The 56284-nt window shown below is 67.0% G+C and carries 54 protein-coding genes and 1 pseudogene (2 of these 55 only partly in view); 30 read left to right on the plus strand and 25 right to left on the minus strand.

Annotation, left to right across the window (positions count from 1 at the left end; all coding sequences use genetic code 11):
• The 3 genes in view from ceoB to KPB06_RS00265 are tightly spaced (at most 45 nt apart) and all read right to left on the minus strand, a layout consistent with a single transcriptional unit that may run on beyond the window.
• Positions 1–438, minus strand: the 5' portion of a protein-coding gene (gene ceoB / locus KPB06_RS00255; RefSeq protein ID WP_059582054.1) for a multidrug efflux RND transporter permease subunit CeoB. The gene continues 2748 nt to the left of window position 1, outside the view; 438 of the gene's 3186 nt are visible here — the first part of the coding sequence; the start codon lies at positions 436–438; the stop codon falls past the left edge of the window.
• Between the two features lie 45 nt (positions 439–483).
• Positions 484–1701 carry a multidrug efflux RND transporter periplasmic adaptor subunit CeoA gene (gene ceoA, locus KPB06_RS00260; RefSeq protein WP_059582051.1) on the minus strand — a complete coding sequence of 406 codons (1218 nt, stop codon included), beginning with the start codon at positions 1699–1701 and terminating at the stop codon, positions 484–486.
• A gap of 31 nt (positions 1702–1732) precedes the next feature.
• Entirely contained in the window at positions 1733–2593 is an 861-nt protein-coding gene (locus KPB06_RS00265; protein WP_059582049.1) for an alpha/beta hydrolase, read from the minus strand.
• Between the two features lie 173 nt (positions 2594–2766).
• Between KPB06_RS00265 and ceoR the strand changes: the two genes are divergently transcribed.
• Positions 2767–3771 (plus strand): putative multidrug efflux transcriptional regulator CeoR, encoded by a 1005-nt coding sequence (gene ceoR, locus KPB06_RS00270; RefSeq protein WP_059582046.1) that lies wholly within the window; start codon positions 2767–2769, stop codon positions 3769–3771.
• Positions 3772–4176: 405 nt separating this feature from the next.
• A complete protein-coding gene (locus tag KPB06_RS00275; RefSeq protein WP_059582042.1) occupies positions 4177–4470 on the plus strand; it encodes a DUF4148 domain-containing protein in 294 nt (97 codons plus the stop codon).
• A gap of 222 nt (positions 4471–4692) precedes the next feature.
• Here the strand turns inward: KPB06_RS00275 and KPB06_RS00280 are convergent, their stop codons facing one another.
• From KPB06_RS00280 to pdxR, 4 genes are all read right to left on the minus strand, one after another.
• Positions 4693–5772 (minus strand): purine-nucleoside phosphorylase, encoded by a 1080-nt coding sequence (locus KPB06_RS00280; protein ID WP_059582041.1) that lies wholly within the window; start codon positions 5770–5772, stop codon positions 4693–4695.
• Positions 5773–6003: 231 nt separating this feature from the next.
• Positions 6004–6597: a LysE family translocator gene (locus KPB06_RS00285; RefSeq protein ID WP_059582036.1), complete on the minus strand. Its 594-nt coding sequence runs from the start codon at positions 6595–6597 to the stop codon at positions 6004–6006.
• 63 nt (positions 6598–6660) lie between these two features.
• Positions 6661–7725, minus strand: coding sequence for a selenide, water dikinase SelD (gene selD, locus KPB06_RS00290; RefSeq protein ID WP_081066414.1), 1065 nt, complete (start codon positions 7723–7725; stop codon positions 6661–6663).
• Positions 7726–7869: 144 nt separating this feature from the next.
• The gene (pdxR, locus tag KPB06_RS00295; RefSeq protein WP_059582032.1) at positions 7870–9378 is read right to left on the minus strand and encodes a MocR-like pyridoxine biosynthesis transcription factor PdxR; all 1509 of its coding nucleotides are present in this window, start codon (positions 9376–9378) and stop codon (positions 7870–7872) included.
• A gap of 126 nt (positions 9379–9504) precedes the next feature.
• Between pdxR and KPB06_RS00300 the strand changes: the two genes are divergently transcribed.
• Both KPB06_RS00300 and gabD read left to right on the plus strand, forming a co-directional pair.
• Entirely contained in the window at positions 9505–10788 is a 1284-nt protein-coding gene (locus KPB06_RS00300) for a 4-aminobutyrate--2-oxoglutarate transaminase (protein ID WP_059582213.1), read from the plus strand.
• Between the two features lie 101 nt (positions 10789–10889).
• The gene (gene gabD, locus KPB06_RS00305) at positions 10890–12359 is read left to right on the plus strand and encodes an NADP-dependent succinate-semialdehyde dehydrogenase (RefSeq protein WP_059582028.1); all 1470 of its coding nucleotides are present in this window, start codon (positions 10890–10892) and stop codon (positions 12357–12359) included.
• Positions 12360–12479: 120 nt separating this feature from the next.
• Here gabD and KPB06_RS00310 read toward each other — a convergent pair whose 3' ends face one another.
• A complete protein-coding gene (locus KPB06_RS00310) occupies positions 12480–14024 on the minus strand; it encodes a methyl-accepting chemotaxis protein (RefSeq protein WP_059582210.1) in 1545 nt (514 codons plus the stop codon).
• Between the two features lie 411 nt (positions 14025–14435).
• Complete coding sequence (locus KPB06_RS00315) at positions 14436–15980, minus strand: methyl-accepting chemotaxis protein (RefSeq protein ID WP_275905255.1); 1545 nt, start codon at positions 15978–15980, stop codon at positions 14436–14438.
• Positions 15981–16291: 311 nt separating this feature from the next.
• Here KPB06_RS00315 and KPB06_RS00320 point away from each other — a divergent pair, with 311 nt between their 5' ends.
• Together KPB06_RS00320 and KPB06_RS00325 are read left to right on the plus strand one after the other, a co-directional pair.
• Positions 16292–16510, plus strand: a complete 219-nt coding sequence (locus KPB06_RS00320; RefSeq protein ID WP_059582021.1) for a hypothetical protein — start codon at positions 16292–16294, stop codon at positions 16508–16510.
• Positions 16507–17067, plus strand: coding sequence for a GNAT family N-acetyltransferase (locus KPB06_RS00325; protein WP_104013321.1), 561 nt, complete (start codon positions 16507–16509; stop codon positions 17065–17067). The genes KPB06_RS00320 and KPB06_RS00325 overlap by 4 nt, the downstream gene beginning before the upstream one ends.
• Positions 17068–17230: 163 nt before the next feature.
• On the opposite strand, the gene pcaF is transcribed toward KPB06_RS00325, so the two are convergent.
• The gene (pcaF, locus tag KPB06_RS00330) at positions 17231–18433 is read right to left on the minus strand and encodes a 3-oxoadipyl-CoA thiolase (protein ID WP_099317975.1); all 1203 of its coding nucleotides are present in this window, start codon (positions 18431–18433) and stop codon (positions 17231–17233) included.
• A gap of 227 nt (positions 18434–18660) precedes the next feature.
• On the opposite strand from pcaF, the gene KPB06_RS00335 reads away from it, so the two are divergent.
• A complete protein-coding gene (locus KPB06_RS00335; protein WP_059582012.1) occupies positions 18661–19449 on the plus strand; it encodes an IclR family transcriptional regulator in 789 nt (262 codons plus the stop codon).
• 18 nt (positions 19450–19467) lie between these two features.
• On the opposite strand, the gene KPB06_RS00340 is transcribed toward KPB06_RS00335, so the two are convergent.
• The 6 genes from KPB06_RS00340 to KPB06_RS00365 all read right to left on the minus strand — a co-directional run bounded on the left by KPB06_RS00340 (position 19468) and on the right by KPB06_RS00365 (position 26703).
• Entirely contained in the window at positions 19468–20538 is a 1071-nt protein-coding gene (locus KPB06_RS00340; RefSeq protein WP_060011277.1) for a PDDEXK nuclease domain-containing protein, read from the minus strand.
• 271 nt (positions 20539–20809) lie between these two features.
• On the minus strand, positions 20810–21925 hold the full coding sequence (locus KPB06_RS00345; protein WP_099317977.1) for a succinylglutamate desuccinylase/aspartoacylase family protein: 1116 nt from the start codon (positions 21923–21925) through the stop codon (positions 20810–20812).
• Between the two features lie 151 nt (positions 21926–22076).
• Positions 22077–23408: an MFS transporter gene (locus tag KPB06_RS00350; RefSeq protein WP_060011272.1), complete on the minus strand. Its 1332-nt coding sequence runs from the start codon at positions 23406–23408 to the stop codon at positions 22077–22079.
• Positions 23409–23464: 56 nt separating this feature from the next.
• The gene (locus KPB06_RS00355; RefSeq protein ID WP_275905257.1) at positions 23465–24655 is read right to left on the minus strand and encodes a M20 aminoacylase family protein; all 1191 of its coding nucleotides are present in this window, start codon (positions 24653–24655) and stop codon (positions 23465–23467) included.
• A gap of 277 nt (positions 24656–24932) precedes the next feature.
• On the minus strand, positions 24933–25295 hold the full coding sequence (locus KPB06_RS00360) for a DUF3331 domain-containing protein (RefSeq protein ID WP_306427107.1): 363 nt from the start codon (positions 25293–25295) through the stop codon (positions 24933–24935).
• 499 nt (positions 25296–25794) lie between these two features.
• Positions 25795–26703, minus strand: coding sequence for a LysR family transcriptional regulator (locus KPB06_RS00365; RefSeq protein ID WP_059582208.1), 909 nt, complete (start codon positions 26701–26703; stop codon positions 25795–25797).
• A gap of 121 nt (positions 26704–26824) precedes the next feature.
• Between KPB06_RS00365 and KPB06_RS00370 the strand changes: the two genes are divergently transcribed.
• From KPB06_RS00370 to KPB06_RS00380, 3 genes are read left to right on the plus strand one after another with little or no spacing between them, the layout of a single operon-like run.
• Complete coding sequence (locus tag KPB06_RS00370; protein WP_275905519.1) at positions 26825–27538, plus strand: type 1 glutamine amidotransferase domain-containing protein; 714 nt, start codon at positions 26825–26827, stop codon at positions 27536–27538.
• A gap of 21 nt (positions 27539–27559) precedes the next feature.
• On the plus strand, positions 27560–28402 hold the full coding sequence (locus KPB06_RS00375; protein ID WP_059641700.1) for a type 1 glutamine amidotransferase domain-containing protein: 843 nt from the start codon (positions 27560–27562) through the stop codon (positions 28400–28402).
• A 59-nt stretch (positions 28403–28461) separates the two neighbouring features.
• Entirely contained in the window at positions 28462–29256 is a 795-nt protein-coding gene (locus KPB06_RS00380) for an SDR family NAD(P)-dependent oxidoreductase (RefSeq protein WP_124860256.1), read from the plus strand.
• 18 nt (positions 29257–29274) lie between these two features.
• On the opposite strand, the gene KPB06_RS00385 is transcribed toward KPB06_RS00380, so the two are convergent.
• From KPB06_RS00385 to KPB06_RS00400, 4 genes and pseudogenes are all read right to left on the minus strand, one after another.
• Complete coding sequence (locus KPB06_RS00385) at positions 29275–29511, minus strand: hypothetical protein (RefSeq protein WP_275905258.1); 237 nt, start codon at positions 29509–29511, stop codon at positions 29275–29277.
• Between the two features lie 22 nt (positions 29512–29533).
• Positions 29534–29709: pseudogene (locus KPB06_RS00390) on the minus strand (amidohydrolase family protein); the annotation flags it as partial.
• A gap of 24 nt (positions 29710–29733) precedes the next feature.
• Positions 29734–30609 (minus strand): SDR family NAD(P)-dependent oxidoreductase, encoded by an 876-nt coding sequence (locus KPB06_RS00395; protein ID WP_059581993.1) that lies wholly within the window; start codon positions 30607–30609, stop codon positions 29734–29736.
• A 152-nt stretch (positions 30610–30761) separates the two neighbouring features.
• A complete protein-coding gene (locus tag KPB06_RS00400) occupies positions 30762–31340 on the minus strand; it encodes a TetR/AcrR family transcriptional regulator (RefSeq protein WP_226223602.1) in 579 nt (192 codons plus the stop codon).
• A 200-nt stretch (positions 31341–31540) separates the two neighbouring features.
• Between KPB06_RS00400 and zwf the strand changes: the two genes are divergently transcribed.
• Positions 31541–33016 carry a glucose-6-phosphate dehydrogenase gene (gene zwf / locus KPB06_RS00405; protein ID WP_059581987.1) on the plus strand — a complete coding sequence of 492 codons (1476 nt, stop codon included), beginning with the start codon at positions 31541–31543 and terminating at the stop codon, positions 33014–33016.
• Between the two features lie 70 nt (positions 33017–33086).
• Here the strand turns inward: zwf and KPB06_RS00410 are convergent, their stop codons facing one another.
• A complete protein-coding gene (locus KPB06_RS00410) occupies positions 33087–34028 on the minus strand; it encodes a LysR family transcriptional regulator (RefSeq protein WP_275905259.1) in 942 nt (313 codons plus the stop codon).
• A 101-nt stretch (positions 34029–34129) separates the two neighbouring features.
• Between KPB06_RS00410 and KPB06_RS00415 the strand changes: the two genes are divergently transcribed.
• The 7 genes from KPB06_RS00415 to KPB06_RS00445 all read left to right on the plus strand — a co-directional run bounded on the left by KPB06_RS00415 (position 34130) and on the right by KPB06_RS00445 (position 40432).
• Positions 34130–35332, plus strand: a complete 1203-nt coding sequence (locus tag KPB06_RS00415) for an MFS transporter (RefSeq protein ID WP_226288803.1) — start codon at positions 34130–34132, stop codon at positions 35330–35332.
• A gap of 28 nt (positions 35333–35360) precedes the next feature.
• Positions 35361–35684, plus strand: coding sequence for a MoaF-related domain-containing protein (locus tag KPB06_RS00420; RefSeq protein ID WP_059641514.1), 324 nt, complete (start codon positions 35361–35363; stop codon positions 35682–35684).
• A 16-nt stretch (positions 35685–35700) separates the two neighbouring features.
• Complete coding sequence (locus KPB06_RS00425) at positions 35701–36651, plus strand: LLM class oxidoreductase (RefSeq protein WP_275905260.1); 951 nt, start codon at positions 35701–35703, stop codon at positions 36649–36651.
• Positions 36652–36800: 149 nt separating this feature from the next.
• A complete protein-coding gene (gene dkgB / locus KPB06_RS00430; protein ID WP_059581975.1) occupies positions 36801–37607 on the plus strand; it encodes a 2,5-didehydrogluconate reductase DkgB in 807 nt (268 codons plus the stop codon).
• A 69-nt stretch (positions 37608–37676) separates the two neighbouring features.
• On the plus strand, positions 37677–38792 hold the full coding sequence (locus KPB06_RS00435) for an alkene reductase (protein ID WP_099318018.1): 1116 nt from the start codon (positions 37677–37679) through the stop codon (positions 38790–38792).
• A gap of 19 nt (positions 38793–38811) precedes the next feature.
• Entirely contained in the window at positions 38812–39774 is a 963-nt protein-coding gene (locus KPB06_RS00440; protein WP_099318019.1) for a cyclase family protein, read from the plus strand.
• 139 nt (positions 39775–39913) lie between these two features.
• Positions 39914–40432, plus strand: a complete 519-nt coding sequence (locus tag KPB06_RS00445) for a DUF3455 domain-containing protein (RefSeq protein ID WP_099318020.1) — start codon at positions 39914–39916, stop codon at positions 40430–40432.
• 121 nt (positions 40433–40553) lie between these two features.
• On the opposite strand, the gene KPB06_RS00450 is transcribed toward KPB06_RS00445, so the two are convergent.
• Positions 40554–41219, minus strand: a complete 666-nt coding sequence (locus KPB06_RS00450) for an O-methyltransferase (protein WP_099318021.1) — start codon at positions 41217–41219, stop codon at positions 40554–40556.
• 48 nt (positions 41220–41267) lie between these two features.
• Between KPB06_RS00450 and KPB06_RS00455 the strand changes: the two genes are divergently transcribed.
• A complete protein-coding gene (locus tag KPB06_RS00455) occupies positions 41268–41945 on the plus strand; it encodes a TetR/AcrR family transcriptional regulator (protein WP_099318022.1) in 678 nt (225 codons plus the stop codon).
• Positions 41946–42395: 450 nt separating this feature from the next.
• A complete protein-coding gene (locus KPB06_RS00460; RefSeq protein WP_059641498.1) occupies positions 42396–43784 on the plus strand; it encodes an NCS2 family permease in 1389 nt (462 codons plus the stop codon).
• 175 nt (positions 43785–43959) lie between these two features.
• Here the strand turns inward: KPB06_RS00460 and KPB06_RS00465 are convergent, their stop codons facing one another.
• Together KPB06_RS00465 and KPB06_RS00470 are read right to left on the minus strand one after the other, a co-directional pair.
• Complete coding sequence (locus KPB06_RS00465; RefSeq protein WP_275905261.1) at positions 43960–44361, minus strand: CopD family protein; 402 nt, start codon at positions 44359–44361, stop codon at positions 43960–43962.
• Positions 44358–44666 carry a DUF3817 domain-containing protein gene (locus tag KPB06_RS00470; RefSeq protein ID WP_275905262.1) on the minus strand — a complete coding sequence of 103 codons (309 nt, stop codon included), beginning with the start codon at positions 44664–44666 and terminating at the stop codon, positions 44358–44360. The genes KPB06_RS00465 and KPB06_RS00470 overlap by 4 nt, the downstream gene beginning before the upstream one ends.
• A 107-nt stretch (positions 44667–44773) precedes the next feature.
• On the opposite strand from KPB06_RS00470, the gene KPB06_RS00475 reads away from it, so the two are divergent.
• From KPB06_RS00475 to KPB06_RS00490, 4 genes are all read left to right on the plus strand, one after another.
• Complete coding sequence (locus tag KPB06_RS00475; protein WP_275905263.1) at positions 44774–45721, plus strand: GlxA family transcriptional regulator; 948 nt, start codon at positions 44774–44776, stop codon at positions 45719–45721.
• A gap of 66 nt (positions 45722–45787) precedes the next feature.
• Positions 45788–46708 carry a LysR family transcriptional regulator gene (locus KPB06_RS00480; RefSeq protein WP_059581952.1) on the plus strand — a complete coding sequence of 307 codons (921 nt, stop codon included), beginning with the start codon at positions 45788–45790 and terminating at the stop codon, positions 46706–46708.
• Between the two features lie 226 nt (positions 46709–46934).
• Positions 46935–47717, plus strand: a complete 783-nt coding sequence (locus KPB06_RS00485) for an ABC transporter substrate-binding protein (RefSeq protein WP_059581949.1) — start codon at positions 46935–46937, stop codon at positions 47715–47717.
• Between the two features lie 223 nt (positions 47718–47940).
• A complete protein-coding gene (locus tag KPB06_RS00490; RefSeq protein ID WP_059581947.1) occupies positions 47941–49056 on the plus strand; it encodes a succinylglutamate desuccinylase/aspartoacylase family protein in 1116 nt (371 codons plus the stop codon).
• A gap of 161 nt (positions 49057–49217) precedes the next feature.
• Here the strand turns inward: KPB06_RS00490 and KPB06_RS00495 are convergent, their stop codons facing one another.
• Positions 49218–50024: a MetQ/NlpA family ABC transporter substrate-binding protein gene (locus KPB06_RS00495; RefSeq protein ID WP_059581944.1), complete on the minus strand. Its 807-nt coding sequence runs from the start codon at positions 50022–50024 to the stop codon at positions 49218–49220.
• Positions 50025–50333: 309 nt separating this feature from the next.
• On the opposite strand from KPB06_RS00495, the gene KPB06_RS00500 reads away from it, so the two are divergent.
• From KPB06_RS00500 to KPB06_RS00525, 6 genes are all read left to right on the plus strand, one after another.
• Complete coding sequence (locus KPB06_RS00500) at positions 50334–51491, plus strand: porin (RefSeq protein WP_060011256.1); 1158 nt, start codon at positions 50334–50336, stop codon at positions 51489–51491.
• Between the two features lie 206 nt (positions 51492–51697).
• Positions 51698–51958, plus strand: a complete 261-nt coding sequence (locus tag KPB06_RS00505) for a DUF2866 domain-containing protein (protein WP_011548992.1) — start codon at positions 51698–51700, stop codon at positions 51956–51958.
• Positions 51959–52082: 124 nt separating this feature from the next.
• Positions 52083–52466, plus strand: a complete 384-nt coding sequence (locus KPB06_RS00510; protein ID WP_059581939.1) for a DUF6232 family protein — start codon at positions 52083–52085, stop codon at positions 52464–52466.
• A gap of 187 nt (positions 52467–52653) precedes the next feature.
• A complete protein-coding gene (locus KPB06_RS00515) occupies positions 52654–52881 on the plus strand; it encodes a hypothetical protein (protein WP_059581936.1) in 228 nt (75 codons plus the stop codon).
• A 245-nt stretch (positions 52882–53126) separates the two neighbouring features.
• Positions 53127–55400: a TonB-dependent hemoglobin/transferrin/lactoferrin family receptor gene (locus KPB06_RS00520; RefSeq protein ID WP_060011254.1), complete on the plus strand. Its 2274-nt coding sequence runs from the start codon at positions 53127–53129 to the stop codon at positions 55398–55400.
• Positions 55401–55449: 49 nt separating this feature from the next.
• On the plus strand, positions 55450–56284 hold the 5' portion of the coding sequence (locus KPB06_RS00525) for a hemin-degrading factor (RefSeq protein WP_060011252.1). The gene runs 257 nt beyond the window's last position; the window shows 835 of its 1092 coding nt (coding positions 1–835); the start codon lies at positions 55450–55452; the stop codon falls past the right edge of the window.

Consider the following 56284-nt stretch of genomic DNA (forward strand, 5'->3'; position numbering starts at 1 on the left):
CGAGATCAGGTGGACCACCATCGTCAGCGTCGGCGAGCTCTTCACCGTGGTGATGCCGAGCCGCTGCACGTCTTCCGGCAAGCGCGGCAGCGCCTGGTTCACGCGGTTCTGCACGAGCTGCGTGGCCTTGTCCGGATCGGTGCCGAGCTTGAACGTGACGGTGATCGTCATGTTGCCGTCGCTGTTCGCCTGCGACTGCATGTAGAGCATGTCCTCGACGCCGTTGATCTGCTCTTCAAGCGGCGACGCGACCGTCTCGGCGATCACCTTCGGGTTCGCGCCCGGGTACTGCGCCTTCACGATCACGGAAGGCGGCACGACCTCCGGATATTCCGAAATCGGCAGCAGGAACATCGCGATCACCCCGCCGAGCAGGATGATCACCGATAGGACTCCTGCGAAGATCGGCCGGTCGATAAAGAATTTGGAAATGTTCATGGGTTGCTCTGTCTGGTTGAACGCGGATGCGAAGCGGCGTGCCGCTTACGAATCCGCCTTCGCCGGTGCGGCCGGCTTCGCGGTACCCGCGAGCGGCGCGGACGGCTCGTCGCCGCCCGTCATCGGGACCATGTGCGGCTTCACCTGCTCGCCGGGGCGCACGCGCTGCGTGCCGTTCACGATCACGCGATCGCCGGCCGCGAGCCCGCTCACGATCACGCGCCGGTTGCCGTGCTGCATTCCCGGTTGCACTTCGCGGTACGACACGCGGCCTTGCTGATCGACGACGAAGACGAACTTCTTGTCCTGATCGGTGTTGATCGCGGCATCGTCGACGAGCAGCGCCTCGTGCGGCGCGCTGCCGCCGACCTTCACGCGCGCGTAGAGGCCCGGGACGAGCGTGCCGTCCGCGTTGTCGAAGCGTGCACGCACGCGGATCGTGCCCGACGACGTGTCGAGCCGGTTGTCGACCGAGTCGATCTCGCCGCTGCGCGAGTAGCCGGTTTCGTTCGCGAGGCCGAGCTCGACCGGCACCTTGCGGCCGTTGCGCGCGCCGTTGATGTATTGCAGGTAGGTCTGCTCGTCCGCGTCGAACGACGCGTAGATCGGCGACACCGACACCAGCGTCGTCAGCGGCGCGGCCGACGCACCGGCCGACACGACGTTGCCGAGCGTGATTTCCGCACGCGACACGCGGCCCGATACCGGCGCCGTGATGCGCGTGTAGCCGAGGTTGATGCGCGCCGTTTCCAGCGCGGCTTCGGCGGCCTTCAGGTTCGCGCTCGCTTCGCGCGCCGCGTTCTGCTTCTCGTCGTAGTCGCGCTTCGCGATCGCGTTGTCGCCGATCAGCCGCTGCGCGCGCTGCCAGTCGGTCTGCGCGTAGCCGTTGCGCGCCTGCGCGGCCGCGAGCTGCGCGGCGGCGCGATCGACTTCCGCCTGGTACGGGCGCGGGTCGATCACGAACAGCACGTCGCCCTTTTTCACGAGCGCGCCGTCCTTGAAATTCACCGCGACGATCGTGCCCGACACCTGCGGGCGCACGTCGACTTTCTCGACCGCCTCGAGGCGGCCCGAATAGCTTTGCCAGTCGGTGACGGTCTGCGGCACGACGGTCGCGACGTCGACTTCGGGCAGCGGCGCCGCCGCTTTCTCGGGCGCGTTCGCGTTCACGCGCATCGCGCCGAACGTGCCGAGGCCGACGACGGCGAGCGTGACGATCGCCGCGGTCGCGATTCGGGAACGGGTGGTGCGTAGGATGGCCATGTGGATCTCCGGTAAGCGTGGATTGGTCTGGTTATTCGGAACGGTTCGGCTGGCGCGCCTGGAAACGGCACTGGAAGAAGCGCACGGCTTCCTCGAACGCGGCTTCGTGCGTGGCGAGCGCGGCGTGCGTGATGTCCGGATAGCGGATCACCTGCGTGAGCACGCCCGACGAAATCAGGCAGCCCGCATATTTCTCCGCCTCGACGTGCAGCACGTCGTTCTGCGCGGTGACGACGAGCGTCGGCGGCAGCCCCGCGAGGCGCACCGATTCGATCGGCGCCGCGTACGGGTGCATGCGCTGCGCCGCCTGCGGCAGGTATGCGCGATAGCAGGCCGCGCATTCGCGCGCGGTGATGTCGGACGCGAGGCGCTCGGCGTCGCCGATGCGCGTCATGCTCGGGTCGAGCATCGGCCCGAACAGCGCCTGCGCGGCGATCGACACCTCGCCGCGGTCGCGGGCGATGAAGGCGAGGCAGTTCGCGAGCTGGCCGCCCGCATCGTGCCCCGCGACCCCGATCTTCTTCGGGTTGCCGCCGAACGCGCGGGCGCGCGTCGCGGCCCACACGGCGGCGCGATACGCATCCTCCGGCGCGGCCGGAAAAGGAAAGGCCGGCGCGAGCGAATAGTCGACCGACACTACGAGAGCTGGTAAGCGTTCTGCTAAAAAACGCGCGGCGAAATCCGCGTCTTCGAGCGAACCGCGAACGAAGCCGCCGCCGTGGAAATAAAGCACTACTGGCAACCCGGTCTTGTCCGGACGGCGGTAGAGGCGCAGCACGATGTCCTGTGCGTAGCCGGGAATTTCGACTTCGGCAACCGTCAGCGCCCCGCCCGCTGTGGCTTGCGCGGGCAGCGCGGCTTTCAGGAATTTGCTGAATTCAGAAGCGTCCATGACGATGCGGCATCCATTTCGAGATGGAACGAATTCTGAGTCCGGCAGACATTGGGATAAATGCCTATAATCCGGCAACACAATTCAACGCCCCCGAACAATCCGAGGCTGCGTTTACCCATGAGGTAGCGCAGCCTTGTTGTTCGCGGGCTCATTAGATTGCGGAGGTTGTGATGGACCGGCTTCAGGCCATGCAGGTGTTTACTCGCGTCGTCGATACAAGCAGCTTCACCAAGGCAGCAGAAACGCTCGGCCTGCCGCGAGCGTCCGTCACGACGATCATCCAGAATCTCGAAGCCTTCCTCGGCGTGCGGCTGATGCACCGGACCACGCGCCGGCTGTCGCTCACGCCGGACGGCGCCGCGTACTACGAACGGTGCGTGCGGATCCTCGCGGACGTCGAGGAAACCGAAGCGAGCTTCCAGGCCAACAACCGGAAGCCGCACGGAAAGTTGCGTATCGACATGCCGGGCTCGATCGGTCGGCTGCTCGTGATTCCGTCGCTGTGCGAATTTCATACGCGCTATCCGGACATCGACCTGCAGCTCGGCCTGTCCGACCGGCCGGTCGACCTGCTGCAGGAAGGCGTCGACTGCGTGATCCGCGTCGGTGCGCTGCAGGATTCGTCGCTCGTCGCGCGCCGCGTCGGCCTGTTCGAATGCGTGACCGTCGCGTCGCCCGACTATCTCGAGCGCAACGGCGAGCCGCAGACGATCGACGACCTGAGCCAGCACAAGGCCGTCAACTACTTCTCGAGCCGCACCGGCCGCACGATCGACTGGACCTTCCTGATCGACGGCAAGGAAGTCGAGATGAAGATGGAGGGCATCGTGTCGGTAAACGACGCGGATGCGTACGTGACCTGCGGTATCGAAGGCTTCGGGCTGATCCAGCCGCCGCTCTTCATGGTGCTGCCGCACCTGCGCGAGGGCCGGCTCAAGGAAGTGCTGCCCGGCGTCAAGCCGCTGCCGATGCCGATCTCGGTCGTGTATCCGCACAGCCGCCATCTGTCGCCGAAGGTGCGCGTGTTCGTCGACTGGGTGGCCGAAGTGTTCGACCGCTGCCCGCTGCTCAGCGGCAAGGGCAGCCTCGACGCGACGTGCAGCAAGCGCACGTTCGAGGAAGCCGAACGCGCGCCGGCGCTCGATACGCCGGTCATCAACGAGTGGGTCGCGTAATCGTCTGAACCGCGCGTGCGGGCCGCGGCGCCCGCACGTCGTCCCGCCTGCGCGCCGCCTGGGCACCCTCTCCAAGCGCGGCGCCCCGATCCTTCCCGAATCCGCAGTAAGCCTTTGCGCAACCCGCGGCAATCGGCCGTGTGCGTCGTGGCGCCTCCTCGCCGCCGCCCCTGCGACGCCGGCGCCACGGGGCTGCGGGCCGTTTCCGCATTCCCCCACCGCACGTACGGATTCCGATTGTTCCAGTCTCGCGACAATTCAATTCGTGCGAGCCGCATTTATCGCGACGGAACGGACACCTAGAGTAAACCCTGTCGCGCACCTCGTTGCGCATCGAACAGATCCCGCCTGGCGGGACCGGAGTAAGCGCTCAAGCGCCCGCTCCGACATCTTAGGAGTGACGCCATGAACCGCCGCCATCTTCTCTCGGCCCTTGCTCTCACGCTTGCCGTGTCCGCACCGGCCTTCGCCGATTCGGGTACGCCGCACGCCGGCGACTACGGCAACACGTCGTGGTATTCGCAGCACAACGGCCCGCGCACGCGCGCCGAAGTGAGCGCCGAGGTCGTGCAGGCACGCAAGGACGGCACGCTCGCGTACCTGCGCAAGGCAACGTCGTACCCGCAAGGGCTCGAGCTCGCACAAGGCGCCTATCGCCCGATGCCGGAAAGCAACCAGCTCGCCGGCGGGGGCCGGTAACCGCGCGAGGCCGCGCAGCGGGTTGCCCCGCGCGCGGTGTCTCGAACCACCTCGTCGACGACTCGCTGAGTCAGTGAGTTGCAGGAGCACATGATGAACGATCAACTTCCTTCGCCGCTCGATCACTGGGACGACACCACGCCGGTGTGGACGCCGTTCCGCTCCGGGTCGCAATCGCATTGACGCTCGCGGCGACGTGTCGCCGATACCGTCCTGCGGCGATCAACGGCGCGGCACTCCATCACGCCATTCGCCCCAGTGCGTGACGATGTCCTGCACGAGCGGATTGCCCGCGCGGTACAGGTTTTCGGTCGCCGGCGCAAAGCCGCCCTGGTCCGCGTAGTTCAGCAGGTTGTCCGCGCTCGTCTGTCCCGCGTACGGCCGGTCGAAATCGGACCCCGTGCGCAGCACGGCGACGCGCGACAGGTCGACCCGCTTCACGCTCGCCGCGCGCTTGAGCGCTTCGTACGTTGCGTTGTCTTCCTGCGCGGTCATGCAGTACGTGCCCTTGCCGTCCGTGAGGATCTTGGTCCACTGGCGCGCGCGCTCGCCGATCAGCGTGCCCGAGAACCACGTGTTGCCCGATGACGTATCGCACTGGATCACCGTCGGCGGCCGGTTGGCCGGCGCGTACGTGAACTTCGCGCGCGCGGCCTGCGCCTGTGCGCTGTCCGCGAGCACGACGTTGCGCGACAGCGCGTATGCGGCGTCGGTCAACTGCGGGTTGAGCTGGAATACTTCGGTGCGATAGTCGAGCGGCGGCTTGTCGTTCGGGCTCTTCGTGTTGATGCCGAGAAAACCGGTGTTCCACCCGGCCGGAATCTCGCGCGCATCGAGCTCCCACTGCAGGCTGAAATCGACGAGGTATTTCGACCACGCGGCCGAGCCGACCGTGCCTTGCGCGGGGTCGACGCCCGCGATGCCCGAAACCAGGAAATACGTGCGGCGCAGGTCGAAGCGCTGCGAGAACGTGAGCGCCATGATCGTCGCCGACGCGTTCGCATAGCCCATGCCGGTCGTGACCACGCACACGTCCTGCTTGTTGCAGTGGACGGCCGGATAGTCGGGCGACAGGCCGGGCACGGTAATGTCGCGCCACGGGCCGAGCCGGTCGAGCCACGCCTGGCCTTCCGGACCGAACATCGTGATGATCATGACCTTGACCGGGCGGCCCTGTGCGCCGGTCTCGGCGAATGCGGCGTTGCCCGCGTTGTTGCCCTGGTTGTCCTGCGCGATCGACGGCGCGGTCGCGCAGGCCGCGAGCGAGAATGCAGCGGCTGAAAGGATGGAGCGAGTCAGCATCGGCGTTCCTTGTATCAGTGATGTTGGATGAGAACGGCTGTCGGAGACTGCGCGAGGGAGTATAGAACGGGCGTGCGCGATGCGGAACCCGACTACGAAACGGCGGGCCGTGTTTCGTGCGAACGGATGCGTGTTGCGCGACGGGAAATTGCCCACTCGTCGCGGCCCTGCAAACGTCAGGAATGCTATCTTGTTTGCCGCCAACCGCGACGTCGGCCGCTTCTCGGCGCGCTACACGCGCAACAGCCCCGCGACGCCATATCCGAGCACGACGAGTGCGGCGACCACATGGCTCGCGGCGAGCCATCCCGGCGACTTCACGAAGCGCCCGATCGCGCTGCCGCCGAACGCGAACACGAGCTGCCCGGCGAGACTGCCCGCGAACACGCACGCCGCGCCGAGCAGCCAGTGCCGGTGCGCACCGGCGGCAGCGGTCGCATAGCCGTAGAACAGCAGGATGGTCAGCGGATTCGCGAGCGTGACGAAGAACATCGACATGAACGGGCGATCGGCCGGCGGCGTCGGTACGCTGCCGTCGAGCGTGCGGCGCCGCTCACGCAGCGCCTGCCACAGCATCCGCGCGCCCATCGCGAGCAGCACGAACGCACCGACCCTGCGGAACACCGACAGATACGACGCCAGCGTGCCCGCGAGCAGCGCGCCGATCGTGAACGCGACGACCGCATAGCAGCCGTCGGCAGCGGCCACTCCGAGCGCCGCGCGCACGCCGGTCGCCGTACCGGCGCGCATGCCGTAGTGCGCGATCATCAGTGCGACGGGCCCGACCGACAGCGCGATCGTCAGCCCGAACAGGAAGTCGTTCATCGGTCGTCGATGGAAAGCGTCGATTCCGGCGACGTCGAAACGATGCGGCGTGTGAATCCGGCGTCAGGCGACGTCGACGCGTGCGGGCCCGTCCACCATCTCGCCGATCACCGCCGCGCGGTCGAAACCGTCGGCACGGAAGCACGCGAGCACGTCGTCGACCGCTTCCGGCGCGCATGCGACCAGCAGCCCGCCCGACGTCTGCGGATCGGTCAGTAGCGCCTGCGCGACGGGCGGCAGCGCGTCGGCGAGCCGCACATCGGTGCCGTACGCGGCCCAGTTGCGGCCCGACGCACCGGTGAACACGCCGTCGGCGACGAACGTCTCGACGCCCGCGAGCCACGGCAGCGACGCATAGTGCACGCGCGCGGTGAGCCGCGCGCCGCGCGCCAGTTCGAGCGTATGGCCGAGCAGCCCGAAGCCCGTGACGTCGGTCAGCGCATGCACGCCCGACAGCGCGGCGAGTTCGGCGCCCGGCCGGTTCAGCTTGGTGGTGGTCGCAACCATCTGCGCGTAACCCGCGGCATCGAGCTGGTTCTTCTTCAGCGCGGCCGACAGCACGCCGACGCCGAGCGGCTTGCCGAGCACGAGCACGTCGCCCGCGCGCGTGGCCGCGTTGCGCTTCACGCGCGACGGATGCACGACGCCGATCGCCGCGAGCCCGTAGATCGGCTCGACCGAATCGATCGAATGGCCGCCCGCGACCGGAATGCCGGCCTCCGCGCATACCGATTCGCCGCCGCGCAGCACGGCCGCGATCGTTTCGTGCGGCAGCACGTTGATCGGCATGCCGACCAGCGCGAGCGCGAGAATCGGCTTGCCGCCCATCGCATAAACGTCGGACAGCGCGTTGGTGGCCGCGATGCGGCCGAAGTCGAACGGATCGTCGACGATCGGCATGAAGAAATCGGTGGTCGCGACGATCGCCTGCTCGTCGTTGAGCCGGTAGACGGCCGCGTCGTCGGACGTCTCGGTGCCGACCAGCAGATCGGGGAACAGCGCGGGCGGCGTCGCGCGCTTGAGCAGTTCGGACAGCACGCCCGGCGCGATCTTGCAGCCGCAGCCGCCGCCGTGCGACAGGCTCGTGAGGCGCGGAACGGCGGGCGGGGCTTGGGTGGCTTCGGTCATCGTCGGCATCCGGTGAATAACAACGTTCTATTATCGACAATTCCGCGCGAGCGCGCCCGGTACGCTCTCCGCGTTGCGGAGCGTATTGCGCTTCGGTCGGTCTTTGACGGAATCGCAACGAGCCGATATTGCCGTGCTCACGCGTCAAGCCAGCGCCACGGCCCCGCCGAACGCCCGCTCGTCGATCGCCTCGGCCAGCGTCGCGAACGCGGTCGCGATCTCGTCTTCCGGCACGCACGCATAGCCGAGCAGCAACCCCGATGCAGCCCGCAAACGATCCGCGTAATACCCGGACAGCGGCCGCACGACGATGTTGCGTTCGAGCGCGGCCTGCGCGACCGCGCGATCGTCGACGCCCGCCGGCAATTGCGTGACGAGATGCAGCCCCGCGTCGCTGCCCAGCGCGTGCAGCGTATCGCCATAGCGGCGCGCGACCGCGTCGAGCAGCACCTCGCGGCGTTGCCCGTACAGCGTGCGCATCTTGCGGATATGCGACACGAAATGCCCTTCCGCGATGAATTCGGCGAGCACGGCCTGCTGCAGCAACTGCCCTTCGCGATACAGCTCGGCGCTCGCGGTCGCGAAACTTTCCGCGAGCGGCTCCGGCGCGACCAGATAGCCGACCCGCAGCCCCGGGAACAGCGTCTTGCCGAAACTGCCGACGTAGATCACCTGCCCGGCCGTGTCGAGCCCCTGCAGCGACGCGAGCGGCCGGCTGCCGTAGCGGAATTCGCTGTCGTAGTCGTCCTCGATGATCCAGCAGCCGTGCTGGCGCGCGTATTCGAGCAGCATCCGCCGCCGCGCGAGGCTCATCACCATCCCGAGCGGATACTGGTGCGACGGCGTGACGAGCATCAGCTTCGGCGGCTCGGCGAGATCGGCGGCCGACGGCGCGATGCCTTCGTCGTCGACCGGGATCGGCCGCGTGGTCAGCCCCGACACGTTCAGCACGCTGCGCACGCCCCAGTAGCACGGATCCTCGGTCCAGATCGCGTCGCCCGGGTCGGTCAGCAAGCGCACCGCGAGATCGATCGACTGGTGGATACCAGTCGTGATCACGATCTGCTCGGGCGTGCAGCGCACCGAGCGCGACGTGCGCAGGTAGTCGGCCAGCGCCTCGCGCAGCAGCGCGAGCCCGCCGCCGGGTGCGTAGGTCAGCAGGTCCGGGCGCAGGCGCCGCCAGTACTTGTTGTGCAGCCGCGTCCAGACACGCGCCGGAAATCGCGACACATCGGGCACGCCCGGCATGAACGCGCCGCCCTGGCGCTTCGACACGCCGGCGCCCTCGACGAGCCGCGTGCCGCGCGTAGACAGCCGCCGCGTGGACGAAGGCACGACCGCCGGCCCGCCAGCCGGATCGGCCGGCGCGCCGACGATCTCGTCGGGCGCGCTGTCGGCGACGAACGTGCCGCGGCCCGTCGCCGAGTTCACGTAGCCTTCGAGCGCAAGCTGTTCGTAAACCTGCGTGACCGTGTTGCGCGCGATCCCGAGCTCGGCGGCCAGCAGCCGCGACGACGGCACGCGCGTGCCGGCCGGCAGTTCGCGCGACAGGATCGCCTGTTGCAGCAGCCGGTGAAGCTGCCGGTAGATCGGCTGTTCGCCGCCGCGCACGAGGCGCTGCGCCAGCCAGTCCGACAACACGCTCGCGCGCATGATTGGCTCCTGAATATTTATTGAAATGGCTCTGATTGCCGGAGCCAAATGTGATTATAGTCGCCTCCATGGGCCGCCAAGGCGGCCGATTTTCTACTCACCGGGAAGAACATCAAGGAGATGACCGTGAAGAATGCCGATCTGCAGGCCCGCAAGAACGCCGCCACCCCGCGCGGCGTCGGCGTGATGTGCGATTTCTACGCAGCCCGCGCCGAGAACGCGGAGCTGTGGGATGTCGAAGGCCGCCGCTTCATCGATTTCGCCGCCGGCATCGCGGTGCTGAACACGGGCCACCGCCACCCGAAGATCGTCAAGGCGATCGCGGATCAGTTGAACAACTTCACGCACACCGCTTACCAGATCGTCCCGTACGCGTCGTACGTCGAGCTGGCGGAGAAGATCAACGCACGCGCGCCGGGCGACTTCCCGAAGAAGACCGCGTTCTTCACGACCGGCGCCGAAGCCGTCGAGAACGCGATCAAGATCGCGCGTGCGGCGACCGGCCGTCCGGGCGTGATCGCATTCTCGGGCGGCTTCCACGGCCGCACGATGATGGGCATGGCGCTGACCGGCAAGGTCGCGCCGTACAAGCTGAACTTCGGCCCGTTCCCGGGCGACGTGTTCCACGCGCCGTACCCGAACGCCGTGCACGGCGTGACGACCGCCGACTCGATCAAGGCGATCGAGATGCTGTTCAAGGCCGACATCGATCCGAAGCGTGTCGCCGCGATCATCTTCGAACCGGTCCAGGGCGAAGGCGGCTTCAACCCGGCGCCGGCCGAATTCGTGCGCGCGCTGCGCAAGATCTGTAACGAACACGGCATCCTGCTGATCGCCGATGAAGTGCAGACGGGCTTCGCACGCACCGGCAAGCTGTTTGCGATGCAGCACTACGACGTGCTGGCCGACCTGATCACGATGGCGAAGAGCCTCGCCGGCGGCATGCCGCTGTCGGGCGTCGTGGGCCGTGCGGACGTGATGGACGCAGCGGCGCCCGGCGGCCTCGGCGGCACGTACGCGGGCAACCCGCTGGCCGTCGCATCGGCGCACGCGGTGCTCGAAATCATCGACGAAGAGAAGCTGTGCGAGCGCGCGACGCAGCTCGGCGACGTGCTGAAGGCGAAGCTGAATGCGCTGCAGGCCGACGTGCCGCAGATCGCCGACGTGCGCGGCCCGGGCGCGATGATCGCGGTCGAATTCCTGAAGCCGGGTTCGGGCGAGCCGGATGCCGAATTCACGAAGCGCGTGCAGACGCGTGCGCTCGAGCGCGGCCTGCTGCTGCTCGTGTGCGGCGTGTACTCGAACGTCGTGCGCTTCCTGTTCCCGCTGACGATCCCGCAAGCCGTGTTCGACGAAGCGCTCGCGATCCTCGAGGAAGTGCTGAAGGAAACGGTCGGCGTGCCGGCCTGAGTGCCCGTCCACGTCAACTGAATGCGCCGCCGCCGTCGTGAAGACGGCGGCGGCCGTTTTCATCGGTCCTTATCCGTCCTTTTTCGAAGCAGGCGATTCACATGAGCACCGTTCAGGAAACCCTGGCACTGAAAGATCCGTCGCTGTTCCGCCAGCAGGCGTACATCAATGGCGAATGGCAACACGCGGCGACCGGCGAGTCGTTCGACGTCCGCAATCCGGCGACGGGCGGCCTGCTCGGCACCGTGCCGGCGATGGGCACGGCCGAGACGCGTCATGCGATCGAGGCCGCGAACGCCGCATGGCCGGCGTGGCGCAAGAAGACCGCGAAGGAACGCGCGACGATCCTGCGCAAGTGGCACGACCTGATGATGGAAAACGCCGACGACCTCGCGCTGATCCTGACCACCGAGCAAGGCAAGTCGCTGGCCGAAGCGAAGGGCGAGATCGCCTACGCGGCGTCGTTCCTCGAGTGGTTCGCGGAAGAAGGCAAGCGCGTGTACGGCGACACGATCCCGACGCCGGCGAGCGACAAGCGCATCGTCGTGACGAAGGAAGCGATCGGCGTATGCGCGGCGATCACGCCGTGGAACTTCCCGGCGGCGATGATCACGCGCAAGGTCGGCCCGGCGCTCGCCGCGGGCTGCCCGATCGTCGTGAAGCCGGCCGAGGCGACGCCGTTCTCCGCGCTCGCGATGGCCGTGCTGGCCGAGCGCGCGGGCGTGCCGGCCGGCGTGTTCAGCGTCGTCACGGGCGATCCGAAGGCGATCGGCGGCGAGCTGACGTCGAACCCGATCGTGCGCAAGCTGTCGTTCACCGGCTCGACGCCGGTCGGCCGCCTGCTGATGTCGCAATGCGCGGCGACGGTCAAGAAGGTGTCGCTGGAACTCGGCGGCAACGCGCCGTTCATCGTGTTCGACGACGCCGATCTCGATGCGGCCGTGCAGGGCGCGATCGCGTCGAAGTACCGCAACAGCGGCCAGACGTGCGTGTGCACGAACCGCTTCTACGTGCACGAAGCCGTGTACGACCAGTTCGCGCAGAAGCTCGCGGCGGCCGTCGGCCAGTTGAAGGTCGGCCGCGGCACGGAGCCGGGCGTCACGCAGGGCCCGCTGATCAACGAAGCCGCCGTGCTGAAGGTCGAGGCGCACATCGAGGACGCGCTCGCGAAGGGCGCGACCGTCGTGACGGGCGGCAAGCGCCACGCGCTCGGCCACGGCTTCTTCGAGCCGACCGTGCTGACGGGCGTCACGCCGGCGATGAAGGTCGCGAAGGAAGAGACGTTCGGGCCGCTCGCGCCGCTGTTCAAGTTCGGCAGCGACGACGAGGTGATCCGTCTCGCGAACGACACCGAGTTCGGCCTCGCCGCCTACTTCTACAGCCGCGACATCGGCCGCGTGTGGAAGGTGGCCGAGGCGCTCGAATACGGGATGGTCGGCGTGAACACGGGCCTGATCTCGAACGAAGTCGCGCCGTTCGGCGGCGTCAAGCAATCGGGCCTCGGCCGCGAAGGCTCGCACTACGGCATCGACGACTACGTCGTGATCAAGTACCTCTGCCTCGCCGTCTGACGGTTCGGGGCCTGCCGCTTTCGGCGACAGGCCCTGGCCGCCCGGCCGGAACCGGGCGGCCCGACGCGGGCCGGTACCCCTCTCCGTCGCGCCCGCGTCACCCTTCCTCTCGTTCCGCGATCAGCGGAATACGTTCACCGCCTCCACCAAACGCGTCGCCTGCTGCTTCAGGCTTTCCGACGCCGCCGTGCTCTGCTCGACGAGCGCCGCGTTCTGCTGCGTGATGTTGTCCAGGTGCACGACCGCCTGGTCGACCTGCGCGACGCCCGTGCTCTGCTCGGCCGTCGACGAACTGATCTCCGCGATCAGATCCGACACGCGCTTCACCTGCGTGACGATGTCCTCCATCGTCTTGCCCGCGCCGTCGACGATCCGCGCGCCCGATTCGACACGCTCGACGCTCGCACCGATCAGCGTCTTGATCTCCTTCGCCGCGTTCGCGCTGCGCTGCGCGAGCGCCCGTACTTCGCCCGCCACCACCGCGAAGCCGCGCCCCTGATCGCCCGCCCGCGCGGCCTCGACGGCTGCGTTCAGCGCGAGAATGTTGGTCTGGAACGCGATGCCGTCGATCACGCCGATGATGTCCGCGATCTTGCGCGAGCTGGCGGTGATGTCGTTCATCGTCGCGACGACTTCGCTCACCGCCTGCCCGCCGCGCCCGGCCGCCTCGCTCGCGGAAACCGACAATTGATTCGCCTGCAGCGCCGTCTCCGCATTGCTCGACACGGTGGCCGTCATCTCGGCCATCGACGCGGCCGTCTGCTGCACGCTCGTCGACGCCTGCTCGGTACGTGCGCTCAGGTCGTTGTTGCCCTGCGCGATCTCGTTGCTCGCGCGCTGCACGTTCAGCACCTGCTCGCTGACGTCGTCGACGAGCCAGCGGAACATCAGCCCGAGCTGGTTGATCGTGCGCAGCGTCATGCCGATCTCGTCGACGCGGTTCATCCGCACGCCGCTGCGGCTTTCGCCGGTCGCCACGCGCAACGCCTCGTCGCGCAGTTCCCGCAGCGGCCGCACGATCTGTGCGTCGAGCCACAGCCCGGCCGCCGCCGTCACGCCGACCGCCGCACCGGCAAATGCCGCGAGCGCCCCGCCGGTCAACCCGCCCGCCCAGCCGGCGCCGATGACGGCCGGCGCCAGCACGCACAGCGTCGATACCAGCCGGGCTCGCACCGACATCGTTTGGAACAGCGACGCCACACGCAGTGCGCCCGTGCGAACGATCAATCCCTTGTGGAACCGGCGGCTGCCGGCCTTGCCTTCGCGGAAATCGCGATACAGCGCCTCGGCGGCCGCGATCTCGTCGCGCGTCGCCTTCGTGCGCACCGACATGTAGCCTTTCGGCTGCCCGTTGCGCATCACCGGAATCGCGTTCGCACGCACCCAGTAGTGATCGCCGTTCTTGCGGCGGTTCTTCACGAGCGCGGTCCACGGCTCGCCGCCCTGGAGCGTCGCCCACATGTCGGCGAACGCCTCTTTCGGCATGTCCGGATGCCGCACCACGTTGTGCGGCTGACCTTCGATCTCCTCGGGAGAAAAGCCGCTGACCTGAATGAATGCCGCGTTCGCGTACGTGACGTAGCTGTCGGCATCGGTCGTCGACATCAGCGTCGCATCGTCGGCAAATTCGAATTCGCGTTGCGTGACGGGCTGGTTGTTGCGCATGGTGTGGAGCTCCGGGTGGCGGATCTTGCGTCCGCTCGTCGATTGATTCGAGACCCCGCGCATGACGATCGAGTCGCATGCGTGTAAGTCGACTCCTGCGCTTTCGGCAAATTCGGCGAAAACATTATGCCGAATCCGGATAAATATGCATTAAACATGCATCATCGTGTTTTTGCCGAACAATATGTTCATGGATAAACGAATTGCCTTGTCGGGCAACGGTTTGCCGGCGATTCGTCTGATCATTCGACCTCGTGCATCCGGTCTGATTCAACGTGCGCCGGTAAAATCGGAAATACGAATATTTCTCGTTTTCCGCCATTCGATTCAATCCAAAAATCCGAATGAACGCTGTGCGCGACACGCCGGATTCATCGATCGAACCCGCACGTCGCGCACGCTTTTACGCCGTCACCTGAACACGTTCACCGCATCCACGAGCCGCGTCGCCTGCTGCTTCAGGCTCTCCGACGCCGCCGTGCTCTGCTCGACCAACGCCGCGTTCTGCTGCGTGATGTTGTCCAGATGCACGACCGCCTGGTCGACCTGCGCGACGCCCGTGCTCTGCTCGGCCGTCGACGAACTGATCTCCGCGATCAGATCCGACACGCGCTTCACCTGCGTGACGATGTCCTCCATCGTCTTGCCCGCGCCGTCGACGATCCGCGCGCCCGATTCGACGCGCTCGACGCTCGCGCCGATCAGCGTCTTGATCTCCTTCGCCGCGTTCGCGCTGCGCTGCGCGAGCGCGCGCACCTCGCCCGCCACCACCGCGAAGCCGCGCCCCTGTTCGCCTGCGCGTGCGGCCTCGACGGCCGCGTTCAGCGCGAGAATGTTGGTCTGGAACGCGATGCCGTCGATCACGCCAATGATGTCCGCGATCTTGCGCGAGCTGGCGGTGATGTCGTTCATCGTCGCGACGACTTCGCTCACCGCCTGCCCGCCGCGCCCGGCCGCCTCGCTCGCGGAAACCGACAACTGATTCGCCTGCAGCGCCGTTTCCGCATTGCTCGACACGGTGGCCGTCATCTCGGCCATCGACGCGGCCGTCTGCTGCACGCTCGATGCGGCCTGCTCGGTACGCGCGCTCAGGTCGCTGTTGCCCTGCGCGATCTCGTTGCTCGCGCGCTGCACGTTCAGCACCTGCTCGCTGACGTCGTCGACGAGCCAGCGAAACATCAGCCCGAGCTGGTTGATCGTGCGCAGCGTCATGCCGATCTCGTCGACACGGTTCATTCGCAGGCCGCGCCGGCTTTCACCGGTCGCGACGTTCAGCGCCTGCTCGTGCAGCCGCTTCAGCGGTTGCACGATCTGCGCGTCGAGCCACCAGCCGGCCGCGGCCGCCACGCCGGCCGTCACGCCGGCAAACGCCGCGAGCCCGCCGCCGGTCAACCCGCCCGCCCAGCCAGCGCCGACGACCGTCGGCGCCAGCACGCACAGTGCCGAATGAACGCGCGCACGCACCGACATCGTCTGCGCGAGCGACGCGACACGCAGCAGCCCGGTGCGGATCACGAGCCCCTTGTGGAACCGGCGCCGGCCGGCCTTGCCTTCACGAAACGCGCGATACAGCGCGTCCGCGGCTTCGCGCTCGTCGTGCGGCGCCTTCGTGCGCACCGACATGTAGCCGTGCGGCGCGCCGTCGCGCATCACCGGAATCGCGTTCGCGCGCACCCAGTAGTGGTCGCCGTTCTTGCGGCGGTTCTTCACGAGCGCAGTCCACGGCTCGCCGGCCTGAAGCGTCGCCCACATGTCGGCGAACGCTTCCTTCGGCATGTCCGGGTGACGCACCACGTTGTGCGGCTGGCCGACGAGTTCCTCGTTCGAGAAACCGCTTACCTGCGCGAACGTCGTGTTCGCGTAAGTGATGATGCTGTCGGCATCGGTCGTCGACATCAGCGTGACGTCGTCGGGAAAATCGAATTCCTGTTGGGTAACGGGCTGGTTGTTGCGCATGCAAGGCTCCGAAAGGCGGATCTATCGTCCGCGCCGCGCTGAATTCGCGCTCAGTAGCCGAAAAACGGTTGATCGCTTTACGACACTCTCGTCCTTACTGTCGGCAATTCACCGGAAAACCTTAATCCCGATGCGCATAAAATAGGCAATCGGGCGATTGCCATGATTTCGATCAAATAATCCGGCGATAATCGCCACGCTCGTTTATTTGTCTGTCTCGGAGCGCCGTACGGTTTGACAATGCGTGCGGCCGTTGCAAGTGGCGAAACGATCGGCCTATCCTGCTCCATTCCACCTGAATTCGAATTCTGATGAAAAAGGCATTGCATGAAGTGAATCGGCTGTCCTCGAATACGACGACGGTCGAGCATGACAGCCATACCGGCGATCAGGCCGCGTTTCTCCGCAACGGCGACGCCGCGCGGTTTCCGCAAGAACACGAACCGGACGGCCACCGGATGCTGCCGCCCGAAGGCATGCCGCGCCTGCCGGTGATGTACGCAATCGCCGCGCACCGGGTGGCAGCATGACCCGCCGCACCGCCGCCGAGCGCGACGCGCTGTCGGCCCGCCCGCTGGCCCGCGACGACGTGCCGCTCGTGTGGACCATCGACCGGCGCGAAATCATCGAACACCTGTACGTGCTGCGCGACGGCGCGCTGCATCTCGTGCCCGAGTTCTACGACGTGGCCGGCTGGCCCGACGGCGAAGCCGATCACTACACGCCGATCCTGCTCGACTGCCACGACCGCGGCGGCTGGTTTCTCGGCAGGTTCGACGGCACGCGGCTCGTCGCGGCCGTCGTCGTCGACAGCCGGCCGCTGGGCCCGCAGCGCGACATGCTTCAGTTGAAGTTCCTGCACGTGAGCCTCGATTGGCGCGGTTGCGGACTCGGCGAACAGCTCTATCGCGCGGCGCAGATGCAGGCACGTGCAATGGGTGCCGAGCGCCTGTATGTGTCGGCCACGCCGTCGCGGCGCACGATCGACTTCTACCTGCGGCTCGGCTTCACGGTCAGCACGGCGCCCGATCCCGAGCTTTACGCGCTCGAGCCCGAGGACATTCACCTCGAAGGGCCGACGACCTGACGGCCCGGTACGCGGATAGCGGCGCGTCTGCCGCGACTGTCGCAGGCCGATTAACGACGAAAGCGACGACGGGCGGCACGAGACAACTCGTGCCGCCCGTCATGGCGGAAACAGCGCGTCGGTGGAGCGGCGCGTACGCGGCCGCTTCACCGCATCGCGCCGGTCAGACGCGTTCGATCGCGATCGCGATGCCCTGGCCGACGCCGATGCACATCGTGCACAGCGCGAAGCGGCCGTTCGTGCGATGCAGCTGGTACATCGCGGTCGTCACGAGGCGCGCGCCCGATGCGCCGAGCGGATGGCCGAGCGCGATCGCGCCGCCGTTCGGGTTCACGCGCGGATCGTCGTCGGCGACGCCGAGCATGCGCAGCACCGCGAGGCCCTGCGACGCGAACGCTTCGTTCAGTTCGATCACGTCGAACTGGTCGATCGTCATCCCGAGCCGCGCGAGCAGCTTCTGCGTGGCCGGCGCGGGGCCGATGCCCATCACGCGCGGCGCGACGCCGGCCGTCGCGATCCCCAGCACGCGGGCGCGCGGCGTCAGGCCGAAGCGCTTCGCGGTTACCTCGTTCGCCAGCAGCAGCGCGGCGGCGCCGTCGTTGACGCCCGATGCGTTGCCGGCCGTGACCGAGCCGTCCGGGCGCACGACGCCCTTCAGCTTCGCGAGCGCTTCGAGCGACGTTTCGCGCGGATGCTCGTCGCGCGACACGACCACCGGATCGCCCTTCTTCTGCGCAATCGTGACCGACACGATTTCTTCAGCCAGCGTGCCGTCCTGCTGCGCGCGCGCCGCCTTCTGCTGGCTGCGCAGCGCGAACAGGTCCTGATCCGCGCGGCTGACGTTGTAGTCGACCGCGACGTTCTCGGCGGTTTCCGGCATCGAATCGACACCGTGCAGCTGTTTCATCAACGGATTGACGAAGCGCCAGCCGATCGTCGTGTCGTGGATGTCGGCCTGCCGCGCGAACGCGCTCGCGGCCTTGCCCATCACGAACGGCGCGCGCGTCATGCTCTCGACGCCGCCCGCGACCATCAGCGCGGCTTCGCCCGACTTGATCGCACGCGCGGCCACGCCGACCGCATCCATCCCCGAACCGCACAGGCGGTTGATCGTCGAACCCGGCACGCCCTGCGGCAGGCCCGCGAGCAGCAGCGACATGCGCGCGACGTTGCGGTTGTCCTCGCCGGCCTGGTTCGCGCAGCCGTAGATCACGTCGTCGATCGCCGTCCAGTCGACGTCGCGATTGCGCTCGACGAGCGCCTTGAGCGGCACCGCGCCCAGATCGTCGGCGCGCACGCCCGACAGTGCACCGCCGTAACGCCCGATCGGCGTACGGATCGCATCACACAGAAAAGCTTCGGTCATCAGTGTCTCCGGTCCCGTGAAAGGCTGGGAAATGAACAGGGCGCGCCCCTTGCATTGCCCGCCGGGATGCGCTTAAATGTTCTATATACGAACATAAGATCGTGTATCGAACGTTCAACGCATCATAGGGAGTGCGGGGATGCCCTGTCAAGCGCGCGGCGCGCCGGGCGGTTGGCGTGTCGGGCCCCATGCGCTATCTTCTCGGCTGCACGACATTCCAGGCCCTCATGACAACCGACGATATTCAGACGAAACCCGGCGATTCCTATGTACAGTCGTTCGCGCGCGGCCTCGCGGTGATCCGCGCGTTCGACGCGGCGCGCCCGGAGCAGACGCTCACCGAGGTCGCGTCGGCCACCGGCCTCACGCGCGCGGGCGCGCGCCGGATCCTGCTCACGCTGCAGACGCTCGGCTACGTCGAGGCCGACGGCCGGCTGTTCCGGCTCACGCCGAAGATCCTCGAGCTCGGCTTCGCGTACCTGACGTCGATGCCGTTCTGGAATCTCGCCGATCCGGTGATGGAGCAACTGTCGGAACAGATCCACGAAAGCTGCTCGGCCGCGGTACTCGACCGCACCGAGATCGTCTACGTGCTGCGCGTGCCGACCCGCAAGATCATGACGATCAACCTGTCGATCGGCAGCCGGCTGCCCGCGTACTGCACGTCGATGGGCCGCGTGCTGCTGTCCGCGCTCGACGACGCGGCGCTCGACGAAACGCTCGCGCAGAGCGGCATCCGCGCGCACACGCCGCGCACGATCACCGACATCGGCGAACTGAAGGCGACGATCGCGCAGGTGCGCCAGCAGGGCTGGGCCGTGGTCGATCAGGAACTCGAGGTGGGGCTGATGTCGCTGTCCGCGCCGATCCGCAACCGGCGCGGGCAGATCATCGCCGCGATGAACATCAGCGGCAACGCGCAGCGGCATACCGCGAAGCAGATGGTGAAGGAGTTTCTCGGCCCGCTGCAGCAGGCCGCGCAGACGGTATCGGAACTAGTGGCGCGGCGGGGGTGAGCGCGGGCGCGGAACACATCAGTCCGTATTCCGCGCTGCGCTGCGGGGCCTGATTTGCAACCGTGCCCGTTGCATCGCTTGCTGCAGCCGTTCGGTCAGCACCGCACGCGGCGGCAAAGCCGTCAGATACTCCGCCACGTGGATGCCGGACTTATCCAGTTCCAGCAGCTCGATCTGCTCTGATTTTTTTCCGGTGCAGAGAATGATTCCAAGGGGTGGCGCTTCATCAGCCTCCCGCTCGTGTCTGTCGAGCCAGCGCAGATACAGCTCCATCTGCCCCTTGTACGCGGCCTTGAACTCACCGACCTTCAACTCTACAGCGACCAGCCGCCGCAGCTTCCGGTTGTAGAACAGCAAGTCGAGATGGAAATCCTCGTCGTCGATCTGGATGCGCTTTTGCCTCGCGACGAACGTGAAGCCGGCACCCAGCTCCAGCAGAAAGGCTTCCATTTCGCGAATGATCGCGGTCTCCAGGTCGCCTTCCTGCCAGGTGTCGCGCAAACCCAGGAAATCGAGAATATATGGATCGCGCATGATGAGGCTGGGTGACATGCGTTGTGCATCCCGCATCGTTGCCAGCTCCGTGGCGATCAGCGCATCCGGCTTCCGTGAAAGCGCGGTGCGCTCGTACAACATCGAGTCGATACGCTCGCGCAGCGTCCTGACGCTCCAGCGTTCCACATTGGCCATCTGCGCATAGTAGTCACGTTGACGCGGGTCTTTCAGCGGAATCAACGCAATGAAATGTGTCCAGCTCAATTGTCGTATCAGCGATACGACAATCCGCTCGTCCGGAAAGGTCACGGCAAACTGCACCATGCGGCGAAGATTCTTCACGGCGAAGCCGCCGCCGTAATCTTTCGTCAACTGCGCCGCAAGCGTGGGAAGCACTTCCTCACCATAGTCGGCCCGTTTGCCCGCAAGGACTTCGACATGAACGAGCCGGCCAATGCGCCAATAAAGCATCGTCAGCTCGCTATTCACCGCGGATGCGGCGCGCTGCCGCGCCGCTTCGATCAAGGCGCGGATGTTCCCCAACAGGGTTCGTGTCGCGACGGGCGATGCGACGACAACCTTACGTCGGATCATGTTGTTGCCTCCTATGCGCCGCGGCCGCAATCGTCCGGTATCCGCTCGCGTGCTCCTCGAGGGCGCCGACATCGGCCCGCTGCCGAACCGTCGTCGCAGTGAAATAAAAAAACGGGCGACACAGGCCGCCCGCGAAAACTCCAATCGCTCTGCAACATCCTTCTTGCAAAACACGGAGCGAACTCCGCGTCGCTCAATTTACGGGCGCGCGCGCGTCCGATCAATTTGACGGGAACGAAATTGCGCTCCGAATCCGTCGGACACGGCGTCGTCACGCCCCCAGCAGCATCCCCTTTCGCACCGGCACCGTGCCCGTCACGCGCCCGAGCGGCGCGCCGGCCGTCACGAAGCGGATCGCGCGCCGCATGTAGAACACGCCGTCGGTCGCGCTCGAGATCGTCGTGACCGCATCCGTCAGCGGATCGACGATGTCGAACAGCGGATCGCCGGCGCGGATCATCGCGCCGATCGGCGCACGGTGCACGAGAATCCCGCTCACCGGCGCGTAAAACTGCTCGCTGCCCGCGAGCGGCGTGGCCGGCGCGGCCAGCGGCGGCAGCGGCGCGCGTTCGCCGCGCACCGCGCCGCACCAGACGAGATAGTCGACGAGCGCGCCGGCGTCGCGGCCCGCGTAGTCGTACGTCACGTCGCGCTGGCCGCGACACTCGACCGTCACGGCCACGGTACCCGTCGCCATCGGCGTGCCGGACGGCAAATGCGCGCGCAACCGTGACCACAACAGATGATGCGCGTCGTCGAACGCATTCCCGCCCGAATCCTCCGCGAGCAGCGACACCTCCGCGCCGAGATAACGCGCGAGCGGCTCCACGTCCGGCCACGCGGTGTCGCTCGTGTACACGTGCATCACCGCTTCGAGCGAGCAATGCAGGTCGATCACGACGTCGGCGTCGTGCGACAGCGTCAGCAGCGCAAGCTGCAGCGCATCGAATTCGGTGCGCGGCGCGATTTCATCGAGCGCCGCGCCGACGCATTCGCGCACGATCGCGCGATTGCGCACGCCGTCGTCGCCCAGCCGGTCGCGCGCACGCGCGGCGATCTCCGCGAGCGGCAGGAAGCCGCGATTGAAGTTGCGCCCGCTCGCGAGATCGAACCGGCCGATGAACTGCCCGAGCAGATGATGATTGAGGCCGACCGGGTTGGCCACCGGCACGAGCACGATTTCGGCCGCGAGCCGGCCTTCGGCGTCGAGTTGCGCGAGGCGCTGCTTGAGCATGACCGCGGCAAGCATCGCGGGCGTCTCGTCCGCGTGCAGCGCGGCCTGCAGGTAGATCTTGCGGCCGCAGTCGGCCGGCCCGAAATGAAAGCTCGTCAGCGTGCGCTGCGTGCCGATCGACGGCGACAGGAGCGGCGTGGTGCGAATCTGCATCGATGATCCTGAACCGATGAAAAGGGGAATCGGGAGAACGAGCCAGCGCGACGCTCGGTCGCCGTACGGGTTGAAATCGAAATACTGCTCCGCGATCCAGCGATGCGCGGGCGGTAGGCGCGCATGGCCGCGCCGCCACCCGCATCGCGCGTCAGTCCAGCGATTCGCGCGCCGTCTCGCGCAGCATCGCGACCGCGATCAGCGACAGCACCACGCATGCGGCCACGTAGCCGGCCGGTGCGAGCTTGCTGCCGGTCGTCTTCACGAGCCACGTCGCGATCAGTTGCGCGGTGCCGCCGAAGATCGTCACCGCGAGCGCATACGCGATCGAGATGCCCGTCGCGCGCACGTGGCGCGGCAGCGACTCGCACATCAGCGCCATTTCCGACGCCGAGCCGAGCGAATAGAACAACAGCATCAGCGCGGTCAGCGGCAGGATCACCGACAGCGTCGGATGATGGTTCATCAGCCAGAACGCCGGGAACAGCAGCGCGACCAGCACGCCGCGGCCGACGAAGATCGGCAGGCGCCGGCTGCCGAGCTTGTCCGACAGCCAGCCGAACAGCGGGCACGTGACCAGCATCACGCAGCCCGACGCGACGCCGACGAACATCGACAGCTTCATCGGCAGACCGAGCGTATGAATCGCGTAGGTCGGCATGTAGAAGGTCAGGATGTAGGTCGACACCGTGCCGCCCATTACCGTGAGCATCAGCAGCACCACCGTGCGCGTGTGCTTCGAGAACAGTTCGTGCAGCACGCCGCGCTCGATGCCGTGATGACGGTCGCCGGGCGCGTCGTCCGCGAGCCGGCGGCGCAAGAACATCCCGACCGGCGCGATCAGCACGCCGACGAGGAACGGCAGCCGCCAGCCCCAGCTTTCCAGCGCGTCCTTCGTCATCGTGTTCGACAGCAGCGCCGCGAACCCGGAGCCCATCAGCGCGGCGCCGCCCTGCGTCGCGAGCTGCCAGCTCGCGCGGAACCCGCGGCGCGACGTGCCGCCCTGTTCGAGCAGCGTCGACGTCGCCGCGCCGAATTCGCCGCCCTGCGAGAAGCCCTGCAACAGCCGCGCGAACACGACGAGCAACGGCGCGGCCACGCCCACTTGCGCATGGGTCGGCGCGATCGCGATCAGCCCGGTGCCGAGCGCCATCAGCATGATCGTCAGGTTCAGCGCGGCCTTGCGCCCCTTGCGGTCCGCGTAGACGCCGAGCACGACGCTGCCGAGCGGCCGCGTGAAGAAGCCGGCGGCGAAGGTCGCGACCGACAGCAGCAGCGACGTGGTCGGGTCGCTCGACGGGAAGAACAGCTTGCCGATCAGCACCGCGAAGAAGCCGTACACGGTGAAGTCGAAGAATTCCAGCCAGTTGCCGATCACGGCCGCGGCGATCGCGCCGCGTCGCGTGACGGCAGGCGCGCCGCGCGCATCGCCTTCGACGGCGCCCGTCGACGCGGGGTGCAGCGCGAGATGGTCTTTCTGCATCGCTATCCTCTCCTGTCAAAGCAGCCGGAAGCGCCGGCCGCACGCCGCCGCCGCGATCACTGCCCGAGGTAACGCTCGACGAGGCGCGTCCAGAACGCCGCGCCGATCGGCAGGTTGCGATCGTTGAAGTCGTATTTCGGGTTGTGCACCATGCAGCCGTCCTCGCCTTCGCCGTTGCCGAGCCGCACGAACGAGCCCGGCCGCTGCTGCAGCATGAACGCGAAATCCTCGCTGCCCATCAGCAGGTCGGTCTGCTCGACCACGTGCGCATCGCCGACGAGTTCGCGTGCGACCTGAGCCGCGAAGTCGGTTTCGGTATCCGAATTAATGACGACCGGATAGCCTTCGATGTATTCGACGTTCGCGGTCGCGCCGTAACTCGCGGCCTGCGTTTCGGCCAGCTCGGTGATGCGGCGCTTGAGCAGCGCGCGCACTTCCGGGCTGAACGAACGCACGCTGAGTTCGAGGCGCGCGCCGTTCGGAATCACGTTGTTCGCGGTGCCCGCGTGCATCGAGCCGACCGTGACGACCGCCGGCTGCGACGGGTCGACGTTGCGCGCGACGATCGTCTGCAGCGCCATCACGATGCTCGCCGCGACGACGACCGGATCGACCGTCAGGTGCGGCCGCGCCGCATGGCCGCCGACGCCTTCGATCGTGATGATCGCCTTGTCGCCCGCCGACATGAACGGGCCGCGCCGCGTGAGAAACACGCCCGGCGCCGCGCCCGGATGGTTGTGCATGCCGAACACGGCGTCGCACGGGAAGCGCTCGAACAGGCCGTCGTCGATCATCTTCTTCGCGCCGCTGTCGACGCCGTGCTCCTCAGCCGGCTGGAAATACAGGTGTACGGTGCCGGAGAAGTTGCGCGTCTTCGCGAGATGCTGCGCGGCGCCGAGCAGCATCGTCGTATGGCCGTCGTGGCCGCATGCGTGCATCTTGCCGTGCGTGCCGCTCGCATACGGCAGGCCGGTCGCCTCGACGATCGGCAGCGCATCCATGTCCGCGCGAATGCCGATGCTGCGCGCGCCGTCGCCCACGCGCAGCGTGCCGACGACGCCCGTCTTGCCGACGCCGCGCGTCACCTGCCAGCCCCATTGCTCGAGCTTGTCCGCGACGAGCGCGGCCGTGTCGTGCTCTTCGTATGCGAGTTCCGGATGGTGATGGATGTGGTGACGGATCTCGCGCAGCCCGCCGGCGGCGGGCATCAGATCCTCGACTTCGGTGAATCGGGTATCGGTGGTCATCAAGGGGCTCCTGCCGTTCGTCTGCGCACGCCGGGCGAGGCGTGCGGGAAAGCGAGCCACTATATCGAGCCGATATCGGTTCAATAAGATGCGGAATTTTTCACCGTGATAACGTTTTTTAATCAGGGTTAACGCGGCCTGACGGGTCACAACCGTGGCTTTCGGTCAGATACGGGTACGGCTTTCGATTAGATCCGGCTATGGCTTCCTCACGCATCGCTGAAACGCCCGTAACCGAAATCCCGTCCGAACGAAGCTTGCCCAAGTCTCGTAGACATCAACGATTCTCTTCCGCTTCGTGGAGCGCCGACGCAAGGATCATCGCGTCGGCATTGAGCGGCCTTGGGCGGCCACGGGGCTGATAGACGGCGTCACCGGGCAGGACCGGCCGGCCGCTGATCGCACACACCGCGCTGGTGCGAGCGCGAGTTGCATGCCACGCCTGATCGCCATACGAACAATGCGTCGAATCGTGCCATGCCATCGTTACCGCTGTCGCGCTCACGCGGTCGACGAACCTCACCGAGACAGTCCGCCGCTCCGCGGCGGTCGTCCGCAGGCGCAACCGACGTTCCGTCCGGTGTGCACACAACGACTCGCTCGAAGACGCGAACGATCGCGCATCGTCGCTTCGGCACAATTGGAGAAGCAGACCCAGCGTCTGCTTTCATGGATCCACCGCCATCACGTCAGTCGCGGAATTCATCGTTATCCTCGTTGCGTCGGTACGTTGACTTGTTTTTCTCCCGGCGCGCGCCGCACAAGGCGCGCGATTCGAGCAGCAGCAGCCGTGCACGCACGATGCGCCTACGCATCAGATATTCATGAGGCCGCGAGCCGTAGAACAAAAATGAAACTGTCACCGTTTGCGAGGTAAAGATGTCGCCTCGAGGCCCGGCGCCGGCGGTAAGCAGCCATCTTTGTAGCTCGCCAATGCGTCACCTCGCAACGCTCGTCTTCGTTCAGCACGAGTTCCGCCTTCGGTCGTCCCGTCGCCATGTTAACGTCCCACGTTCCGTTGACGTCAACATACTGCGTCAACATGGGCCAGTTACCGACGGAACGGGACGCTGGCATTTGACGACCGTGGCGCCGGCCCTTCCACCGCGTGCCACAGCGCAGAACGTATCGCAATCGCTTCAAGCCTCGCCCGTCGACGCGACCAACATGTCGATCAAGGTGCGGGACGCGGCCGACAGGCGGCGATGCGGTGCGTACACGACTGAAAACGGCCGTGTGCGCCCGCGCAGATGGGGCAATACCTCGACGAGATTTCCGGCCCGGATCCGATCCTGGACGATGAAGTCATAGGTCTGGCAGATACCGGCGCCACTCTGCGCCATCGACACGACACCGAGCACGTCGTCGGACACCGCGACATTCGAAGCCGGCAGCCAATCGATGTCGCGATCGCCGTCACGGAATACCCAGGGCGCGATACGGCCGCTGCTGGGCAGCATGAACGGCAAACAAAGATGGTGCTCCAGGTCGGCCACGTTTCCGGGCGTGCCGGCGTGGGCGACGTACTCGGGCGACGCGACAAGGCATAGCGCCGCATCCTCGAGCTTGCGCGCGACCAGACCGCTGTCCGGCAATTCGCCCAGACGGATCGCCAGGTCGAAACCTTCGGCCACGAGATCCACGTTCCGGTTCGCGATGTTCAACTCCACGCGAACGTGCGGGTGTTCCCGCGTGAAGCGTCGAAGCAGCGGCGGCAGACGATAGTGCCCGTACGTCGTCGGTACGCTCAGCCGGACATGGCCGGTCAACGTACCGCCGTGCCCCTGAATGGCCCGCTCGGCGTCATCGATCAGCAAAAACGCCGCGCGCGATTGCTCCAGATAGAGCCTGCCGTGCTCCGTCAGGCTCAACCGCCGCGTGGAACGACGCAGCAACTGCGTGCCCAGCCGGGCCTCCAGACGTGTGATGGCCCGGCTCAACACGGAAGGCGTGCTCCCCAATGCGACCGCACCGGCAGTCATCGAGCCTTTTTCGACCACCGTCACGAACGCTTCCACGTCACCGAGATGGTCGAATTTACGCGCCATCTTGTCCTCCAAAGAACAAAAGCTTTACTTTCGCGCCAGTTTATCTTCATCGATGAGCCAAATAAAGTGCGTGCGTCGTGACTGCATCGTCGAGTCACCCGTTGAAATCCAGGAGCACAGCATGAATGGCGAACATCGCGAGCGGCAGCATCTGCAGGTTCTATTCGTACTCACGAGCCACGCGAAGAAAGGCTCAACCGGCGAGCCGACCGGTTTCTATCTCGGCGAAGTGACTCATCCGCTGGCTGAACTGCACGCGGCCGGCATTCCCGTCGAATTCGCATCGATTCAGGGCGGCGAACCGCCGGTCGACGGGCTCGACCTGACCGATGAAATCAATGCGCGCTATTGGAACGACCGCGATTTCCGCGACGCGCTCCGCCACACGCAGCGGCTGGGCGACGTCGATGCGTCGAAGTATGCCGCTGTCTTCTTTGCCGGCGGCCACGGCGCGATGTGGGACTTTCCGGGCAATCCCGACGTGCAGAAAGTGACCCGCGACATTCATGACGCGGGTGGCGTGGTCGGCGCGGTGTGTCATGGGCCGGCCGCACTGGTCGACGTGAAGCTCGGCGACGGCACATATTTCGTCGCCGGCAAGAATCTGAGCGCCTTCACGGACGAGGAAGAACGGGCCGTCCAGCTCGATCGCGTTGTGCCGTTCCTGCTCGCGAGCACCTTGAAGCAGCGCGGCGCACTTCACCATCCCGTGCCGAACTGGACCGCCAAGGTCGTCGTCGACGGACGGCTGGTGACGGGCCAGAACCCGCAGTCGGCCGCCGGCGTGGGCGCCGCGATGCGTCATCTGTTGCTCGCCCGTTCACGACAAGCTTGAACCTTCCCGATGGAGAAAACGATGTATTCGATGCGCAAGCTCGCCGTTGCGGCAATGCTCGGCATTGCCGCGTACGGCGCTCATGCGGCCAACGTGCTCGTGGTGTTGTCGGATTCCGATCACCTCGACCTGAAGGATGACAAGGTCTTCGCGACGGGCTTCTACCTGAACGAGCTGATGCAGCCCGTGAAGGCGCTGCTCGATGCCGGCCATCAGGTGACCTTCGCCACGCCGGAGGGCAAGGCGCCGACGCTGGACGTCACGTCGGCCGACAAGATGTACTTCAACGGCGACGAGAACGCGATGCGCGACTATCGGGCCTTGCTGGACCGGCTACAAATCACGTCGCGCACGCATTCCCCGGTGATCAGCCTGTCGCGGGTGGAGCAGATCGGCTACGCGCACTTCGATGCCGTCTATGTTCCCGGCGGCCATGCGCCGATGCAGGACCTGTCGACCAGTGCCGCCGTGGGCAGATTGCTGGCCGACTTTCACGCGCGCGGCAAGACCACGGCGCTCGTTTGCCACGGCCCGATTGCGCTGCTGTCGACGCTGCCCGATGCGCCGGGCTTTGTACGAAAGCTCGCGGCGGGAAACGCGGGCGATGGCGACACGAAATGGATCTACGCCGGCTACCGGATGACGGTGATCAGCAACGCGGAAGAAGAGCAAGCCAAAGGGCTGCTCGGCGGCGGCGCGATGAAGTTCTATCCGCAGACTGCATTGCAGCGCGCGGGTGGAATCTACAGCAGCAACGCGGTGCCGTTTACCGCGCACATGGTCACCGACCGTGAATTGATCACCGGACAGAATCCGGCGTCGGCGCTGGACGTCGCCGGCGAAATGCTGAAGCGGCTCAAGTAGTCATGCCGTGCAATCGACCGGCAATGCCGGTTACTCGATGAGTAAAGGAGAAGCAAACCGTGGATCTGCAACTTGAAGGAAAAACTGCGATCGTCACCGGCGCCACTGCCGGCATCGGCATGGCGATCGCGCGAACGTTGGCCGCGGAAGGCGTCGCGGTCACGATCACGGGGCGGCAACGAGACAAGCTCGACGCAGCCATCGCGGAGCTCTGCGCTGCCGCGCCGCGCGGCAGCGTACGCGGCATCGTCGCCGACGTGAGCGGCGACCGAGGCGTCGCGGAGCTGATCGATGCACAACCGGACACGGATATTCTCGTGAACAATCTCGGCTACTACGAAGCCAAGCCGTTCGCGGAGATCACCGACGACGACTGGCTGCGAATGATCGACGTCAACGTGATGTCGGGTGTCAGGCTGTCGCGTCATTACTTTCCGCGCATGCTCGCGAAGAACTGGGGGCGAGTGATTTTCATGTCCAGCGAAGTCGGCGCCTTCACGCCGCCGGACATGGTGCACTACGGTGTCAGCAAATCGGCTCAACTCGCGGTTTCGCGCGGAATGGCCGAACTGACGAAGGGAACCGGCGTGACCGTCAACAGCGTACTGCCATCCGCCACGCGATCCGAAGGCATCGTCGCATATCTTCGCCAAACCGCGCCGCGGCCCGATATGACCGATGCGGAAATCGAATCGCACTTCTTCGACACGTATCGTCCGAGCTCGCTGATTGCCCGCATGATCGAGGCCGACGAGATTGCCGCGATGGTGGCGTTGCTCGCCAGTCCTCTGGGTGCGGCATCCAATGGCGCCGCGGTGCGCGTCGAGGGCGGCACCTACCGCTCGATTCTCTGAGATGGCACGCGAAGTGCATCAACGCCAGGCGATACCATCGAAGAACAGGCCGATCGGATAAGCGATACGCGGTTTTGGGTTGCCGTCTTTTTCGATGGCGAGCGAAGTCGCCGTCGCAACCCGTACCAGATCGTCGAAGCGGGTATCAGGTCGAATGGGCCTTGCGTTATGAGCACGACCGCGCGGGCGCTTGCGCCATCCGCCTTCAAACGTATCCCCCGATTGCGGGGGACATCGTTTTGTTGGCGGCGTCAAGTTTCGCGACATCCTCCCCGCGCTATGCGAATCCGTACAGCTTCGGGGATTGGTGACGAATATCCGTTGCTGCCAGTCCGCACGCCCGATCCAGCCCGCGATCACGTCCAGCATGTTTGCATCGTCGGGCTTGTCCATCTTCTGCGTGGGGTGCGGCCAGTCGGTGCCCCAGAGCATGCGCTCCGGCGCCATGTCGATGCCGCCGGCAACGAACCGCCCGGCTCAGCCAATTTCCTTCAACGCCCGCAGCCCGTCCGGCAGCACCGCATCCGGAAACTGCGTCGACAGCGTCGCATCCCGCCACCGCGCCGCCTCTTCCGCGCGCTGCCGTTCCGCCTGCTCGCAGACGAACAGCGCATCGCCGCCGAGCAGCAGGCGCAGCGGCACGTCGTCGCGGCGCGACAGGTCGACGATCAGCGCCGCGATCCGGGCGGGATCGCCGATCTCGTGGCCGCCATACGCGCCGAGCAGGTCGAGGATCTTCCCGACCGACGGTTGATAGTCGGGCAGCAGATCGTCGATGTCGCGCTTCGCCTGCGCGGCCCAGTCGGTGCGCATGCCGCCCGGTTCGAGCGTGCACACGCGCACGCCGAATGGCGCGGCTTCCTTCGCGAGCACGTCGCTGAATCCGCCGACCGCCCACTTCGCGGCCTGATATGCGGACAGTCCGGGCGTCGCCGTACGCCCGCCGACCGACGACACCTGGAAGATGTGCCCCGCGCGCTGCGCGCGCATCGTCGGCAGCACCGCGCGCGTGAGGTTGACCACGCCGAACAGGTTCGTTTCGATCTGGTCGCGGAAGGCTTCGGCGCTCATCTGCTCGAACGGCGCCGTGTGGCCGTAGCCCGCGTTGTTCACCAGCACGTCGATACGGCCGAACGCCGCGCGCGCCGCCGCGACGGCTTGCGCGGCCGCCGCTTCGTCGGTGACATCGAGCTCGACCGGCAGCAGCCGGTTGCCATACCGTTCGGCCAGATCGGCCAGTCGCGCGGGATCGCGCGCGCCGGCCACCAGCCGGTCCCCCGCTGCCAGCACCGCTTCCGAAATGGCGCGACCGAGGCCGCGCGCGGCTCCCGTTACCAACCAGACTTTCGACATTTTCCACTCCTTGATCGTGATGAAACCACCAAAATGAATGATTACTCACTCATTAATATGGGCGACGCATCGATCGTTCGTGACCTGCGTCGTCCTGCCTGAAACGCGCCGCCGTCGCCGCGGCACATGCCGCCACGACGCGAATACTAGACTCACACCGCGTGCAACACGGCCCACATCGCGCGAAACCCCGCTTCCCGGTAGGCATCGGCCCGCGCCGGATCGCGTGCGATCGACTCCATCGCCGTTTCCGCGATCGACGTAAACAACGCCGAGCAGAACGCATGCGCTTCGTCGCGGCTCAACGCGCCCGACGCGGCGACCTGTTCGCGCAGCAGCGCGCCGATCCCGCCGAAGCCTTCCGAGCCCGCGGCCCGATGCGCATCGTCGATGCGCCCGCTCACGCCCAACTGCCGCAGCGCGCGCCGTCCGTCCGGATTCGCGACGCCCCACGACACATAGCCGTTCCACGCATGCCGCACCGCCTGCTCGGCCGGCGCATGTTCCGGAAACCCGGTCATCATCGCTTCGCGCATGTCGGCCTTCAGGCTCACGTACAGCGCGTTCAACAACGCGTCCTTGGTCTCGAAGTACGTGAACACCGTGCCTTCCGCCACGCCGGCAAGCCGCGCAATGCGCGCGGTGGTCGCGCTCGCGCCGTCCTCGGCGAGCGCGCGCGCGGCCGCCGCGAGGATGGCTTCGTGCTTGTCGGGACTGCGCGGTCGAGCCACGGTCGATTCCTTTAATGAGTGAGCGCTCAATCATAATCGACCCATCATCGAAAATGCAAGCCCCGTTACATCGCGCGAACACAGACGCAAACCATCAAAACGGTGCACTATTAGCGTTTTGCCGTACCGGCGCCGGCCAACCGGCGCCCGATGCCCTCGACGTTCGTTTCACGTTCACCGTTTCAAACCGCGAACCTCCCATGACGAATCAGCCTTCCCAGACCGCGGCCGACCGGCCCGTCGACATGATCATTTTCGGCGGCGGCGGCGACCTGGCCGCCCGCAAGCTGTTGCCCGCGCTGTACATGGCGCACCTGCACTGCAATCTTCCGCCCGAGACGCGCATCATCGCCGTCGGCCGCCGCGACTGGGGCATCGACGGCTATCGCAAGTTCATGGACGAGCAGTCGCGCCCGTTCATCGACGCGAAGGCGTTCGACGCCGACGCGTGGGCCCGCTTCCTCGACCTGTTCAAGTACGTGCTGATCGACGTGAACGCGCCGGACGACTACCAGCGGCTCGCCGAAGCGGCGCGCGGCGAGGCCGTGCGTGTGTTCTACCTGTCGACGTCGCCGGAACTGTTCACGACGATCTGCGACAACTTGTCGGCCGCGCACCTCGTCGACGCGCATTCGCGCGTCGTCCTCGAAAAGCCGCTCGGCCACGATCTCGCGTCGGCGAAGGCGATCAACGACGCGGTCGGCAAGCACTTCGAGGAATCGCAGATCTACCGGATCGACCACTATCTCGGCAAGGAAACCGTGCAGAACCTGATGGTACTGCGCTTCGGCAACCCGATCTTCGGGCCGCTGTGGCAGGCGCCGAACATCCGCAGCGTGCAGATCACGGTCGCGGAGACGGTCGGCGTCGGCAGCCGCGCGGGCTTCTACGACCATACCGGCGCGCTGCGCGACATGGTGCAGAACCACCTGCTGCAACTGCTGTGCATCGTCGCGATGGAGCCGCCCGTGTCGCTCGACCCGGACGCGGTGCGCGACGAGAAGCTGAAGGTGCTGCGCTCGCTGCGGCCAATGTCGCTGTCGGACGTCGCGCGCGACACGGTGCGCGGCCAGTACACGGCGGGCGCCGTCGACGGCCAGCCGGTCAAGGGCTATCTCGAGGAAGACAACGTGCCGGCGGACAGCCGCGCGGAAACCTTCGTCGCGCTGCGCGCGCACATCAACAACTGGCGCTGGGCGAACGTGCCGTTCTTCCTGCGCACCGGCAAGCGGCTGCAGCGCCGCCAGTCGGAAATCGTGATCGAGTTCGCGGACATGCCGTTCTCGATCATCCCGACCGGCCCGCGCAATTACGGCAACCGCCTCGTGATCCAGCTCCAGCCGGAAGAGTCGATCCAGTTGCAGATGCTCGCGAAGGAACCGGGCAGCGGCATGAACATGGTGCCGGTGAGCCTGAATCTCGACCTGCAGCAGGCGATTCCGGAACGGCGCGCGGAAGCGTACGAACGGCTGCTGATCGACGTGATCCGCGGCCGCCTCACGCACTTCATGCGCCGCGACGAGCTCGAAGCCGCGTGGTCGTGGGTCGAGCCGATCCTCGACGGCTGGAAGCAGCTCGGCGACCGGCCGCGCCTGTACACGGCCGGCACGTTCGGGCCCGCGGCCTCGTCGGCGCTGCTCGCGCGCGACGGGATGTCGTGGGCCGAAGAGGCGTAATCGCAGCACGACGGCGTGCCGACGCGCGGCACGCCGGCTCCCGAAGGGCAGCGCCGCCTGCCCTGCGTCGCTACTGCGGCTCCATCCACGCGGCCTTGCGCCGCGCCCGCCCGTCACCGCCGCTGCCGCCGCCCAGCACCTCGATCAGATAGTCGACGAACGACGCGATCCGCGACGAGATCGCGGTATTGCGGTAGTACACCGCGTGAATCGGCTGCTGGACGTCGAGCGTCTGGCGCGCGAGCACCTGCACCAGCCGCCCCGCATCGCGATCCTGCGCGGTCACGAAATCGGACAGGCAGACGACACCCGTGCCCTCCAGCGCAAGCTGCCGCAGCGTTTCGCCGCTCGACGAATACACGTCCGGCTCGATGCGGTACGCTTCGCCGTCCGTGCCGAGGATCGGCCATACGTTCAGCGATTCGGGCTGCGTGAAGCCGAGCAGCGTGTGCTTGTCGAGATCCTCGACCTTGCGCGGCTGGCCATGCGCTTCGATATACGCGGGGCTCGCTAGGATACGCAGCCGGCTGTTGCCGATGCGCCGGCTGTGCAGCGTCGAATCCTTCAGCCGGCCGATCCGGACCGCGACGTCGGTGCGCCGCTCCAGCAGATCGGTGATGCCCTCGTTGCTGTTCAGTTCCAGCTCGACCTTCGGGAAGCGCTCGCGGTAGCCGCGCACGAGCGGCACGATCACGTGCAGCATGAACGGCGTCGCGGCGTCGACGCGCAGGCGCCCGGACGGCATCTCGCGCCGCGCGAGCATCTGCTCCTCCGCGTTCTCGACCGATTCGATGATCGCGCGCGCGTCCTGCAGGAACGCGCGCCCTTCCTCGGTCAGTTCGAGCCGGCGCGTGGTCCGGCGCAGCAGCGTGGTCTTCAGCTTTTCCTCGAGCCGCGCGAGCGTGCGGCTCGTCGCCGACACGGTGAGATCGAGCTGCTGGGCGGCCGCCGTGATCGAACCGGTATCGACCACGGCGGTAAAGGCCTGGAGTTCGTCGAGGGCGGTCTTCATTGTTGAGTTGAAATCAAAACAATTTGGTTTATAGACGAGTTTTTCAGCAAAAGTAAAGCCGGCACACTGCGATCCATTCCTACTGAAACCCGGATCCCGTCATGCCACTCGCGTTGCTTGCGCTGACCATCAGCGCCTTTGCCATCGGCACCACCGAATTCGTGATCGTCGGGCTGATCCCGACGATCGGCGCCGACCTCGGCGTCAGCCTGCCGTCCGCCGGCCTGCTCGTCAGCCTGTACGCGCTGGCTGTCGCCATCGGCGCGCCGCTGCTCACCGCGCTCACCGGCCGCGTGCCGCGCAAGGCGCTGCTCGCCGGGCTGATGGCGCTCTTCACCGTCGGCAACCTCGTCGCATGGCAGGCGCCCGGCTACGAATCGCTGATCGTCGCGCGCGTGCTCACGGGCCTCGCGCACGGCGTGTTCTTCTCGGTCGGCTCGATCATCGCGACCACGCTCGTGCCGAAGGAGAAGGCCGCCAGCGCGATCGCGACGATGTTCAGCGGCATGACCGTCGCGTTCGTCGCCGGCATTCCGCTCGGCACCTTCATCGGCCAGCACTTCGGCTGGCGCGCGACGTTCCTGATCGTCGCGCTGTTCGGCCTCGTCGCATTCGTCGGCGCGGTCGCCTTCGTGCCGCGCGGGCTGCCGCAAACGCCGCCGGCGCCGCTCGCCCGCCAGTTGCGCGTGCTGGCCCAGCCGCGCCTGCTGCTCGTCTATGCGATGACGGCGGTCGGTTACGGCGGCTCGCTGATCGCATTCACCTATATGGCGCCGCTGCTCGAACAGATCGCCGGCTTCACGCCGTCGCAGGTCAGCCTCGTGCTGGTCGGCTACGGCGTATCGGTCGCGGTCGGCAACGTGTGGGGCGGCAAGCTCGCGGACGCCGTCGGCCCCGTGAAGGCGCTCAAGCGGATCTTCCTGCTGCTCGCGATCGTGCTGCTCGCGCTGACCTTCACGATCCACGTGAAATGGCTCGCGGTGCTGACGATGCTCGCGTGGGGCGCCGTGGCGTTCGGCAACGTGCCGGGGCTGCAGGTGTACGTCGTCAAGCAGGCGCGCCACTTCGCGCCGGACGCCGCCGACGTCGCATCGGGCTTCAACATCGCCGCCTTCAACCTCGGCGTGGCCGGCGGCTCGTCGCTCGGCGGCCTGATCGTCGCGAACGTCGGCCTCGGCCACACCCCGTGGATCGCCGCCGTCGTCACGCTCGGCGCGTTTGCACTCACCGCGTTGAGCGGCCGTCTCGACCGCCGCCACGGGCTGCCGGAACGCACGGCCGAACCCGTCGAACTCGCGCACTGAACGTCACCTTTTCACAGGAGCCACCAGCATGAACGCATCGACCCAACGTCCGCCGTTCGCCGGCAAGACATTCGAAGTCCGCTACGACGGCCTCACCGCGCTCAACGCGTACGACGAGGACGGCCTTCATATGCGCTACGAGATCACCGAAGGCCCGTATGCGGGCGCGAAAGGTGAAGTCGAATACACGTGGCAGCGCGTGGCCGGCGAGACCTACGCGATCTCGTGGCAGGAAGCCGATCGCGCCACCGTCGTGCATGTCGACGACTTCGCCGCCGGCACGTCGCGCTCGTTCTTCACCGCGGCGTCGCTCGACTTCTACCGGCTCGACGGCAGCCTGCGCGCGGTCTGAACGGAGCAACCCGATCATGTCCCCCTCTCTCGACAAGCTCGCCGCCGGCGGCTTCAGCATCGGCGTCGAACTGCCGCTCGACAACGACTGGACCGCGTCCGGCAACGCGAAACGCCGGCATGACGGCCGCCACCCCGGCGTGCCCGACCTGGAAATCCACGCGGAGCTCGCGCAACTGGCCGACACGCTCGGCTTTCGCGCGCTCTGGGTGCGCGACGTGCCGCTGTACGACCCGTCGTTCGGCGACGCCGCGCAGGTGTTCGAAACGTTCTCGTATCTCGGCTACCTCGCCGGCATCACGCGCGACATCCTGCTCGGCACGGCCGCCGTCGTGCTGCCGCTGCGCGAACCGCTGCTGACGCTGAAATCGGCCGCGACGATCCAGGAACTGAGCCGCGGGCGCCTGCTGCTCGGCGTCGCGAGCGGCGACCGGCCGGTCGAATATCCGCTGTTCGGCCGCGACTTCGCGTCGCGCGGCGCGAACTTCCGCGACCAGATCGCGTTGCTGCGCGACGGCGCACGCGGGCATCTGCCGCCCGGCCTGGAAGTGCTGCCGGCCGCGCGCTCGCCGGTGCCGCTGCTCGTCGCCGGCCTCGCTCAGCAGACGCCCGCGTGGATCGGCGAGCACATGGACGGCTGCCTCGCGTATCCGGGCACGCCGGCCGACCACGCGCAGCGCGCCGCGAACTGGCGTGCGGTGGCCGGCGACAAGCCGTACGTGAGCTTCATCCACCTCGACCTCGCGGAAGATCCGCACGAACCGCTGCAGCGGCACCGCTTCGGCGCGCGCGCGGGACGCATCGCGCTGACGGAAGAACTCGCGGCGATGCGCGATGCGGGCGTGCGGCACATCGGCCTGCATTTCCGCCGCAACCGGCGGCCGCTCGACGAGACGATGGCCGAGATCGCATCGGACGTGCTGCCGGCGTTCCATTCGATCACGGATCCACAGGTGCGCGTCGCATAAGGCCGGCCACGGCCCACAAGCGCCCGCGACACGTTCAATATTTGATTTTAAGTCAAATATTTTTGACCTCTAAAGGCGTTTATTTCATCAGTCTCAAGCGCCAGAATGATTCGCATACCGCAACCGTTCCCCTCTTCCAGGAGCACACGATGAGCAAGATTCCGGCCTTCGGCCTCGGTACGTTCCGCCTGCAAGGCCAGGTCGTCGTCGACTCGGTCCGCAACGGCCTCGAAGTCGGCTACCGCGCGATCGACACCGCGCAGATCTACGGCAACGAAGCCGAAGTCGGCGAAGCGATCGCCGCGTCGGGCGTGCGCCGCGACGACCTGTTCCTCACGACGAAGATCTGGGTCGACAACTACGCGCCGGACAAGCTGGCGGCCAGCCTCGAGGAAAGCCTGCGCAAGCTGCGCACCGACTATGTCGACCTGACGCTGATCCACTGGCCGGCCCCCGGCAACGGCGTGTCGATCGACGCGTTCATGACCGCGCTGGCAGACGCGAAGGCGAAGGGCCTCACGCGCCAGATCGGCATCTCGAACTTCAACATCGCGCTGACGAAGGAAGCGATCGCGGCCGTCGGCAAGGACGCGATCGCGACGAACCAGATCGAACTGAGCCCGTACCTGCAGAACCGCAAGCTGGTCGAGTTCCTGAACGCCGAAGGCATTCACGTGACGTCGTACATGACGCTCGCATACGGCAAGGTGCTCGGCGATCCGGTGATCGGCGCGATCGCGCAGCGTCACGACGCGACGCCGGCGCAAGTCGCGCTCGCATGGGCGCTGCAGCTCGGCTACTCGGTGATTCCGTCGTCCACCAAGCGCGAGAACCTCGCGAGCAATCTGCTCGCGCAGACGCTGCGCCTGACCGACGAAGACATGGCGCAGATCGCCGCGCTCGAGCGCAACGGCCGCGAAGTCGACCCGGCCGGCCTCGCGCCGCAGTGGGACTGAGCGCGCCGCACCTTCATCCGACATGACCCGTCCGCAGCCCGCCGGCCGCGGCACCGACAGGAATTCACCATGACCCAGGACCCGCTTTTCCAACCGCTGCGACTCGGCGCGCTGACGCTGCCGAACCGCATCGTGATGCCGCCGATGACGCGTTCGCGCGCGAGCCAGCCCGGCGACGAAGCCAACGAACTGATGGCCGCGTACTACGCGCAGCGCGCGAGTGCGGGCCTGATCGTCAGCGAAGGCACCTATATCGCGCCGCTCGGCAAGGGCTACGCGTGGACGCCCGGCATTCACACGCCGTCGCAGGTCGCCGGCTGGCGCAAGGTGACGGACGCCGTGCATGCCGCGCACGGCCGCATCTTCGCGCAGCTGTGGCACGTCGGCCGACTGAGCCACACGAGCCTGCTCGGCGGCGCGCAACCCGTGTCGTCGTCCCCGCTCCAGGCGAAGGGCGTAAACGTGTTCATCGCCGGCGAGGACGGCAGCACGCCCGGCTTCGTGCAGGCCTCCGAGCCGCGCGCGCTGTCGGTCGACGAGATCCGCGAGATCGTCGGTCAATATCGGACCGCCGCCCGCCACGCGCTCGAGGCCGGCTTCGACGGCGTCGAGCTGCATGGCGCGAACGGCTACCTCGTGAACCAGTTCATCGACTCGAACGCGAACACGCGCACCGACCAGTACGGCGGCTCGCTCGAGAACCGGCTGCGCTTCCTGCGCGAAGTCACGCAGGCGCTGATCGAAGGGACCGGCGACGCGTCGCGCGTCGGCATCCGCCTCGCGCCGCTGACCACGCTGAACGGCTGCGTCGACGACGACCCGGAAACGACCTACCTCGCCGCCGCGAAGCTGCTCGGCGAACTCGGCGTCGGCTACCTGCACATCGCGGAAGCCGACTGGGACGACGCGCCGCTGATGCCGGTCGCCTTCAAGCAGCAATTGCGCGCCGCGTTCCCGGGCGTGCTGATCTATGCCGGCGCGTACACCGCCGAGCGCGCACGCGAAGCGATCGCCGCCGGCTGGGCCGACCTCGTCGCATTCGGCCGCCCGTTCGTCGCGAACCCCGACCTGCCCGAGCGGCTGCGCACCGGCGCCGCGCTCGCGCCGCACGATCGCAACACGCTGTTCGGCGGCGGCGCCCACGGCCTGACCGACTACCCGACGCTCGCGCAAGCCGCGGCGTAACGCGCGACAGGAGCCCCGAATGAAAGCAACGCTCGCCCGGCTCGTACTCGCCGCGATCCTGCCGTTCGCGGCCGCGCAAGCTGCCCACGCCGCCGCGTCGGCCGCGGCGGCCGACTGGTATCCGTCCGTCTATGGCGCCGATGACGAAATCGGCGCGGCCAACCTGCTGACGCCCGACGTCGTCAAGCAGGCGGTCGGCCTCGTGAAGGCCGGCAAGACCTATCCGCTGGCCGTGCCGGTGGACAAGCACCTGCCGGCGTTCCGCCATCGCAGCTTCCGGCTGTACAACGTGCAGGTCGGCCAGCAGGCCGGCAAGAGCCTCGGCCCGAACAAGTTCACGTTCAACGACGAACTCGTCAACGCGTGGACCGGCGTCGGCACGCAGCTCAACGGCATCGGCCACATCGGCATCGACAACGTGTACTACAACGGCAACCGGGCGGCCGATTTCGTGACCGTCGACGGCGTGAAGAAGCTCGGCGTCGAGAAGGTGCCGCCGATCGTCACGCGCGGCATCGTGCTCGACATGACCGCCCGCTACGGCAAGCCGATCGTGCCGGGCGGCACCGAATTCACGGTCGCCGACATCCAGGCCGTGCTGAAGCAGCAGGGGCTGACGCTGCGCAAGGGCGACGTCGTGCTGTTCAACACCGGCTGGCTCGAGCTGATCGGCAAGGACGACAAGCAGTTCCTCGACGTCGAGCCCGGCATCGGCATGGAAGCGGCGAAGTGGCTGGCCGATCAGGGAATCGTCGCGTTCGGCGGCGACACGTGGGCGTCGGAGGTCTATCCGAATCCGCACACGCGGGACGAATTCCCGGTCAACCAGTACATGCTCGCGAAGCGCGGCATCTACAACCTGGAGTTGATCGACAGCCGCGCGCTGGTGCGCGACAAGGCATGGGAATTCCTGTTCGTGCTCGGCCAGCCGTTGTACGTCGGCTCCACGCAGGTCAACATCAACCCGGTCGCGATCCGCTGATCGCGGGTCCGCTCCTTCGGCAATCGTGGCGACTATCGCCGCGATTGTCATTTCCGCATTGCAGCCTGTGCGATCGGCGTCTAACGTTGACGGGATCGACGTCGTACGACCGTCACCCGACCTGAAAGGACGCCCCGTCATGCCAAGCCGATCCCCGACACGCGACATGCTGCTGGCCCTTGCGGCCGGTCTTTCCCTGGCGGCTTTTACCGCGCCCGCACACGCCGACGAGGCTGCCGGCCTCGCGCCGCCGGCGCCGGCCACGCCGGTGCTGGCGACCACCGCGACCGGCGTGCAGATCTATTCGTGCGAATACGATGCCGACCACCGGCTCGCGTGGGCCTTCAAGCGCCCGGAGGCGACGTTGTTCGATGAAAGCGGCACGCTCGTCGTGCGGCACGGCGCGGGGCCGTCGTGGGAAGCGCTCGACGGCAGCCGCATTACCGGCAAGAAGCTCGCGGAAATGCCGAGCGCAAGCGCGGCCAGCGTTCCGCAACTGCTGCTCGCGGCGACGCCGGCCGCAACCGGCACGCTCGCCGGCGTGCGCTTCGTGCAGCGGCTCGACACGGCGGGCGGCACGCCGCCGGCCGCGACGTGCACGACCGAGCATGCGGTCGGCCGCTTCCCGTACTTCGCGCGCTACGTGTTCCTGAAGTGACGCACACGGCGGCGCAAGCGACGGGCATCATCCCGTCGCCTTTCGCCGCGCCTCCATTAATCAGGCATCCTATATTTGATACGGGGAAGCGTGAAATCGTCGACACCCTCGTTCCGCCCGGTCAGCGTGTCCGCATCGACAATTCGACGTCGCCGCCGAACGGCACCGACAGATAGCCGTTTTCCGGCGCGCGCACGTAGGCAAGATAGTCGGGGCTGTATTCCGCGTTGTCGGCCACGACGAATGCCCCCGCCCTGAGCCGCGGCTCGACCCGCGCGAGAATCTCCGGATACAGCGCCTTCGCCCCGTCGAGCAACAACAGGTCGACCGAATCCGGCAGACCGGCGGCCAGCGTGTGAAGCGCATCGCCTTCGCGAATCTCCACGAGATCGGCCAGTCCGGCTGCCGCCAGGTTGGCCTGCGCGCGTACGACCTTCGTCGGCTCGAATTCGCTCGTGATCAGCCGCCCGCCGCCGTTGTCGCGCAGCGCGGCCGCCAGATGCAGCGTCGAAATGCCGAACGACGTGCCGAATTCGACGATCGCCTTGGCATTGCCGCTGCGCGCGAGCATGTACAGCAGCGTGCCCGTCTCGCGCGACACGGGAAGCGGGTAATCCTTCAGGCGCGCATACAGATCGGCGTAATCCGTCTTGCTGCGCATCAGCCGCGCTTGCTCGTCGCGCGACACGTCGGCAAACGCCGGGCTCGTCGCGGGCGACGACGCGTCGGCTTCGTCGAACAGGCGCGCCAGCAACGAAGCCAGCGGGTCGAGCATCAGGGTGGTCATGCGAATCTCCGGTATCGGGTTGAGTGCGTCGTTGCACCCGACTAGAATATGACGAACCATTCAGGTTTTACTATTCGCATTGGCAAACCGCTCATGACCGACCGCCGAAACGCCCCGATCGCCACGCGCAAGCTGCCTCGGCAGGCGCGCTCGACCCGTCTCGTCGAGGACGTCCTGCAGGCGGCTATTCAGGTTTTGGCGAGCGAGGGCGCGCAGCGCTTCACGATGGCGCGCGTCGCGGAGCGGGCCGGCGTGAGCGTCGGCTCGCTGTACCAGTACTTCCCGAACAAGGCGTCCGTGCTGTTCCGGCTCCAGCACGACGAGTGGCGGCAAACGCACGACATGCTGTGCGGGATCCTGCAGGACACTCGGAAGACGCCGCCCGAGCGCGTGCGCGCCGCCGTCCACGCGTTCATCCGTTCGGAATGCGACGAGGCGCCGATGCGGATCGCTCTCGACGACGCCGCCCCGCTCTATCGCGACGCCCCCGAGGCGCGGGCAGTGAAGGCCGAGGGCAACCGGGTGTTCACCGCGTTCATGCGCGAAGCGCTGCCCGACGTGCCCGACGCCACGCATGCGCTCGCGTGCGAACTGATCCTGACGACGCTCACGACGGGCGGCAAGGCGTTCTCCGAAACCGCGCGCACCTCGGCGGAAATCGACGCGTACTCGGACGCGATGGCCGACATGTTCTGCGCGTATCTCGCCCATCTCGCGCGCAGCTGAGGCCCGCTTCGGTACGGAAGCAGCGCATGCGCGCTGGCCTTCCGGGCCGCCCTGAAAGTCATTCGTAATACCCAACGCCCCGCCCGCCGCCCCCGCATTCAAATAGTCGCCTTAACGGATTCGAACTAGGCGTATACACGCGTGTCGGCGCGGCGGAGCCCCGTCGCACGCCGATATAAGCGCTGCGACATGCGCTGCATGCTCGTCCCCCGATGGGACGTGATGGGCGGCTCGCCTAACCTTCGCTACGGCAAGGCACACGCGACGGGGTCGACCACGGCACGCGTCGTCCGACGCGACACCCTCGCGATCGTTTCGATTCGAGCGTAACGACACGCATCGCGCGTCGTTCGTCCCCACGACGTTGCCGAACAATCCCAACCAGATACGAGACACCCTGACGACGGTTCGCAACGGGCCGTTTCAGCATGCTGATAAAGGAGCAAGCTCATGAGTGATACCCCGGTGCAGCCGACGGTCGGCGTCGGCGCGGAAGAAACTGACTTCGGCGCCCAGGGAGTCATCGACCGCTATTTCGGCATTTCGTCGCGCGGCAGCACGCAGCGCCGCGAGATCATTGCCGGCGTGACCACGTTCCTCGCGATGGTCTATTCCGTGTTCGTCGTGCCCGGCATGTTCGGCAAGGCCGGTTTCGACACGAGCGCCGTGTTCGTCGCGGTGTGCGTCACCACCGCGTTCGGCTCGCTGCTGATGGGCCTGTGGGCGAAGCTGCCGATCGCGATCGGCTGCGCGATCTCGCTGACCGCGTTCACCGCGTTCGGCCTCGTGCTCGGCAAGGGGCTGCCTCCGACGGTCGCGCTCGGCGCCGTGTTTCTGATGGGCCTCGTGTTCACCGGCATCTCGATCACCGGCGTGCGTTCGTGGATCCTGCGCAACCTGCCCGCGGGCGTCGCGCACGGCACGGGCATCGGCATCGGCCTGTTCCTGCTGCTGATCGCGTCGAACGACGTCGGCCTCGTGATCAAGAACCCGGGCGCCGGCCTGCCGGTCTCGCTCGGCCAGATCACCGCGTTCCCGGTCATCATGTCGGTCATCGGGCTCGCCGCGATCTTCGGCCTCGAAAAGCGCCGCGTGCCGGGCGGCATCCTGCTCGTCGTGATCGCGATCTCGGTGTTCGGCCTGATCTTCGATCCGGGCGTGAAGTACCGCGGCATCTTCGCGCTGCCGTCGCTGAGCGCGCCGGGCCACGCATCGCTGATCGGCGCGATGGACATCAAGGGCGCGCTGTCGATGGCCGTGCTGCCGAGCGTGCTCGCGCTGGTGATGACCGCCGTGTTCGACGCGACCGGCACGATCCGCGCGGTCGCGGGCCAGGCCGGCCAGCTCGACGAGAACGGCCGCATCATCAACGGCGGCCGTGCGCTGACCGCCGATTCGGTCAGCTCGATCTTCTCCGGCTTCCTCGGCGGCGCGCCGGCGGCCGCCTACATCGAGTCGAGCGTCGGCGTGGCCGCCGGCGCGAAGACGGGGCTCGCGGCCGCCGTGGTCGGCCTGCTGTTCCTCGTCGTGATGTTCTTCTCGCCGCTCGCGGGCCTCGTGCCGTCGTATGCGACGGCGCCCGCGCTGATGTACGTCGGCCTGCTGATGCTCGGCAGCGTGAGCAAGCTGCACATGGACGACATGGTCGACGCGATGTCGGGCCTCGTGTGCGCGGTGTTCATCGTGCTGACCGCGAACATCGTGACGGGCATCATGCTCGGCTTCTCGACGCTCGTGATCGGCCGCCTCGCCAGCGGCGAATTCCGCAAGCTCAACGTCGGCACCGTGCTGATCGCGGCCGTGCTCGTCACGTTCTATCTCGGCGGCTGGGCCATCTGAGCACACGCCATGCGCGACGTCGCCGGCACGAAGGCGGCGCGCATCGGGACGAGATCGTCTCCTCCACCATCGTCGTCGATGGTCTGCCGGCCTGGGAACGCGAGTTTCCAGGCTTTTTTTGCCGGTGCGGCGCGGCATGACGCCCGTCGCGAAAACGGCGCGCTCCCCCGCCCCGTCAGAACGGCTTGATCACGGCCAGCCCGACGACGAGCGCCATCGCGACGATCACCGCGCCCGCCGTCCGCCCGAGCCACGGCGCCGGCACGACGACGAGATCGTCGCGCTCCATGCGCCGCAGCGTGCCGGCCAGGATTCCGTGCAGCACCGACAGCGCGCCGACGAGCGCGAGCTTCGCCGACAGCCACGCGGCGCCGAACCAGTGACCGCCCAACGCGAGCGCGATGCCGGCGATCCAGACGATCGCGAGCGCGGGCGCCGTCACCGTGCGATCCCAGCGCCGCACCGCGCGATGCACGGCGAGGTTCGCGATACGGACCGCGACGGACGACAGCAGCAGCCCGCCGACGAACGTGACGACGGCGACCAGATGCACGGCCTTCAGCACCAGGTAAATCATCGCGCGTGCCGCCTGCGCGCGATCCAGCCGGCGCTCGCCAGCCCCGCGAACGGCACGACGGCCGACAGCACGAGCCGCGCGACCTCGCCCTTGCTCCACAACCCGCTCGACGCGGTGCCGACCACCGCCCACACGTACATCGCGAACGCGATGCCGTGAACCGGGCCCATGACCGATACCGCAACCGGATAGCCGGCCAGATGCTTGAGCGGCACAGCCACGCACACCAGCACGACGAGCGTGGTCGCCTCCAGCAGCGACAGGTATTGCAGGTTCCGCAACGCGTTGCGATCGTCTTGTTTCATCGGCAGGGCTCCAGGTGGGTCCGTCGCGATTGTCGCGTGTGGTGCCGGTTCGAGCCATTGGCTAGAATGACATCTTTCAACGGATTCTGGCCACGGCCGCGAACGCCATGCACACGGTCGCCGTTCTTGCCTTGCCCGATGTCGTCCCGTTCGATCTGGGCGTCGCCTGCGACACGTTCGCGCGCGTGCGGGCACCCGACGTCGCGCCCGCGTACCGGGTACGCGTGTGCAGCGAGCAGCCGCGCGTCGGCGGCGAGCTGTTCGAGCTGCGCCCGCCGTTTCGCCTCGATGCACTGGCCGACGCCGATACGATCATGGTCCCCGGCACGTCGGTGCCGCTCGCGCCCACGTCGCGCCGCGTGCTCGATGCGCTGCGCGCGGCGGCCGCGCGCGGGCGCCGGATCGCGTCGATCTGCAGCGGCGCGTTCGTGCTCGCGGAGGCCGGGCTGCTCGACGGCCTGCGCGCGACGACGCACTGGCTCGCGGCCGCCGAACTCGCGCGCCGCTACCCGAACGTCGACGTCGATGCGAACGTGCTGTTCGTCGACAACGGCCGGATCCTGACCTCGGCCGGCGCGGCGGCCGGTCTCGATCTGTGCCTGCACATGATCCAGGCCGACTATGGCGCGGCCGTCGCCGTCGACGCGGCCCGCAGCGCGGTGGCGCCGCGCGTGCGCGAAGGCGGGCAGGCGCAGTTCATCGCGCCCGAATGGCCGGCCGGCGGCGACGGGCTGCACGACCTGATGGACTGGCTGCACGCGAACCTGCGCCAGCCGCTGACGCTCGACGCGATCGCGCGCAAGGCGTCGACCAGCGTGCGCACGCTGACGCGGCGCTTCCAGGAGCAGACGGGCACGTCGCCCGGGCAATGGCTGCAGACCGCGCGCGTCAGGCATGCACAGCAGTTGCTGGAGATGACCGAACTGTCGATCGAACATGTGGCGACGGAAGCCGGGTTCGGTTCGGTCACCGCGTTTCGCGAGCGCTTCTCACGCATCGTCGGCACGTCGCCGCAGCGCTATCGGCAGGCGTTCCGCGCACGCGCCGACGCGTGACGTGCATCCGGATCGCCGCCTGAATCCGAACCCGCCGCCCCCTTTTGCGCCAACCGGACCCGACCGATGACCCGCATCCGCAATCCCCTGAACATCGCGCAGCTCCAGGCGTTCGTCTCCGCCGCGCACCTGAAGAGCCTGCGCGCCGCCGCGCGCGAGCTCGGCGTCACGCAGCCGGCGATCACGCACACGATCCGCGAGCTCGAAACGGCGCTCAACGCGGAGTTGCTCGCGCGCAGCGTGCGCGGCGTCGAGCTGACCGCGTGCGGCGAGGCGCTGCTGCCGCGCGCCGAGCAGTTGCTCGGCGACGTCCGCCGCACGGTCGAGGCCGTCGAGCAGGTGAAAGGCGAGATGTCGGGCCGCGTCGCGGTCGGCACGATGCCGTCGATCGCGCTGACGGCGTTGCCGCACGCGGTGACGGCGTTCCGCGAGTCGATGCCGAACGTCAGCCTGCATCTGGAGGAAGTGACGGTGCCCGATGCGCTCGCGCAGTTGCGCAACGGCACGCTCGACATCGCTGCAATGCACCATGTGCCCGCGCTCGACCGCGATTTCACGCAATTGCCGCTGCTGTCGACCGAATTCACGATCGTGATGCGCGACGGCCACCCGCTCGCGCAGGCGCGCCGGTTAGAGGAATTGCTCGACGCGGAGTGGATCGTCACCGTCGGCGCCGAGCAGTTCCCGCACAGCGTGATGGTCGGGATGTTCGAGGCGCACGGGCTGCCGCTGCCCAAACGCCTGCTGCGCTCGCCGATGTCGTTCGCGGTGACGCTCGGGCTCGTCGCGCGCTCGGACGTGATCGGCTGCTTCACGCGCCCGCTCGCCGCGATGGTCGCGCCGCTCGGCATCCGCACGGCCGAACTCGACGAAAGCATGCCGCGCTTCGACCTGTCGATCATCGCGCGGCGCGACCTGCTGCCCACGCCCGCCGTGTCGCACTTCGTCACGTGCCTGCAGCGCGCGGTCAACGAAACGCTCGGCTGAATCGTTCCTGTGTGTGAAACGGCGGTGCGTCCGACGCGCCGCCGCCGGGCCCGGTATCGGGGCTTGTCCTAGGCGCCCCGCCGGTATTTTGTCTTGATAATCTTGCGCACGTCGCGCGCCCCCATCGGGCGGGCGAAACGGACTGTCCGACGCGAAGCCGCGACGGGCCGAAGGCTTACGGCGCGGCACAACCGCGCACCCATCGAACAAAACGAGGAGTCACCGAGTGAAAAAGATTCTTGCGGCTGTGACCGTGGCCCTGCTCGCCGTATCGGCCGGCAGTGCATACGCGAAGGACTGGTCGACCGTGCGGTTCGGCGTCGACGCAAGCTACCCGCCTTTCGAATCGAAAGGCGCCGACGGCAAGGTGGTCGGCTTCGACGTGGATCTCGGCAACGAGATCTGCCGCCGCATCAACGCGAAGTGCGTGTGGATCGAGAACGACTTCGACGGGATGATCCCGGCGCTGAAGGCCCGCAAGTTCGACGGCGTGCTGTCGTCGATGTCGATGACGCCGGCGCGCGCCGAACAGATCGCGTTCTCGTCGAAGCTGTTCAACACGCCGACGCGCCTCGTCACGAAGAAGGGCGCGAACCTGCAGCCGACGGCCGAATCGCTGAAGGGCAAGTCGGTCGGCGTCGAGCAGGGCACGATCCAGGAAACCTATGCGAAGACGTACTGGGCGTCGAAGGGCGTGAACGTCGTGCCTTACCAGAACCAGGACCAGGTCTACGCCGACCTGATCTCCGGCCGTCTGGACGGCGCGCTGCAGGACGCGGTGCAAGCCGAGATCGGCTTCCTGAAGACGCCGCGCGGCGCGAACTTCGACTTCGCCGGCAAGGATCTCGACGATCCGAAGACGCTCGGCAACGGCGCCGGCATTGGCCTGCGCAAGGAAGACACCGACCTGAAGGCGAAGATCGACGGCGCGATCGCCGGCATGCGCAAGGACGGCACGTACGACAAGATCGCGAAGAAGTACTTCGATTTCGACGTCTACGGCAAGTAATCCGGCCGACCGACGCGCGATTCGGCGCGACACCGACGGGCTCCGCAAGGAGCCCGTTTTTTTGCGCGCGGCGCGGACGACGTTATTTTTTCCGCGCCAACCCGATGATTCTCAACGGGAAACCGGATGTTCCGGCGCCGGTTTGGTGGGGGCGAGGAAGGCAACGTACAATCGATCTTCCACGCACACGGATCATTCGCGGCTGCGCCGCACTCCCCTCATCATGCAAACGCAGACCCATCCGCTGATTTCCCCCGCCGTCGGCACCGAACGCCAGATCACCAGCTTCCACTACGGCCCGCGCGGCGGCAAGAAGGTCTACATCCAGTCGTCGCTGCACGCGGACGAGCTGCCCGGCATGCTGGTCGCCACGCTGCTGCGCCGCAAGATCGCCGCGCTCGAGACGGCCGGCAAGCTGCGCGGCGAAATCGTCATCGTGCCCGTGCCCAATCCGATCGGCCTGTCGCAACACGTGTTCGGCGATCATCTCGGCCGCTTCGAGCTCGGCTCGATGCAGAACTTCAACCGCAATTTCTACGATCTCGCGGCGCTCGTGCTGCCGCGCGTGGAAGACCGCCTCACGAACGACGCGCAGCGCAATCTCGCCGTCGTGCGCACCGCGATGCGCGAAGCGCTCGACGAGCAGAAGCCGCGCACCGAACTCGACTCGCAGCGCCTCGCGCTGCAGAAGCTGTCGTTCGACGCCGATATCGTGCTCGACCTGCACTGCGACAGCGATGCGGTGATGCACCTCTACACGAATCCCGATCTCTGGCCGGACGTCGAGCCGCTGGCGCGTTATCTCGATGCCAAGGCGTCGCTGCTCGCGCTAAATTCGGTCGGCAACCCGTTCGACGAAATCCACAGCTTCTGCTGGTCGGATCTGCGCAACCGCTTCGGCGACCGCTTCCCGATCCCGAACGGCGCGATTTCCGTCACGGTGGAACTGCGCAGCGAACGCGACGTGTCGTACGAGTTCGCCGAAAAGGATGCCCAGGCGATCGTCGAATACCTGACCGAGCGCGGCGTCGTCGAAGGCACGCCGGCACCGCTGCCGCCGCTCGCGCATCCGGCCACGCCGCTCGCGGGCACCGATCCGCTCGTCGCGCCCGTGTCGGGCGTGATCGTGTTCCGTACGCCGGTCGGCGTGATGATCGAGGCCGGCCAGGCCGTGGCCGACATCGTCGATCCGCTGACCGATCGCGTCGTCACGCTGAAGAGCAGCGTGTCGGGCGTGCTGTACGCGCGCCAGGTCGTGCGCTTCGCGACGGCCGGCATGGAAGTCGCGCGCATCGCCGGCGCGACCGCGATCCGCACCGGCTCGCTGCTGTCGGCCTGAGCCGAGTGTCCGGCCCGCCCGCCGGGCCGGGCAGGGCCGCGGCGCGCATGCGCACCATCCGCATCCACCAATGAAATCGCCCGCTTGCGCGGGCGATTGGCTTTCCGGAGCGCGCGTCGGCGGCCGATACCGCGCCGCCGGCCGCCATACGCGAAGGCCGCTCAGAACGCCGGCACGATCGCGCCGCCGAACTTCTGGTCGATGAACTTGCGCACGTCGTTCGATTCATAGGCCGCGACGAGCTTCTTCACCCACGGCTTGTCCTTGTCCTGCGCGCGCACCGCGATCAGGTTCGCGTACGGCCCGCGCAGATCCTCGATCGCGATCGCGTCCTTCACCGGCGTGAGCCCCGCCTTCACCGCGTAGTCGGTGTTGATCGACGCGGCGTCGAGATCGGGCAGCGCGCGCGGCAGTTGCGCGGCGTCGAGTTCGACGATCCTGATCTTCTTCGGATTCTCCGCGACGTCGAGCGGCGTCGCGTTCACGCCGTTCGTGCCGGCGCCGGCCTTCAGCTTGATCACGCCGTACTTCTGCAACAGCAACAGCGCGCGGTTGCCGTTCGACGGATCGTTCTGGATTCCGACCTTCGCGCCGACCGGCAGATCCTTCAGCGACTTGAGCTTCTTCGAATAGAAGCCCATCGGCGCGGTGTAGGTCAGTCCGACGTTGACGATCTTGTAGCCGCGCTGCTTGATCTGGCTGTCGAGGAACGGCTGGTGCTGGAAGCCGTTCGCATCGAGATCGCCGGCATCGAGCGCCGCGTTCGGCTGCACGTAGTCGTTGAATTCGATCACCTTGATCGCAAGGCCTTCGCGCGCGGCGACCTTCGTCACCTCGGTCCAGATTTGCGCGTCGGGGCCGCTCATCGTGCCGATCTTCAGCGTTTGCGGGTCGGCGTGCGCGCCGGGCGCGGCGAATGCCAGCGCGGCGGCGAGTGCGCCGAGGCCGGTCAGGATCGAACGTCGCATGGGTGTCCTCTTTGTCCCGTGTCGTGTGTTGGAGGACGGATCGTGGCACGGGGCGCGAACGCCGCAAACCAAGCTTATTTCATGTGCATATTCCGGATCGGGATCGAATCTCAGCCGAAATCGGTATAACCCGCGCCAGGCAACCCGGGCAGAATTCCGTGTCGCATCGGCACCACACATTCGTCATATGACAGTCGCTGTCATATTCATTACGTGGCCCGCCGATAAAGTTGCGCCGGTCCGTGAGAGCGCCCGCAGAGAGCGCCGGAACCGCAACTGGACACGCCATTCATTCGCTCGGAGAATCCTTTGAACAAGAAACTGTTGACCATCGCCGCCCTCGCAGCAACGGCCGGCACGGCGCACGCACAAAGCAGCGTGACCCTGTACGGCGTCATCGATGCCGGTATCAGCTACGTGAACCACAGCAAGACCGCTACCGGCAGCGGCAAGCTGTTCAAGTACGACGACGGCGTGGCCCAGGGCAGCCGTTGGGGCCTGCGCGGCACCGAGGACCTCGGTGGCGGCCTGAAGGCGATCTTCGTGCTCGAAAACGGCTTCAACAGCGGCAACGGCACGATCGGCCAGGGCGGCGCGATCTTCGGCCGTCAAGCGTACGTCGGCCTGAGCCAGGCGCAATACGGCACGGTCACGTTCGGCCGCCAGTACTCGTTCTCGACCGACATCCTCGGTTCGAACTACTCGACGGGCGGCAACACGGTCGCGGGCAACTACGCGTACCACGTGAACGACATCGACCAGCTCACGTCGAGCCGCATCAACAACGCGGTGAAGTTCCAGAGCGCGAACTACGCCGGCTTCACGTTCGGCGCGTTGTACGGCTTCTCGAACTCGACCGACTTCGCCGGCGCACCGTCGACGACGACGGGCACCACGACGACGCCCGGTTCGTCGCGCGCATACAGCTTCGGCCTGAACTACGCGAACGGCCCGTTCGCCCTCGGCGCGGCATACACGGACATCCGCTTCCCGAGCCAGTCGACGCCGGCCTTCTCGACGTCGATCGCGAACATCGCGCTGACGAACATCCGCGACCTGCGCACGTACGGCGTCGGCGGCCGCTACGTCTTCGGCCCGGCAACGGCATGGCTGCTCTGGACGCGCACGCAGTTCACCCCGATCGCGGTCGGCGCATCGGGCACGTTCTACAACGCATACGAAGCAGGCGTGAAGTATGCGTTCACGCCGGCGCTGTCGGCGGCAGCGGGCTACACGTACACGAACGCGACGCAAAGCGGCAGCTCGGCGCACTGGAACCAGGGCAACGTGGGCCTCGACTACGCGCTGAGCAAGCGCACGGACGTGTATGGCCTGGTGATCTACCAGAAGGCGTCGGGCAACAACGTGCAGGCGCAGATCGGTTCGAGCACGAGCTACTTCAACACGTCGGGCACGGGTTCGTCGAACCAGCTGGCCGCTCGCGTCGGTATCCGTCACAAGTTCTAAAGCATCCGCTTAACTCGCGGATCACGACGGCAAGAAGCGCCCCGCTCCACGCGGGGCGCTTTTTTATGGGCTTTTAAGTTTCGCTTAATTCTGGGCTGAGACGATGCTCTCACCCCCCCTGTTGGCCGCCTGAGCATCGGCGGCTTTTTTTTTAAACGCCGACGGCGCCGCCATCGATTGCCCACAAGACAGGATCGGAGGCCATGATGATCGAAGATACCGTTTTCAGCCATCTGCACGCGATTCTCACGTGCCAACACTCGCTGCCGGTCCAGAGCTGCCGCGTCTCGGTTGAAATGCAGCGCCCCTGGGGCCGCCCGTATCGCCTCGTCGAATGGACGATGCATCTCGACGCGCCCGCGCGGCGCCAGATCGTGCCGGCCGAATCGACCGACGAAGAAATCGCCGAGGTCGTCGCGTCGCACGTGCCGGGCCGGCTTTACGGCGACGGCCGGCTACAGTTCTGAGCACGTTTCCGTTCCCCCGGCCCCCCGTCTGTCGGCCGCGCCGCGCGCATCGTGCGGCAGTCGGTCTCGTTTGACGCGGCAACGAAACCTGCTACGCTGCGCGTTTTCGTCCACGCAACACATGATGGAAAACGCATTCAACGAACGTGGCGTCATGGTCACGCGCAACGGCCTGTCGGCCGCCGGGCAGGTATTCGCACTGCGTGACATCCGCCACGTCGACGTCGTCAAGATTCCGAAGAACCGTCTCGTGCCGTCGCTGATCTCGCTGATCGGCGCGGCCATCGCCATCGCGGGCGGCATCGGCGCATCGAGCGCCGCGCTCGTGGTCGGCGTGATGCTCGCCGTCGTCGGCTATCTCGCCTGGACCACGCAGGACGTCACCTACCGCCTGATGGTCGAGATGCCCGACGGCAAGCGCGAAGCGCTGTCGAGCATCGACGCCGAGTTCGTCGAACGTGTCGCGCAGGTCGTGCGCGATGCGCGGTCCGCCACCACGGCCGGCTGATTTTCCTCGCATTCGCTTGCGTGCCGGTTCCCGCCGGCCGCACGCACGCGGCGAATGTCGGCTCGCGCGGCGTTCGCGCGGAATCGCGTGCCGGCCGCCGGCACGCACGCACCTCGCCTCCACCTCCGCCGCCGAGCGCCTAGTATGGAAAGAGCGGCTCGCCGCCGCATCGTCCGAGGAGGCCAGCATGAACGCTCAATCGCTGTCCGGCATGCTTCGCGCGCAGGAACTGCTGATCGTGTCGATGATCCGTGCGCTTCCCCCTGACGCACGCCGTACGCTCGTCGAGCTCTACACCGACCAGATCGCGTTCGCCGAACAGGCCGGTATCGAAAGCCACGGCGATCGCGCAACGCACGACGCGTTCGTCGCGCACGCGCGCAACCTGCTGATTCGCGTCGAAGCGCTGGCTTAGCGCGCGTTCGCGCCCCGGTTTCTCCCAAATTTCCGACCCGAGCTCGGCCGAGCCGCGCAGGCGAGCGCTCACTCGCGTGAGCCGCTTTGCGTCCTTGTATTGATAATCATTCTCATTTACACTGTTAAGGTTGTCAGTTGCCTTTCAAATCGCCGTTTGCCGCATGCCGCGCGCAAACGGGCCAGCCAGGTGAACGCGTCACCCAGCCAGCCTTCGGGCTTGTTATCGTCAATGGGAGACCACCTGTGCATTGCTCCATGCTGGCGCGGCGGCCGATCCGTGCCGCGCTGTTCGGCGCGTTCGGCCTATCCGCCGCCACGGCTTACGCCGATTCGTCGCCGCAAGGCGTCACGCCGCCTTCCGCCGTCCTGACCGCCGCTGCCGCATCCGCGCGCGGCGATGCGGCGCTGCTCGACCCCGTCACCGTCACGGCCACCCGCACCGCCACCGCGGCGAGCCGCACGGCGGCGTCCGTGTCGGTGATCACCGACGACGATCTCGAAGAGCAGCAGGCCACCAACATCAAGGACGCGCTGCGCTACGAACCGGGTATCACCGTGCGCCGCACCGCGTACCGGCCCGGCAGCGCCGCGCTCGGCGGCGGCCGCGACGGCGATTCGAGCATCAACATCCGCGGCCTCGAAGGCAATCGCGTGCTGTTGATGGAAGACGGCATCCGCCTGCCGAACGCGTTCTCGTTCGGCCCGCTCGAAGCCGGCCGCGGCGACTACGCCGATCTCGACACGCTCAAGCGCATCGAGATCCTGCGCGGGCCGGCGTCGGCGCTCTACGGCAGCGACGGCCTGACCGGCGCGGTGAATTTCATCACGAAGGACCCGCGCGACCTGCTGTCCGTCTACAACAAGCCTTACTACTTCTCGTTCCGGCCGAGCTACGACTCGACCGACCGCAGCATCGGCGCGACCGTGTCGGCCGCGGGCGGCAACGACCGCATCCAGGGGATGATCATCGCCGACGGCCGGCGCGGCCACGAGGTCGACACGCGCGGCGGCAACAACTCGGCGAGCACGCTGCGCACGACGTCGAACCCGCAGGACGTGTATTCGGAATCGCTGCTCGGCAAGCTCGTGCTGACGCCCACCACGCGCGACACGATCAAGTTCACCGCCGAAACGGTGCAGCGGCGCGTGAGCACCGACGTGCTGTCGGCGATCAATGCGCCGGCCACGCTCGGCCTCACGACGCACGACCGGCTCGAGCGCAATCGCTTCAGCGTCGATTACGACTTCCGCGACGATGCATTCCGCTGGTTCCAGACCGCGCACGTGCAGTTCTACTACCAGGACGCGAAGCAGGACCAGTACGCGTTCGAGACGCGCGGCAGGCAGCCCTCGCGTTCGCGCGACAACCAGTACAAGGAACGTACGTTCGGCGGCTCCGCGTTCGCCGAAAGCGGCTTCGCGACCGGCCCGCTCGCGCACAAGCTGCTCTACGGCGTGGACGGCAGCCTGTCGCGCGTGACGAACCTGCGCGACGGCACGGTGCCGGGCGTCGGCGAAGCGTTCCCGAACAAGGCGTTTCCCGACACCGACTACACGCTGTTCGGCGCGTTCGTGCAGGACCAGATCGGCTACGGCCGCCTGCTCGTCACGCCGGGCCTGCGCTTCGACACGTACCGGTTGAGCCCCACCGAAAACGATCCGCTGTTCACCGGCAAGGCCGTGTCGACGAGCGCGAACGAACTGTCGCCGCGCGTCGCCGTGCTTTACGAGATCACGCCCGCGGTCATTCCGTACGTGCAGTACGCGCACGGCTTCCGCGCGCCGACGCCCGACCAGGTGAACAGCAGCTTCTCGAACCCCGTGTACGGCTACACGTCGATCGGCAATCCGAACCTGAAGCCCGAGACCAGCGACACGTTCGAAGCCGGCCTGCGCGGCAAGGCCGGCGCCGGCTACGGCGTCGTGCGCTACAGCGCGGCCGCGTTCACCGGCCGCTACCGCAACTTCATCTCGCGCACGACGATCGCCGGCAGCGGCCGGCCGGTCGACCCGTTCGTGTTCCAGTACGTGAACTTCGCCGATGCGCGCATCCACGGCCTCGAAGGCCGCGCCGAATGGGCGATGCCGAACGGCATCACGCTGAAGACGGCGATGGCCTTCACGAAGGGCTCGACGCAGAACGACGGCGCCGCCAGCCAGCCGCTGAACACCGTGAACCCGTTCTCGGCCGTGTTCGGCGTGCGGTATGAACCGGGCGAACGCTGGTTCGTGCAGACCGACCTGCTGTTCCAGGCCGCCAAACGCGACAAGGACGTCGACAAATCCGACTGTTCGAACAAGGCGTGCTTCACGCCGCCGTCGTCGTTCGTCGTCGACCTGCGCGGCGGCTACCGCTTCAACAAGCACGTGAGCGCGACGATCGGCATCCGCAACCTGTTCGACCGCAAGTACTGGAACTGGTCGGACGTGCGCGGCATCGCGGCCGATTCGCAAGTGCTCGACGCGTATTCGTCGCCCGGCCGCACGGTCGCCGTCAGCATGAAAGTGGATTTCTGATGCGCGTTGCCCGCGCACCCACCCCAACCGTTACTCGAAGGAGTCCGACATGATGCATTCCGCCCTTCCCGGTCAGCCGGCCACGTCGGCCCGCGCGGTCGCCGCGCTGCGCGATGCGTTCATCAAGCTCAAGACCGAGCGCCAGTTGCGCAACCGCGACGTCGCGCAGGCGCTCGGCGTCAGCGAAGGCGAGGCGCTCGGCGCGTTCGTCGGCGAGCACGTCGTGCGGCTCGACGCGCGCTTCCCGGCGATGTTCGAGGAAATGCCGCGCCTCGGCCGCGTGATGGCGCTCACGCGCAACGACACGGCCGTGCATGAAAAGGATGGCGAATATGCGCAGATGAGCCACGACGGCCCGGTCGGCCTCGCGCTCGGCGACATCGACCTGCGCATCTTCTATCGTCACTGGGTGTCGGCATTCGCGGTGCGCGACGAGACCGCGCACGGCCCGCTGAAAAGCCTGCAGTTCTTCGATGCGCAGGGCCATGCGATCCACAAGGTCTATCTGCGCGCGCACAGCGATCACGCGGCGTACGACGCATTCGTCGAACGGTGGCGCGCACCGTCGCAGAAGCCGGGCCTCGAGGTCACGCCCGCCGCGCCGAAAACGCCCGAGCGCGCCGATAGCGAGATCGACGTCGCGGGCTTTCGCGCCGCGTGGGATGCGATGACCGACACGCACCAGTTCTTCGGCCTCACGCAGCGCTTCGGCGTGAGCCGCCTGCAGGCCCTGCGTCTCGCCGATCCGCAATACGCGTATCCGGTCGAATCCGCGCATGCGTTGCGCCACGTGCTCGAACAGGCCGCGAAGAGCGGCCAGCCGATCATGGTGTTCGTCGGCAATGCGGGAATGATCCAGATCCATACGGGCCCCGTCGCGAACG

It is taken from the genome of Burkholderia semiarida (genome assembly GCF_029268935.1).
Lineage (GTDB): Bacteria > Pseudomonadota > Gammaproteobacteria > Burkholderiales > Burkholderiaceae > Burkholderia > Burkholderia semiarida.

Bases quoted from the DNA above. Each gene is read 5' to 3' on its own strand.
- ceoA (WP_059582051.1), bottom strand. From the start codon at position 1,701: ATGGCCATCCTACGCACCACCCGTTCCCGAATCGCGACCGCGGCGATC.
- KPB06_RS00265 (WP_059582049.1), bottom strand. From the start codon at position 2,593: ATGGACGCTTCTGAATTCAGCAAATTCCTGAAAGCCGCGCTGCCCGCG.
- ceoR (WP_059582046.1), top strand. From the start codon at position 2,767: ATGGACCGGCTTCAGGCCATGCAGGTGTTTACTCGCGTCGTCGATACA.
- KPB06_RS00275 (WP_059582042.1), top strand. From the start codon at position 4,177: ATGAACCGCCGCCATCTTCTCTCGGCCCTTGCTCTCACGCTTGCCGTG.
- KPB06_RS00280 (WP_059582041.1), bottom strand. From the start codon at position 5,772: ATGCTGACTCGCTCCATCCTTTCAGCCGCTGCATTCTCGCTCGCGGCC.
- KPB06_RS00285 (WP_059582036.1), bottom strand. From the start codon at position 6,597: ATGAACGACTTCCTGTTCGGGCTGACGATCGCGCTGTCGGTCGGGCCC.
- selD (WP_081066414.1), bottom strand. From the start codon at position 7,725: ATGACCGAAGCCACCCAAGCCCCGCCCGCCGTTCCGCGCCTCACGAGC.
- pdxR (WP_059582032.1), bottom strand. From the start codon at position 9,378: ATGCGCGCGAGCGTGTTGTCGGACTGGCTGGCGCAGCGCCTCGTGCGC.
- gabD (WP_059582028.1), top strand. From the start codon at position 10,890: ATGAGCACCGTTCAGGAAACCCTGGCACTGAAAGATCCGTCGCTGTTC.
- KPB06_RS00310 (WP_059582210.1), bottom strand. From the start codon at position 14,024: ATGCGCAACAACCAGCCCGTCACGCAACGCGAATTCGAATTTGCCGAC.
- KPB06_RS00315 (WP_275905255.1), bottom strand. From the start codon at position 15,980: ATGCGCAACAACCAGCCCGTTACCCAACAGGAATTCGATTTTCCCGAC.
- KPB06_RS00320 (WP_059582021.1), top strand. From the start codon at position 16,292: ATGAAAAAGGCATTGCATGAAGTGAATCGGCTGTCCTCGAATACGACG.
- KPB06_RS00325 (WP_104013321.1), top strand. From the start codon at position 16,507: ATGACCCGCCGCACCGCCGCCGAGCGCGACGCGCTGTCGGCCCGCCCG.
- pcaF (WP_099317975.1), bottom strand. From the start codon at position 18,433: ATGACCGAAGCTTTTCTGTGTGATGCGATCCGTACGCCGATCGGGCGT.
- KPB06_RS00335 (WP_059582012.1), top strand. From the start codon at position 18,661: ATGACAACCGACGATATTCAGACGAAACCCGGCGATTCCTATGTACAG.
- KPB06_RS00340 (WP_060011277.1), bottom strand. From the start codon at position 20,538: ATGATCCGACGTAAGGTTGTCGTCGCATCGCCCGTCGCGACACGAACC.
- KPB06_RS00345 (WP_099317977.1), bottom strand. From the start codon at position 21,925: ATGCAGATTCGCACCACGCCGCTCCTGTCGCCGTCGATCGGCACGCAG.
- KPB06_RS00350 (WP_060011272.1), bottom strand. From the start codon at position 23,408: ATGCAGAAAGACCATCTCGCGCTGCACCCCGCGTCGACGGGCGCCGTC.
- KPB06_RS00355 (WP_275905257.1), bottom strand. From the start codon at position 24,655: ATGACCACCGATACCCGATTCACCGAAGTCGAGGATCTGATGCCCGCC.
- KPB06_RS00365 (WP_059582208.1), bottom strand. From the start codon at position 26,703: ATGGCGCGTAAATTCGACCATCTCGGTGACGTGGAAGCGTTCGTGACG.
- KPB06_RS00370 (WP_275905519.1), top strand. From the start codon at position 26,825: ATGAATGGCGAACATCGCGAGCGGCAGCATCTGCAGGTTCTATTCGTA.
- KPB06_RS00375 (WP_059641700.1), top strand. From the start codon at position 27,560: ATGTATTCGATGCGCAAGCTCGCCGTTGCGGCAATGCTCGGCATTGCC.
- KPB06_RS00395 (WP_059581993.1), bottom strand. From the start codon at position 30,609: ATGTCGAAAGTCTGGTTGGTAACGGGAGCCGCGCGCGGCCTCGGTCGC.
- zwf (WP_059581987.1), top strand. From the start codon at position 31,541: ATGACGAATCAGCCTTCCCAGACCGCGGCCGACCGGCCCGTCGACATG.
- KPB06_RS00410 (WP_275905259.1), bottom strand. From the start codon at position 34,028: ATGAAGACCGCCCTCGACGAACTCCAGGCCTTTACCGCCGTGGTCGAT.
- KPB06_RS00415 (WP_226288803.1), top strand. From the start codon at position 34,130: ATGCCACTCGCGTTGCTTGCGCTGACCATCAGCGCCTTTGCCATCGGC.
- KPB06_RS00420 (WP_059641514.1), top strand. From the start codon at position 35,361: ATGAACGCATCGACCCAACGTCCGCCGTTCGCCGGCAAGACATTCGAA.
- KPB06_RS00425 (WP_275905260.1), top strand. From the start codon at position 35,701: ATGTCCCCCTCTCTCGACAAGCTCGCCGCCGGCGGCTTCAGCATCGGC.
- dkgB (WP_059581975.1), top strand. From the start codon at position 36,801: ATGAGCAAGATTCCGGCCTTCGGCCTCGGTACGTTCCGCCTGCAAGGC.
- KPB06_RS00435 (WP_099318018.1), top strand. From the start codon at position 37,677: ATGACCCAGGACCCGCTTTTCCAACCGCTGCGACTCGGCGCGCTGACG.
- KPB06_RS00440 (WP_099318019.1), top strand. From the start codon at position 38,812: ATGAAAGCAACGCTCGCCCGGCTCGTACTCGCCGCGATCCTGCCGTTC.
- KPB06_RS00445 (WP_099318020.1), top strand. From the start codon at position 39,914: ATGCCAAGCCGATCCCCGACACGCGACATGCTGCTGGCCCTTGCGGCC.
- KPB06_RS00450 (WP_099318021.1), bottom strand. From the start codon at position 41,219: ATGACCACCCTGATGCTCGACCCGCTGGCTTCGTTGCTGGCGCGCCTG.
- KPB06_RS00455 (WP_099318022.1), top strand. From the start codon at position 41,268: ATGACGAACCATTCAGGTTTTACTATTCGCATTGGCAAACCGCTCATG.
- KPB06_RS00460 (WP_059641498.1), top strand. From the start codon at position 42,396: ATGAGTGATACCCCGGTGCAGCCGACGGTCGGCGTCGGCGCGGAAGAA.
- KPB06_RS00465 (WP_275905261.1), bottom strand. From the start codon at position 44,361: ATGATTTACCTGGTGCTGAAGGCCGTGCATCTGGTCGCCGTCGTCACG.
- KPB06_RS00470 (WP_275905262.1), bottom strand. From the start codon at position 44,666: ATGAAACAAGACGATCGCAACGCGTTGCGGAACCTGCAATACCTGTCG.
- KPB06_RS00475 (WP_275905263.1), top strand. From the start codon at position 44,774: ATGCACACGGTCGCCGTTCTTGCCTTGCCCGATGTCGTCCCGTTCGAT.
- KPB06_RS00480 (WP_059581952.1), top strand. From the start codon at position 45,788: ATGACCCGCATCCGCAATCCCCTGAACATCGCGCAGCTCCAGGCGTTC.
- KPB06_RS00490 (WP_059581947.1), top strand. From the start codon at position 47,941: ATGCAAACGCAGACCCATCCGCTGATTTCCCCCGCCGTCGGCACCGAA.
- KPB06_RS00495 (WP_059581944.1), bottom strand. From the start codon at position 50,024: ATGCGACGTTCGATCCTGACCGGCCTCGGCGCACTCGCCGCCGCGCTG.
- KPB06_RS00505 (WP_011548992.1), top strand. From the start codon at position 51,698: ATGATCGAAGATACCGTTTTCAGCCATCTGCACGCGATTCTCACGTGC.
- KPB06_RS00510 (WP_059581939.1), top strand. From the start codon at position 52,083: ATGGAAAACGCATTCAACGAACGTGGCGTCATGGTCACGCGCAACGGC.
- KPB06_RS00515 (WP_059581936.1), top strand. From the start codon at position 52,654: ATGAACGCTCAATCGCTGTCCGGCATGCTTCGCGCGCAGGAACTGCTG.